67 protein-coding genes and 13 pseudogenes (2 of these 80 only partly in view) are annotated in these 56689 nt (G+C 32.5%); 33 read left to right on the top strand and 47 right to left on the bottom strand.

The genetic code is table 11. The features are described 5' to 3' along the window. The 10 genes and pseudogenes from AZF37_RS13150 to AZF37_RS03205 form a co-directional block, all read right to left on the bottom strand. Positions 1-211: pseudogene (locus AZF37_RS13150) on the bottom strand (FAD binding domain-containing protein); it reaches 519 nt to the left of the window's first position. Between the two features lie 13 nt (positions 212-224). Then, a pseudogene (locus AZF37_RS12210) lies at positions 225-1025 on the bottom strand (molybdopterin cofactor-binding domain-containing protein). A 4-nt stretch (positions 1026-1029) separates the two neighbouring features. After that, a complete protein-coding gene (locus AZF37_RS12205) occupies positions 1030-1569 on the bottom strand; it encodes a molybdopterin cofactor-binding domain-containing protein (protein WP_281178904.1) in 540 nt (179 codons plus the stop codon). Further along, positions 1547-1753, bottom strand: a complete 207-nt coding sequence (locus tag AZF37_RS12200) for a molybdopterin cofactor-binding domain-containing protein (protein WP_281178903.1) — start codon at positions 1751-1753, stop codon at positions 1547-1549. The genes AZF37_RS12205 and AZF37_RS12200 overlap by 23 nt, the downstream gene beginning before the upstream one ends. A gap of 110 nt (positions 1754-1863) precedes the next feature. Continuing rightward, positions 1864-2103, bottom strand: coding sequence for a molybdopterin cofactor-binding domain-containing protein (locus tag AZF37_RS12195; protein WP_281178902.1), 240 nt, complete (start codon positions 2101-2103; stop codon positions 1864-1866). 106 nt (positions 2104-2209) lie between these two features. Continuing rightward, positions 2210-2428 (bottom strand): hypothetical protein, encoded by a 219-nt coding sequence (locus tag AZF37_RS11480; protein WP_245612035.1) that lies wholly within the window; start codon positions 2426-2428, stop codon positions 2210-2212. Positions 2429-2627: 199 nt separating this feature from the next. Further along, positions 2628-3956, bottom strand: coding sequence for a putative aminohydrolase SsnA (gene ssnA / locus AZF37_RS03220; protein WP_088369544.1), 1329 nt, complete (start codon positions 3954-3956; stop codon positions 2628-2630). 11 nt (positions 3957-3967) lie between these two features. Beyond that, complete coding sequence (gene ygfK / locus AZF37_RS03215; protein WP_088369543.1) at positions 3968-6994, bottom strand: putative selenate reductase subunit YgfK; 3027 nt, start codon at positions 6992-6994, stop codon at positions 3968-3970. A gap of 122 nt (positions 6995-7116) precedes the next feature. Next, positions 7117-8130: an ornithine carbamoyltransferase gene (locus AZF37_RS03210; RefSeq protein ID WP_088369542.1), complete on the bottom strand. Its 1014-nt coding sequence runs from the start codon at positions 8128-8130 to the stop codon at positions 7117-7119. A gap of 40 nt (positions 8131-8170) precedes the next feature. Further along, complete coding sequence (locus tag AZF37_RS03205) at positions 8171-9463, bottom strand: YgeY family selenium metabolism-linked hydrolase (RefSeq protein WP_088369541.1); 1293 nt, start codon at positions 9461-9463, stop codon at positions 8171-8173. A gap of 566 nt (positions 9464-10029) precedes the next feature. Between AZF37_RS03205 and AZF37_RS03200 the strand changes: the two genes are divergently transcribed. Beyond that, entirely contained in the window at positions 10030-11529 is a 1500-nt protein-coding gene (locus AZF37_RS03200) for a nucleobase:cation symporter-2 family protein (RefSeq protein ID WP_088369540.1), read from the top strand. 96 nt (positions 11530-11625) lie between these two features. On the opposite strand, the gene AZF37_RS03195 is transcribed toward AZF37_RS03200, so the two are convergent. Both AZF37_RS03195 and AZF37_RS03190 read right to left on the bottom strand, forming a co-directional pair. Beyond that, the gene (locus AZF37_RS03195; protein WP_088369539.1) at positions 11626-12000 is read right to left on the bottom strand and encodes a DUF1622 domain-containing protein; all 375 of its coding nucleotides are present in this window, start codon (positions 11998-12000) and stop codon (positions 11626-11628) included. Positions 12001-12070: 70 nt separating this feature from the next. Further along, positions 12071-12340, bottom strand: coding sequence for a metallopeptidase family protein (locus tag AZF37_RS03190; RefSeq protein ID WP_245612034.1), 270 nt, complete (start codon positions 12338-12340; stop codon positions 12071-12073). Positions 12341-12662: 322 nt separating this feature from the next. Between AZF37_RS03190 and AZF37_RS12190 the strand changes: the two genes are divergently transcribed. From AZF37_RS12190 to AZF37_RS10320, 8 genes and pseudogenes are all read left to right on the top strand, one after another. Beyond that, positions 12663-12785, top strand: coding sequence for a hypothetical protein (locus AZF37_RS12190; RefSeq protein WP_281178900.1), 123 nt, complete (start codon positions 12663-12665; stop codon positions 12783-12785). Positions 12786-13858: 1073 nt separating this feature from the next. Beyond that, the gene (locus tag AZF37_RS03180; protein ID WP_245612075.1) at positions 13859-14074 is read left to right on the top strand and encodes a FeoA family protein; all 216 of its coding nucleotides are present in this window, start codon (positions 13859-13861) and stop codon (positions 14072-14074) included. Positions 14075-14095: 21 nt separating this feature from the next. After that, positions 14096-14323 carry a FeoA family protein gene (locus AZF37_RS03175; RefSeq protein WP_088369537.1) on the top strand — a complete coding sequence of 76 codons (228 nt, stop codon included), beginning with the start codon at positions 14096-14098 and terminating at the stop codon, positions 14321-14323. Then, positions 14323-14829, top strand: a pseudogene (locus AZF37_RS03170) (FeoB small GTPase domain-containing protein). The gene AZF37_RS03175 and the pseudogene AZF37_RS03170 overlap by 1 nt, the downstream one beginning before the upstream one ends. Positions 14830-14962: 133 nt before the next feature. Then, the gene (locus AZF37_RS03165; RefSeq protein WP_088369536.1) at positions 14963-15583 is read left to right on the top strand and encodes a nucleoside recognition domain-containing protein; all 621 of its coding nucleotides are present in this window, start codon (positions 14963-14965) and stop codon (positions 15581-15583) included. Beyond that, positions 15565-15867 carry a hypothetical protein gene (locus AZF37_RS03160; RefSeq protein ID WP_088369535.1) on the top strand — a complete coding sequence of 101 codons (303 nt, stop codon included), beginning with the start codon at positions 15565-15567 and terminating at the stop codon, positions 15865-15867. Before AZF37_RS03165 ends, AZF37_RS03160 begins: the two co-directional genes overlap by 19 nt. Further along, positions 15806-16399, top strand: a complete 594-nt coding sequence (locus AZF37_RS03155) for a nucleoside recognition domain-containing protein (RefSeq protein WP_088369534.1) — start codon at positions 15806-15808, stop codon at positions 16397-16399. Before AZF37_RS03160 ends, AZF37_RS03155 begins: the two co-directional genes overlap by 62 nt. Before the next feature lie 16 nt (positions 16400-16415). Beyond that, a complete protein-coding gene (locus tag AZF37_RS10320) occupies positions 16416-16571 on the top strand; it encodes a hypothetical protein (RefSeq protein WP_162473857.1) in 156 nt (51 codons plus the stop codon). Between the two features lie 166 nt (positions 16572-16737). Here AZF37_RS10320 and AZF37_RS03150 read toward each other — a convergent pair whose 3' ends face one another. The 7 genes and pseudogenes from AZF37_RS03150 to AZF37_RS11470 form a co-directional block, all read right to left on the bottom strand. After that, positions 16738-17499, bottom strand: coding sequence for an iron-containing alcohol dehydrogenase (locus AZF37_RS03150; RefSeq protein ID WP_342668686.1), 762 nt, complete (start codon positions 17497-17499; stop codon positions 16738-16740). Further along, positions 17459-17752 carry an iron-containing alcohol dehydrogenase gene (locus AZF37_RS12680; protein ID WP_342668685.1) on the bottom strand — a complete coding sequence of 98 codons (294 nt, stop codon included), beginning with the start codon at positions 17750-17752 and terminating at the stop codon, positions 17459-17461. Before AZF37_RS12680 ends, AZF37_RS03150 begins: the two co-directional genes overlap by 41 nt. A gap of 644 nt (positions 17753-18396) precedes the next feature. Then, positions 18397-19161 carry a quinolinate synthase NadA gene (locus tag AZF37_RS03145; protein ID WP_342668684.1) on the bottom strand — a complete coding sequence of 255 codons (765 nt, stop codon included), beginning with the start codon at positions 19159-19161 and terminating at the stop codon, positions 18397-18399. A gap of 14 nt (positions 19162-19175) precedes the next feature. Continuing rightward, complete coding sequence (gene nadA, locus AZF37_RS12675; protein ID WP_342668683.1) at positions 19176-19337, bottom strand: quinolinate synthase NadA; 162 nt, start codon at positions 19335-19337, stop codon at positions 19176-19178. Between the two features lie 112 nt (positions 19338-19449). Continuing rightward, positions 19450-20294, bottom strand: a pseudogene (gene nadC, locus AZF37_RS03140) (carboxylating nicotinate-nucleotide diphosphorylase). Between the two features lie 317 nt (positions 20295-20611). Beyond that, positions 20612-20851, bottom strand: coding sequence for an HNH endonuclease (locus AZF37_RS11475; protein ID WP_245612033.1), 240 nt, complete (start codon positions 20849-20851; stop codon positions 20612-20614). A 136-nt stretch (positions 20852-20987) separates the two neighbouring features. Beyond that, the gene (locus AZF37_RS11470; RefSeq protein WP_245612032.1) at positions 20988-21476 is read right to left on the bottom strand and encodes an SRA domain-containing endonuclease; all 489 of its coding nucleotides are present in this window, start codon (positions 21474-21476) and stop codon (positions 20988-20990) included. A gap of 152 nt (positions 21477-21628) precedes the next feature. Between AZF37_RS11470 and ytvI the strand changes: the two genes are divergently transcribed. From ytvI to AZF37_RS13145, 3 genes are all read left to right on the top strand, one after another. Then, a complete protein-coding gene (gene ytvI, locus AZF37_RS03130; RefSeq protein WP_088369533.1) occupies positions 21629-22768 on the top strand; it encodes a sporulation integral membrane protein YtvI in 1140 nt (379 codons plus the stop codon). 64 nt (positions 22769-22832) lie between these two features. Beyond that, positions 22833-23381 carry a beta-class carbonic anhydrase gene (locus AZF37_RS03125; RefSeq protein ID WP_088369532.1) on the top strand — a complete coding sequence of 183 codons (549 nt, stop codon included), beginning with the start codon at positions 22833-22835 and terminating at the stop codon, positions 23379-23381. 76 nt (positions 23382-23457) lie between these two features. Further along, positions 23458-23598, top strand: coding sequence for an HXXEE domain-containing protein (locus AZF37_RS13145; protein WP_425425442.1), 141 nt, complete (start codon positions 23458-23460; stop codon positions 23596-23598). Between the two features lie 461 nt (positions 23599-24059). Here AZF37_RS13145 and AZF37_RS12670 read toward each other — a convergent pair whose 3' ends face one another. The 11 genes and pseudogenes from AZF37_RS12670 to AZF37_RS11460 all read right to left on the bottom strand — a co-directional run bounded on the left by AZF37_RS12670 (position 24060) and on the right by AZF37_RS11460 (position 29610). Beyond that, positions 24060-24461, bottom strand: coding sequence for a TIGR03943 family putative permease subunit (locus tag AZF37_RS12670; RefSeq protein ID WP_342668702.1), 402 nt, complete (start codon positions 24459-24461; stop codon positions 24060-24062). Positions 24462-24514: 53 nt separating this feature from the next. After that, positions 24515-25345 (bottom strand): annotated as a pseudogene (locus AZF37_RS03115) (metal ABC transporter permease). After that, positions 25338-26048: a metal ABC transporter ATP-binding protein gene (locus AZF37_RS03110; RefSeq protein ID WP_088369530.1), complete on the bottom strand. Its 711-nt coding sequence runs from the start codon at positions 26046-26048 to the stop codon at positions 25338-25340. The pseudogene AZF37_RS03115 and the gene AZF37_RS03110 overlap by 8 nt, the downstream one beginning before the upstream one ends. Next, positions 26049-26384, bottom strand: a complete 336-nt coding sequence (locus AZF37_RS12185; protein ID WP_281178940.1) for a metal ABC transporter substrate-binding protein — start codon at positions 26382-26384, stop codon at positions 26049-26051. 31 nt (positions 26385-26415) lie between these two features. After that, complete coding sequence (locus tag AZF37_RS12180) at positions 26416-26982, bottom strand: metal ABC transporter substrate-binding protein (protein ID WP_281178899.1); 567 nt, start codon at positions 26980-26982, stop codon at positions 26416-26418. 519 nt (positions 26983-27501) lie between these two features. Continuing rightward, positions 27502-27669 carry a helix-turn-helix domain-containing protein gene (locus AZF37_RS03100; RefSeq protein ID WP_245612031.1) on the bottom strand — a complete coding sequence of 56 codons (168 nt, stop codon included), beginning with the start codon at positions 27667-27669 and terminating at the stop codon, positions 27502-27504. 146 nt (positions 27670-27815) lie between these two features. Beyond that, entirely contained in the window at positions 27816-28136 is a 321-nt protein-coding gene (locus AZF37_RS12665; protein ID WP_342668682.1) for a hypothetical protein, read from the bottom strand. Positions 28137-28141: 5 nt separating this feature from the next. Further along, positions 28142-28465, bottom strand: a complete 324-nt coding sequence (locus tag AZF37_RS12660; protein ID WP_342668681.1) for an ABC transporter permease subunit — start codon at positions 28463-28465, stop codon at positions 28142-28144. Continuing rightward, positions 28443-28682 carry a hypothetical protein gene (locus AZF37_RS12655; protein WP_342668680.1) on the bottom strand — a complete coding sequence of 80 codons (240 nt, stop codon included), beginning with the start codon at positions 28680-28682 and terminating at the stop codon, positions 28443-28445. The genes AZF37_RS12660 and AZF37_RS12655 overlap by 23 nt, the downstream gene beginning before the upstream one ends. Before the next feature lie 3 nt (positions 28683-28685). Next, positions 28686-29044: pseudogene (locus AZF37_RS11465) on the bottom strand (ABC transporter substrate-binding protein). Positions 29045-29114: 70 nt separating this feature from the next. Next, positions 29115-29610: pseudogene (locus AZF37_RS11460) on the bottom strand (ABC transporter substrate-binding protein). A gap of 412 nt (positions 29611-30022) precedes the next feature. Here AZF37_RS11460 and AZF37_RS03085 point away from each other — a divergent pair. Next, positions 30023-30848, top strand: a pseudogene (locus tag AZF37_RS03085) (MATE family efflux transporter). Then, complete coding sequence (locus AZF37_RS13140; protein ID WP_425425441.1) at positions 30826-31068, top strand: hypothetical protein; 243 nt, start codon at positions 30826-30828, stop codon at positions 31066-31068. Before AZF37_RS03085 ends, AZF37_RS13140 begins: the two are co-directional and overlap by 23 nt. A gap of 56 nt (positions 31069-31124) precedes the next feature. On the opposite strand, the pseudogene AZF37_RS11455 reads toward AZF37_RS13140, so the two are convergent. The 6 genes and pseudogenes from AZF37_RS11455 to AZF37_RS11450 form a co-directional block, all read right to left on the bottom strand. Further along, positions 31125-31448: pseudogene (locus tag AZF37_RS11455) on the bottom strand (DUF5714 domain-containing protein). Then, positions 31445-31621 (bottom strand): DUF5714 domain-containing protein, encoded by a 177-nt coding sequence (locus tag AZF37_RS12175; RefSeq protein WP_162473853.1) that lies wholly within the window; start codon positions 31619-31621, stop codon positions 31445-31447. Before AZF37_RS12175 ends, AZF37_RS11455 begins: the two are co-directional and overlap by 4 nt. A gap of 121 nt (positions 31622-31742) precedes the next feature. Next, positions 31743-32126 (bottom strand): CorA family divalent cation transporter, encoded by a 384-nt coding sequence (locus AZF37_RS03080; protein ID WP_245612029.1) that lies wholly within the window; start codon positions 32124-32126, stop codon positions 31743-31745. A 172-nt stretch (positions 32127-32298) separates the two neighbouring features. Then, positions 32299-32676: a hypothetical protein gene (locus AZF37_RS03075; protein WP_088369528.1), complete on the bottom strand. Its 378-nt coding sequence runs from the start codon at positions 32674-32676 to the stop codon at positions 32299-32301. Positions 32677-32696: 20 nt separating this feature from the next. Continuing rightward, positions 32697-33350 (bottom strand): magnesium transporter CorA family protein, encoded by a 654-nt coding sequence (locus AZF37_RS03070; protein WP_245612074.1) that lies wholly within the window; start codon positions 33348-33350, stop codon positions 32697-32699. Beyond that, positions 33254-33625, bottom strand: a complete 372-nt coding sequence (locus AZF37_RS11450) for a hypothetical protein (protein WP_245612028.1) — start codon at positions 33623-33625, stop codon at positions 33254-33256. Before AZF37_RS11450 ends, AZF37_RS03070 begins: the two co-directional genes overlap by 97 nt. Before the next feature lie 334 nt (positions 33626-33959). Here AZF37_RS11450 and AZF37_RS12170 point away from each other — a divergent pair. After that, a pseudogene (locus AZF37_RS12170) lies at positions 33960-35071 on the top strand (NAD(P) transhydrogenase subunit alpha). A gap of 77 nt (positions 35072-35148) precedes the next feature. Then, positions 35149-36037 (top strand): annotated as a pseudogene (locus AZF37_RS03060) (NAD(P)(+) transhydrogenase (Re/Si-specific) subunit beta); the annotation flags it as partial. Positions 36038-36260: 223 nt separating this feature from the next. On the opposite strand, the gene AZF37_RS03055 reads toward AZF37_RS03060, so the two are convergent. Together AZF37_RS03055 and AZF37_RS03050 are read right to left on the bottom strand one after the other, a co-directional pair. Further along, a complete protein-coding gene (locus tag AZF37_RS03055) occupies positions 36261-36470 on the bottom strand; it encodes a TM2 domain-containing protein (protein WP_088369527.1) in 210 nt (69 codons plus the stop codon). Positions 36471-37029: 559 nt separating this feature from the next. Then, a complete protein-coding gene (locus AZF37_RS03050) occupies positions 37030-38634 on the bottom strand; it encodes a LapB repeat-containing protein (RefSeq protein ID WP_172793069.1) in 1605 nt (534 codons plus the stop codon). A 516-nt stretch (positions 38635-39150) separates the two neighbouring features. Between AZF37_RS03050 and AZF37_RS03045 the strand changes: the two genes are divergently transcribed. From AZF37_RS03045 to AZF37_RS03000, 11 genes are all read left to right on the top strand, one after another. Further along, positions 39151-39450 carry a hypothetical protein gene (locus tag AZF37_RS03045; RefSeq protein ID WP_088369525.1) on the top strand — a complete coding sequence of 100 codons (300 nt, stop codon included), beginning with the start codon at positions 39151-39153 and terminating at the stop codon, positions 39448-39450. 110 nt (positions 39451-39560) lie between these two features. Further along, complete coding sequence (locus tag AZF37_RS10300; protein WP_162473852.1) at positions 39561-39725, top strand: hypothetical protein; 165 nt, start codon at positions 39561-39563, stop codon at positions 39723-39725. Then, positions 39679-40107 carry a hypothetical protein gene (locus tag AZF37_RS03040; protein ID WP_172793068.1) on the top strand — a complete coding sequence of 143 codons (429 nt, stop codon included), beginning with the start codon at positions 39679-39681 and terminating at the stop codon, positions 40105-40107. Before AZF37_RS10300 ends, AZF37_RS03040 begins: the two co-directional genes overlap by 47 nt. A gap of 6 nt (positions 40108-40113) precedes the next feature. Then, the gene (locus AZF37_RS03035; protein ID WP_425425456.1) at positions 40114-40431 is read left to right on the top strand and encodes a right-handed parallel beta-helix repeat-containing protein; all 318 of its coding nucleotides are present in this window, start codon (positions 40114-40116) and stop codon (positions 40429-40431) included. Between the two features lie 300 nt (positions 40432-40731). After that, positions 40732-40869: an InlB B-repeat-containing protein gene (locus AZF37_RS13135; protein ID WP_162473851.1), complete on the top strand. Its 138-nt coding sequence runs from the start codon at positions 40732-40734 to the stop codon at positions 40867-40869. Next, positions 40842-41297: an InlB B-repeat-containing protein gene (locus AZF37_RS03025; protein ID WP_088369521.1), complete on the top strand. Its 456-nt coding sequence runs from the start codon at positions 40842-40844 to the stop codon at positions 41295-41297. Before AZF37_RS13135 ends, AZF37_RS03025 begins: the two co-directional genes overlap by 28 nt. A gap of 51 nt (positions 41298-41348) precedes the next feature. Next, positions 41349-41543, top strand: a complete 195-nt coding sequence (locus AZF37_RS03020) for a hypothetical protein (RefSeq protein ID WP_088369520.1) — start codon at positions 41349-41351, stop codon at positions 41541-41543. Positions 41544-41653: 110 nt separating this feature from the next. Beyond that, positions 41654-41995 (top strand): hypothetical protein, encoded by a 342-nt coding sequence (locus AZF37_RS03015; protein WP_162473850.1) that lies wholly within the window; start codon positions 41654-41656, stop codon positions 41993-41995. Positions 41996-42064: 69 nt separating this feature from the next. Continuing rightward, positions 42065-43837 (top strand): InlB B-repeat-containing protein, encoded by a 1773-nt coding sequence (locus tag AZF37_RS03010; protein WP_088369518.1) that lies wholly within the window; start codon positions 42065-42067, stop codon positions 43835-43837. A 195-nt stretch (positions 43838-44032) separates the two neighbouring features. After that, positions 44033-44611, top strand: coding sequence for an NAD-dependent epimerase/dehydratase family protein (locus tag AZF37_RS03005; protein ID WP_088369517.1), 579 nt, complete (start codon positions 44033-44035; stop codon positions 44609-44611). Continuing rightward, positions 44601-44942: a Rossmann-fold NAD(P)-binding domain-containing protein gene (locus tag AZF37_RS03000; RefSeq protein ID WP_088369516.1), complete on the top strand. Its 342-nt coding sequence runs from the start codon at positions 44601-44603 to the stop codon at positions 44940-44942. The genes AZF37_RS03005 and AZF37_RS03000 overlap by 11 nt, the downstream gene beginning before the upstream one ends. A 168-nt stretch (positions 44943-45110) precedes the next feature. On the opposite strand, the gene AZF37_RS02995 is transcribed toward AZF37_RS03000, so the two are convergent. The 3 genes from AZF37_RS02995 to AZF37_RS02985 form a co-directional block, all read right to left on the bottom strand. Then, positions 45111-45425: an AAA domain-containing protein gene (locus AZF37_RS02995; protein ID WP_342668701.1), complete on the bottom strand. Its 315-nt coding sequence runs from the start codon at positions 45423-45425 to the stop codon at positions 45111-45113. A 25-nt stretch (positions 45426-45450) separates the two neighbouring features. Continuing rightward, a complete protein-coding gene (locus AZF37_RS02990) occupies positions 45451-46005 on the bottom strand; it encodes a hypothetical protein (RefSeq protein ID WP_088369514.1) in 555 nt (184 codons plus the stop codon). 189 nt (positions 46006-46194) lie between these two features. After that, complete coding sequence (locus tag AZF37_RS02985; protein WP_088369513.1) at positions 46195-46383, bottom strand: hypothetical protein; 189 nt, start codon at positions 46381-46383, stop codon at positions 46195-46197. Between the two features lie 37 nt (positions 46384-46420). Here AZF37_RS02985 and AZF37_RS13130 point away from each other — a divergent pair, with 37 nt between their 5' ends. From AZF37_RS13130 to AZF37_RS02970, 4 genes are all read left to right on the top strand, one after another. After that, positions 46421-46639 carry a transposase gene (locus AZF37_RS13130; protein ID WP_088369221.1) on the top strand — a complete coding sequence of 73 codons (219 nt, stop codon included), beginning with the start codon at positions 46421-46423 and terminating at the stop codon, positions 46637-46639. A gap of 176 nt (positions 46640-46815) precedes the next feature. Then, on the top strand, positions 46816-47286 hold the full coding sequence (locus tag AZF37_RS13125; protein WP_425425417.1) for a DDE-type integrase/transposase/recombinase: 471 nt from the start codon (positions 46816-46818) through the stop codon (positions 47284-47286). Positions 47287-47396: 110 nt separating this feature from the next. After that, positions 47397-47933 (top strand): MATE family efflux transporter, encoded by a 537-nt coding sequence (locus AZF37_RS02975; RefSeq protein WP_425425439.1) that lies wholly within the window; start codon positions 47397-47399, stop codon positions 47931-47933. A gap of 33 nt (positions 47934-47966) precedes the next feature. Beyond that, positions 47967-48632 carry an MATE family efflux transporter gene (locus AZF37_RS02970; RefSeq protein WP_425425455.1) on the top strand — a complete coding sequence of 222 codons (666 nt, stop codon included), beginning with the start codon at positions 47967-47969 and terminating at the stop codon, positions 48630-48632. Positions 48633-48751: 119 nt separating this feature from the next. Here AZF37_RS02970 and AZF37_RS02965 read toward each other — a convergent pair whose 3' ends face one another. The 6 genes and pseudogenes from AZF37_RS02965 to AZF37_RS02940 form a co-directional block, all read right to left on the bottom strand. After that, entirely contained in the window at positions 48752-48991 is a 240-nt protein-coding gene (locus AZF37_RS02965) for a hypothetical protein (RefSeq protein ID WP_088369511.1), read from the bottom strand. After that, positions 48982-50160 carry a tRNA nucleotidyltransferase/poly(A) polymerase-related protein gene (locus AZF37_RS02960; RefSeq protein ID WP_088369510.1) on the bottom strand — a complete coding sequence of 393 codons (1179 nt, stop codon included), beginning with the start codon at positions 50158-50160 and terminating at the stop codon, positions 48982-48984. Before AZF37_RS02960 ends, AZF37_RS02965 begins: the two co-directional genes overlap by 10 nt. Next, a complete protein-coding gene (locus AZF37_RS02955; RefSeq protein ID WP_088369509.1) occupies positions 50114-51727 on the bottom strand; it encodes an N-acyl-D-amino-acid deacylase family protein in 1614 nt (537 codons plus the stop codon). The genes AZF37_RS02960 and AZF37_RS02955 overlap by 47 nt, the downstream gene beginning before the upstream one ends. Continuing rightward, complete coding sequence (locus tag AZF37_RS02950; RefSeq protein ID WP_088370645.1) at positions 51728-52462, bottom strand: type 1 glutamine amidotransferase; 735 nt, start codon at positions 52460-52462, stop codon at positions 51728-51730. Next, positions 52444-53823: a MurT ligase domain-containing protein gene (locus AZF37_RS02945; protein WP_088369508.1), complete on the bottom strand. Its 1380-nt coding sequence runs from the start codon at positions 53821-53823 to the stop codon at positions 52444-52446. Before AZF37_RS02945 ends, AZF37_RS02950 begins: the two co-directional genes overlap by 19 nt. 8 nt (positions 53824-53831) lie before the next feature. Beyond that, positions 53832-54638: pseudogene (locus tag AZF37_RS02940) on the bottom strand (DegV family protein). A gap of 430 nt (positions 54639-55068) precedes the next feature. Between AZF37_RS02940 and AZF37_RS02930 the strand changes: the two are divergent. Together AZF37_RS02930 and AZF37_RS02925 are read left to right on the top strand one after the other, a co-directional pair. Next, positions 55069-55425, top strand: a complete 357-nt coding sequence (locus tag AZF37_RS02930) for an ArsR/SmtB family transcription factor (protein ID WP_088369505.1) — start codon at positions 55069-55071, stop codon at positions 55423-55425. Between the two features lie 13 nt (positions 55426-55438). Continuing rightward, positions 55439-56689 (top strand): annotated as a pseudogene (locus AZF37_RS02925) (heavy metal translocating P-type ATPase); it runs 837 nt beyond the window's last position.

Here is a 56689-nt window from a genome sequence, read left to right as displayed (position 1 = left end):
TTGTACCTTCATTATCTATCCTAACACCTTTTAAATCATGTATTCTCATAATACCAACTAAGTCTCTGTCTATATATCCTCTTTTGCGTTCTCTTGTTTTTATCAGAACATCTGTACCACCAGCAATAATTCGAGCACTGTCGTTGCCAGATAATAATTTCACGGCTTCATCTAAAGTAGTAGCTTCTTGATAACTTCTTATTTGATACATAACTATAACCCCCCTACTCTTGCTCTAAAACACACGCTTCAATAATATCTTGCGGTGTAATTGGAATTTTATTAAACTCAACATCTAATGCATTTAAGATAGCATTTCTTATAGCTGGCGCTGGTGAACAAGTCGGTGGCTCTCCCAAAGATTTATTGCCATAAGGTCCAATAGGATCCTCTTCTTCAATAAAGGCACAATCTAAATCAGGTGTATCCATAAATGCGGGAATCTTATAGTCTAACAAATTATTGTTAAGAGGTTCCCCTGTAGTCTTATCATAATTAAGCTCTTCAGCTAATCCATAAGCAATTCCCATAGACATACCTCCATGAACTTGCCCTGCTGCAAGAATAGGGTTAATAATTTTCCCTGAGTCATGAACATTTAAAACACTGAGTAACTTCACTTTTCCTGCATCCATATCAATTTCCACTTCAGCAAATGTAGCACCATAAGGATATGCATTATAGAGGCATTTATTAGAAACATCAACCCTTAAGCATTCACCTTTATTAATATCGTAATATGATTTTAATGCTAAATCACCTAAAGATGTCACCAGTTTTTTATTATGCTTATAAATAATGTTTCCATTTACAATATCAATAGCGTCTTTCTCAATACCTTAAAATAAAACAGCTGCATCTATAATTTTTTCTTTTAGTTCTTGGGCTGCTCTTTTCACCGCCATACCTGTTACAAAAGTTTGTCTTGAAGCATAGGCACCAGTATCAAAAGGCGCAGTATCTGTATCTGCAATGTTATCTGCATATACTTTTTCAGGTGAAATACCAACGGTTTCAGCAACCATTTGCCTAAATACAGTATCCGGGCGACCCTTGACCGATTTCAGTTGCTCCAACCATCATCTTAATACTGCCATCTTGATTTAAAACTAAACGACAGCCACTTATTTCTAAGCATTTCGGATAGGTCCCATAAGCATAAGTAAAGGTTGCTAAAACAACGCCTCTTCTAAGATTACTAACATCCTTACGGTTTCTATAGGCTTCAACTAATTCCATTTTGTCATCCCACTTAAATATCTTTTTACCTTGAACTAAGCATTTATCAAGATGGTTGCTCATGGGAACAATATGAGTTACCTTATTAATTTCATCATTAGGCGCAATATTTTTTAAACAAAAATCCAAAGGATCCATATTAAGAGTTCTGGCAATTTTATCCATATGGCTTTCTAAAGCAAACGTAAGTTGTGTGGTACACCATAACCTCTCATAGCACCCTGCCGCCGCTGTATTGGTATATACAGTAGTAGCTTCATAATGTAAATGATCCATTTTATAAAGGCTAGCAATAACACCGCCACCTTTAGGCACCAATAGCATGTCCATGAGATGCATAAGCACCATTATTGGATACAACATCAATTTTTGCACTCTTTATCAAGCCTTCATTAGTAACACCTATTTTAATTTTATATCCTAAAGCATGTCTCACACGAGTCCATGCTAAACCTTCTCCTCTTTGTAATTCAATCATTACTGGTTTCCCGCCAACAGCCATTGACATGGCCATTACTAAAGGTTCAATAGTAACGTCTCTTGTTTATTCCCAAATCCACCACCAATAAATGGCTTGATTACTCTAAATTGGCCCCAAGGTATGACAAATGCCTGACATAATACTCACCTGCAAATATGGGGAATTTGAGTTGAGGAAACACAGACCCATCTTCCATCAACATCTTGATAGCCATAGGCCACTTGACTCTCCATATGGCAATGTTGTACAGTTTGAGTTTGATAAGTGTCCTCAATTACCAAATCTGATTCATTAAAACCTTTATCTATATCTCCGAAACCAGAGACTGTATGAGCAATTATGTTTTTACTACCTTCATGAATTTCCACGGCATCTTCTACCATAGATTCCTCAGGCGTTAAATAAAAAGGATATTCTTCATATGTAGCAGTAATTTTTGATACTGCAATTTCTGCTGCTAGCGCAGTTTCTGCTATAACAGCAGCTATTTCATCTCCATATAAGCGAATTTTTTGTTAAAATATTTCTATCAGCCACATCAGCAGAATTAGAATCTAGTACATAAGGATGGCCCGCTGTTGCAAAAGCAATATTAGGCACATCATCTGGTGTTAATATTTTAACAACACCAGTAACTTTTAATGTTTCTTTAATATTAAGGACTCGTAACAATTCCATGTGTAATTGTACTTCTGGCAATTTTTCCATGGAGCATTTTTTTTAGTTGGAATATCTTCTGTATATTTAGCTTTCCCTATAACTTTTGAAACGGCATCCCATCTTTGAATATTTTCTCCAATTACCTTGAAATCCACAGGGTATTCCCTCCTTCTGTCTAACAACCAACTTGAAACACATATACATATGGAAAACAAACCCTCTTTCAAGGGTTTGTTTTCCTAATAATTTAAATACGGTTCCACATAGCAGTAGATAACTCTTTACATCTTGCAACTATTTTCTCTTCATCAATACCTACAAGTTGTCTCTCATCCATTAGAATTCGACCATTACAAATTGTTGTATCCACATTTCTGCCACAAACACCAAATAAAATATGTCCATTAATGTTATTCTCGTTAATTGGTGTAAATTGTTTATAGTCTAAAATAATTATATCTGCATAAGCACCTTCTTCTAAGATACCAATTTTACCTTCTAATTGCTTGCCGGCAATTTTTCTGTTGTTTTCAAACAACATTGCTGGTGGTTCTCCCCAGCCTACACTAGGTAGCTGAGCTTCATGTTTATGAAGTATATTAGCAACTTTATAGGATTCAGTCATATCAAAAGTATAACCGTCTGTACCTAAACCAACCTCTATTCCTTTTTCCATCATCTTCAATACTGGAGCAACACCAACAGCATTTCCCATATTTGACTCTGGATTATGAACAACAGATACGCCACTGTCCTTAAGCATTTTCATTTCAGCATCTGTAATATGAATACAGTGTACAGCAATACTTTTTTTATTTAAGACTCCTGCTTTGTGCCATCTTTCAATAACACGCATATGATATTTAGCTAAGGAATCAGCAACATCTTCAATGCCTTCTGCCGCATGAACATGAAAGCCAACACCTACACTGTCAGCACCTTTAAGGCATTTTTTTAAAGTTTCATCTGATATTGTCATTGAAGCATGTAGCCCAAACATAGCTTTAATCATATCGTCTTTCTCTTCATTGCAATACTTAGCAAACTCAATATTTTCTGCAATGCCATCATCTGCAATTTTAAGACCATCTCGATCAGAAACTTCATAACATAAATTTCTGCGAAGACCCATTTCTTTAGCTGCTTCTGCAATTTTAAACAAGCTTCCTCTTGCAGCCATTGGACTAGCATGGTGGTCAACTGCAGTAGTTACACCACATTTGATTTCTTCCAACATAGGAATCAGAGCACTGTAATAAACATCCTCTAATGTAAGTTGTTTATCTAAACGCCACCATAATCCTTCAAGAATTTGACTGAACATTGTAGCTGGCGGACCATCTAGTGATAAACCTCTACCATAGGTACTATAATAGTGTTGGTGAGCATTGATGAATCCAGGCATTACTAAACGACCTTTCACATCTTTATACTCAGCATCTTTATATTTCGCTTTTAAATCTGCTGTTTTACCCACTTCTTTAATCACTTTACCATCAATTAAGACAGCACCGTCTTCAATGTATGGGTTATTGGCATCACGTGTGAATACTTTTCCGTTTCCAATTAATATCATGATTTTTCCTCCTATAAGCTCATAGTATAATAATCATAATCTTTTAGAACTGTTTTTAATACAGCTGACATTTGATCAGAAATTACGCCTTTTTCATCTAAAGTATAATCAACAATTGAACCATCTTCTTTTCTAACTTTAAATGTTTTATCTCCTGTTTGTACAAATCCTTTGTTAGTACTATTAACAAAGTCTTCTTCAGTCCAGAATAATGTAATTTTATCTTTATAAGGATTACCTGTATGCGGACAGAAAACACCACAGTTGCCACACTCATTACACATTCCATCAATATGAAGGATTTGATGTTTTTGATTGAAGCCACTGTCTACTTTTACAACTACATTAGCTCTATTAGGACAGACGTCACAGCATATTTCACAAATTTGGTCACAAACTAAACAGCGTTTCCCATCGCTTTCATCTCCGCGTTTGTCAGCTAGAACACCTTTTCTATCGTAAATAGTCTTCTCGTCTTGTGGATATGAATAGCGAACAAAGTCTGCTTTCAAGCCAACTTTTCCTAAAATATCTTCAGCAATTACTTTACCATCTGCAATAGCTTTAACAATTGTAGAAGCACCAGCTTTACAGTCTCCTGCAATATAAACACCAGCTAAACCACTCTCATTATTAGTATTGATTACTGGGTAACCTTTTGAATCTAATTTAACACTATTCTTCTCAAATAAAGTAGTGTCAATTCTAGCTCCTGTTGCACCAACAACAGTATCGATATTAATAGTTGTTGTTTTACCTGTTCCTTTAACACTCTTACGTCCTGATGCATCTCTTTCACCAAGCTCCATGTATTCACAAGTTAAAACTCCATCTTTATAGCTCACTGGGCCAAGTAATTCTTTAAATTCAACACCATCTGCTAAAGCATCAGCTTTTTCTTCAGGTTGAGCAGGCATAAAAGCTTTTGTTCTTCTATAAACAATCATTACTTTCTCAACCCCGGGTACTCTTTTAGCTGCTCTTGCACAGTCCATCGCAACGTCTCCGCCACCAATAACTGCTACAGTTTTTCCTAAGCTTATTTTTCCGTCATTAGATTTAAAATCTTCTAAGAAAGCTAAAGCATCTTTTAGGTTTTCGGCTCCTTCTTTAACAGGAGAAACCCCTTCTTTCCATGCGCCAATTGCAAGAACTACATAGTCATAATCTTTTTTAAGATTAGCTACACTAATATTTTCGTCAACACCAAATTCAAAACGCACACCAGCTTTTTTAGCCATATCTACATCTTTGTTAATAATTTCATCAGAAATTCTGAAGCCAGGAATTACATATTTGACAATACCATATGCTTCTTGTCTTTTTTCAAAAATAGTTACATCTACGCCATTTCTTCTTAGAAATAAAGCTGTAGCCACACCACCAGGTCCAGCACCAACGATAGCAACCTTTTTATCAGAAGCAATATTGGCAACTTTCATAGAAGCAATAAACTTATCTTGTGCATTCATAACTGCAATTTTTTTCATGTTGCGAATTTCAAGTGAAGTGTCATAATCAAGTCTTGTGCACTTATGTTGACATTGATGGTCACAAATAGTACCTGTAACTGCAGGAGAAGCATTATCAGTTGCAATTACTTTGAAAGCCTCATCATATTTTTTATCACTTACAAGTTGCAAGTATTCTGGAATCTGTTGGTTAATAGGACATCCTCCATCTTTACATGGCGCTTTAGCACAATCGAAAAGAAGTAGAACAGAATCTGTTTTTCTAGATTCAACTGGACGAGCAGATTTTAAATGATGCTTATTATTCACAACATCTGTAGCTAACGTATTTAAAGCCTCTAAATCAATTCCTTTAAATTCGCCTTTCATTGCGCCTTCAACATCATCAGCTAATTGCTTAATTCTTTCATAGCCACCTGGCTTTAAAATTGTTGTTGCAAATGTGATTGGTTGAATACCAGTCTTAATAATATCTTCAATGTTGAAATGATCAGCTCCACCTGAGAATGAAATAGGTAATTTACCATCAAATGCTTTTGATAGTTTATTAGCTAGACTAATCGTTAGTGGATAAAGGGAACGACCTGACATATACATCTCTTCGCCAGGTAATTCTTTGTTGTTAATTGGCATTGCAAAAGTATTTGTTAATTTAACACCAAAAGATAAGTTCAGACTTGCGCCAAACTCCATTAAGCGTTTAATCATAGCAATACCGTCATCATATTGTAAATCATTATCAAAATGATGTGTTCCAAATTCAAATCCGTAACCCATCTCTGATAAAATATTTTTTGCAAATTCATAGCCTAATAATGTAGGATTGCATTTCACAAATGTGTGAATATTTTTTTCCTTCATTAAATAACGGGCAATTTTTTCAATTTCTTCTGGAGGACATCCATGCATAGTTGATAATGTAATAGATTGACAAATATTAGGTGAAATTGCCATTACATCATCTTTAGTTACATTTTTAAATTGTCCTAGGTTGTTTAAAAGATATTCTTGACATTCTTTAAACACTTTAGTATTTGAAGCATCTTTCATCCCTTCAATGTAACCATCAATTTTAGGCGTTTGAATACCAGCTAAATCATAGCCAACACTCATGTTGTAAGCAAAGTCTCTCTGATTGCTAATGCCTAATTCTTTAGCAATTACCTGAACAGCAAACCATGCCTTAATATATTCACTTTGAGCTTCTTCAACTGTTAATTCAGTTGACCATTCAACGTTAAAGCCTTCATCTTGTGCATTAATACATGGTCTAGGAATACAGTTTCTTAATTCCTCACCATCCATAACTTGAACTGTCTTAAGTTCAATAAAACGAGATCCTGCTAAGTAGGAAGCTACGATATTTTGAGCTAATTGTGCGTTTGGTCCAGCAGCTGGTCCTACAGGAGAACTAATTTCATCGCCAAACATCACCACATTTTTACCGCTTTTATTTTTATACATTTTATCTTTACGAATTCCAAAAATAGAGCCTTGGTCCTTGTATTCATCTAACATCCACTCAACCATATTTTCGAAAGGAATCATTCTCATTATTTCACTCATTGTTTAGTCCTACCTCCTTGGCGTTTCTAACTTATTTAATGCGCTTTTTTCACATCTATTTGTGTAGAATAAGAGTTCCACCGGAACAGTGGAACTCTTTCTATTGTTAAAAATTGTTTTTATTAGCCGTGGTAAGCGTTTCTGCCACCCATTGTTAAAGCCATTACAGCTTTAGATGTGTGTAATCTGTTTTCCGCTTCATCATAAACCACAGACCATTTGCCATCAATAACTTCATCTTCAACTTCGTTATTTCTGTCAGCCGGTAAAGCGTGCATGTAAACACAGTTTGGACTTGTTAACTCCATTAATTTAAGAGTACATTTCCAGCTCTTGTTTGCCAATAACGCTTCGCTTTGAGTGTTACTGCTTGTTGTATCTCCCTCAGGATCTGCAACCCAGTTACCCCAGTTTTTAGGAATAACTACATCAGCATTTTTATAAGCTTCTTCTTGGTCATGAGTAATTCTGAAAGAACCACCATGCTTTTCAGCATTAGCTTTAGCTTCTTCATATACCCAATCAGGCATGTGATAGCCTTCTGGATAAGCTAAAGTAACATTCATTCCATAACGTGGGAATAATAGTGATTGTGTTAATGGAACAGAAATTGGTTTTTTGTGACTTGTAGCAAATGTCCAAATAATTGAAACATTAACACCTTTAGTATCACCAAATTTCTCAATGATAGTCATTAAGTCAGCTAGTCCTTGCAATGGGTGGTAGAGGTCACACTGTAAGTTAATTACTGGCACTGGAGACCACTTAGCCATTTCCCTAATATATTTGTTTCCTGTATCCCAAGCACAGATACGGCATGCAATAGCATGTCCAAAACGTGCTAGAATTACTGCAGTATCTTTTGGTGTTTCACCATGAGAAATCTGCATTGTTGAAGTATCTAAAAAGTGAGCATGTCCACCTAATTGTGTAATCCCAGCTTCCATAGAGTTTCTTGTTCTTGTTGATGCTTCAAAGAACATTAGGAAAATTGTTTGGTCTTGTAGGTATCTTGTTGGAATACCTAGTGCAAATTTTTTCTTTAAGTCGAAAGAAACGTCCATTAATGTGTCAATTTCTTCCTTAGTCCACTCTCTTAGAGTGATTAGATGTTTACCTCTGAAATTAGCTTGCATAATAACCCTCCCCAGGTTTAAAATTAATTTTTTATTTTTTTTATTTTACGTATTTGTCTACATATTGTTTTGGAATAGCCGCATATAAAGCTGCTGCTGCTACTAAGTGAGATTTATAAGCTTTCTCATTAGGAGCGTGAGCTTGTTCTTCATCTCCAGGTCCAAATCCAATACACTTAACACCGTGACGTCCCATAATTGAAACGCCATTTGTAGAGAAAGTCCACTTGTCTACAACTGGTCCTTCAAATAATTTAACAAAGTGTGGGTTTAATTCTTTTTGTTCTTTAAGAGCACCGAAGTTCTCTTTATTGAATAAGCCATTTCCAGCTTCCACTAATGTTTGGCAAACTGGGTCTGCTTCCGGAATAACCCATGTTGGGAAATAAGATTCTGTTTCATAAACAGTCCCTTTCCATGATGGACGATCATATGTGTATAATGAAACAACACCATCAGCTTCTTTAACAGAAGGTAGGTTTCTAACTTCTTCTAAAGCACTTTCCCAAGTTTCACCATCAGTTAATCTTCTATCAATAGAAATTGCACAACTGTCTGCAACTGCACATCTTGATGGAGAAGTATAGAAAATTTGAGATACAGCTAAAGAACCTTTTCCTAAGAATGCATCATAGTGTAAGTTCTCATGTAATGCTCTGAGTTCCATAATAATTGGAGCCATTTTATAAATAGCATTTTCTCCTCTTTCAGGAGCTGAACCATGACAGCTAATTCCTTTAACGTCAACCCTAATTTCCATACGACCTCTATGTCCTCTGTAAATTCTTAATGAAGTAGGTTCAGTAATTACTACAAATTCAGGTTTTTTAAAGTTGCCTGCTGGAACTTCTTTTTCAAGAATCCACTGCCAGCATAAGCCATCACAGTCTTCCTCTTGAACAGAGCCAACAACATATAATGTGAAATCATCTTCTAGGCCTAAATCTTTAATGATTTTACCAGCATAGACCATTGAAGCCATACCACTCTCTTGGTCAGATGTTCCACGACCATAAATGTCGTCGCCAACTACTTTACCTTCGTAAGGGTCACATTCAGTCCAATTTTTAATATTTCCAATTCCTACAGTGTCAATATGAGCATCCATAGCAATAACAGTTTTACCATTACCAATACGGCCTATAACATTTCCAAGTCCATCGAACCAAGTCTCATCAAACCCAACTTTGTCCATTTCCTCTTTAATTCTTTTTACTACACCTTCTTCTTCACAAGACTCACTTGGAATAGCAACCATATCTCTTAAAAATTTGGTCATATCCTCCTTATAATCTTCTGCTTTCAAAAGAATGTCTTTAAAATTCATACTCATGTGTATACCTCCTTGTTTATTTTAAAATGTCTATGAATTTTCATTTATATACTTTAATATATACCTAAATAAAAAAACTGTCGCCAAAACCTCTCGATAACTAACAAGATTGTTCAGCAACCATTTCCCTCCTTTTGTTTAGTTCATTCAAAGTCATTTTTTATACCTATAATAATTATACCCTCTTTCATTTCCAAAAGTACAGAGTTTGCATTTCAGTTTTGGTTTGAAATTGTTTTCATAAAAGCATTTTCAGTAGTTTTATTCAGAAATACAAATTATATGTGTCAGCTTATTTAACTTCCACAATATATTTAACACTTATCATAGCTTCCAAATGTAATTGTTTTCAGTTCTCGTTCAACACCTTTAATGTTGACAAATATGTATACCCTGTCTATAATTTGAAGATAAGATTTTAAATTTTTATAACAAATCACAATAAACAAGGCATTTTAACGCGCTTCACACTTTTGTTTATCACATAATACCAACCTATACAGACCAAAAAATACGATATAGTAATTATTTATTATATAATTTTATATTCTGAAGGAGGAGTAAATATGATTAATGAAGAATTCAAAAAACATCCTGTCAATGAAAAGATGCCTTTCAGCAAACTTTTCATCTATGGCTTCCAACATGTATTAGCCATGTATGCAGGAGCCGTCACCGTCCCACTTGTAATTGGTGGTGCATTGGGACTAACATCAGAACAAATCATTTTCTTAATTAATGCTGATTTGTTCACTTGCGGTATTGCTACCCTCATCCAAACCATTGGTTTCCGGAAGTTCGGTATCAGACTCCCTGTAATTCAAGGTGTAACGTTTGCCTGTGTGCAACCGATTATTGCTGTAGGTTCAGGAATTATCAATGAAGGGTTTACCTCAGAACAAGCACTGGTAGTAATCTTTTTGTCAGTAATTATAGCAGGTTTATTCACATTGTTAATTGCGCCTCTGTTTAGTAAGCTCATACGCTTCTTTCCACCTATTGTTACAGGTTCTGTTATTTTGTCCATTGGACTTAGCTTAATTCCAGTTGGCTTAAAAATGGTTGGTGGACAAAGTGTTGTAGAGAAAATAGTAGACGGAAAAGCTGTTTTCTATGCTTTTGGTTCCAAAAAGTTTCTATTGATTGCATTTATAGTTATTTTAATAATTCTATTGTGCAACCGATTCCTCAAGGGATTCTGGAAAAATATTTCAATTTTAATTGGTCTAATAGCCGGTTATGTAATTTCCATTGCTGTAGGATTTGTTAACTTTACTAAAGTTGGTACAAGCCACTGGTTTGGCCTCGACTTACCATTTGGAATGAATTTCCCAGGATTTGAAAATGGCATTTATTGGGAAGCAGTGACCCATGGCGGTCTCTTATCGGCAGGTCTTGCTTCAGCTATTGTTTCCATGATTATTGTTATGGTTATTGTTATGGTTGAATCTACAGGTGACTTTATCGCAATTGGTGAAATTATCGATTTATCAATTGGAGAAAAAGAAATTGCTGCTGGATTAAGAGCAGATGGTTTATCTACAATGTTAGGTGGTATGTTTAACGCATTCCCTTACACCGCATTTGCTCAAAACGTTGGGTTAATCGCCTTAACTGGTGTCCGTTCCCGCTGGGTAGTTACTGCATCTGGTGTAATCCTAGTTGTTCTGGGTCTAGTACCAAAATTAGGGGCTCTTGTTGAAAGTATTCCGAAGTTTGTTATTGGTGGTGCAGCAGTTATTATGTTCGCTATGGTTGCTGCTAATGGTATTAAAACACTATCTAAAGCACAATTGGAAGAAAAACCAAACAACTTATTCATAATTGCTATGTCAGTAGTAGCTGCTATTGTTCCTTATGGCGGAACTTTACTTGAAAAAATACCTGCAAGCACTGCAGGCGTTATTGCAGGTGCAGGCATTAATGGTGGACATTTTGTTAATCAATTCTTATTCTTTGGTATGTTTCCACCAGCCTTAGAACCAGCTCTAAGCTCTGGAATTACCTTAGCTGCCATTACAGCAATCCTCTTAAACTTATTGTTTAATGGTACAGGAAAAAAGTAGATAAAATTAATCCGGTTAACGATATTTAAATTACAATTAACTTAACCTTTAATACCATAAAAGCCCCTAGGATAGCATCCTAGGGGCTTTTATCAATTAACCAGAAGTCTCAATATTTATTTTTCTAATTTTTTTGATTTTCTGATGCCTCAATTTCACTTTGAAGAAAAAAGAAATAACTGTTCGAATAACAACAATTGATGCTAACATTAAAATATCATTAAAATTAGGATTTAAAATTGTTTGAATAATATCAGCACAAATTAAAATCTCAAGTCCTAACAATATATAGGAGCCTAAATTATTTTTAATATCAGTATTCACCCCTATGTTTTCTGAAAAACTATACCTTGTAACAATTGATTTCAGAAAACTAACCGTAGCTAATAGTACGCCCCAACTAATAACTAAAATAGATAAAACATTTAAAATCATAGCAATCACTTCAAAAAAAGGGATTATTTGTTCCATTTGATACCCTCCTCCATTTCTCTAAAGTATAGTATATCCCTAATTGTTTTTCAAATTGAAAATAGTAGCCTTATTGGTTACTATTTTCTTTCCTCAAATTATATTTAGCCATATAAATCTCATCTTTTATCTCTAATGATCTCTCCCCTACTAAAGACTCTAAATGGTGAGTAAATTCATGAACAAGGGTTGATTTAAGTTTTTCTTCAAAAGCTTCCACCGAAAGCAAACCATGTATCTTAATAAAAGAACCATAATAAATATAAATATATCTACCTAAATTATCTACATGATACTCTCCTAATACAAACAAATCATTATTCTTTGCTTCCTTATGCAATTTTGCCTCAGGCTGAAGAATAATACCACCATTTAAGTGATTATAAAATTATTTAGGCAAATGCTCTGCTATTCGATCTAACATATCACCCGCTTCTTCCGCTTCTTCAAAAGAAACCATCCTTTAACTCCTTTATATTACATATTACCAATATATATCTCTTATACAATTACTATTATACTATAATTTCAAATAACTGTTAACTTAAAAAATATGCCTGAAATACTTGACTACTCAGAAAGAGCATGTTAAGGTGCACTCATAAGATTTACAATAAATTTAGAATCAAAATAAATGAGCAACAATAACAGAAGGAATTTTAATGAGTATAATTATTGTACTTGGCGCTAACCACTCCAGAGCAGCTGATATTACTACTATCTATTCCTTAAATCCCAATGCAAAGGTAACCGTAATAGACAGAAACTATAATGTTAGCTTTTAGGATGTGGCTTATATTATATATGGAAACTGAAGTTTACAATATTAATTTCTAAAACAAAAAAGTTAATACCACAACTAAAGATGGCACTGAACTAGAAAAGATTTAGAAAATGTCCAGTTTGTTAAATTATTTCAAAATGCAAAAAAGTAACCTTAACTTAATTGGTATTTCTGATAGATGTCTATCTTTGCAACTTTACAGCATTACTTGAAACAAGGCTTCCCAACCACAAAATTAATTTAAAATTCGGCAAAAGCCTCAAAGAAATTTAAGGGAATATCAAAATTGAAAAAATTATTACTAATAAGGGAGCATACGTTTCTGACATGATCATACTCTCTGTTGGCTTCAGACCAAATAATATCCTAGGCAAAAATGATTTAATTTTTTTGAAAATTAAGCTTACTCAGTTAATAAAAAATACACTACCCTTGCTACAAAATGCAGTTCGAAGTGGTGTATTTGCCGCTTGCAATGTATATGTAGACTACAACTTAAAAGTGTTGGCATTCAATGCTCAAAAAATCTGTATATATGATTTAAAAATGGTAGCCACTATCTAACTTATGGTAAAGCAATAACACTTGGTTTTGACGCGGCTGTCTCCAAATTTGAAGACATGCAAAAACCAGAGTTTATTGAAATTGAAAATGCATAAGTGAAAAATAGTATCATCTAAGACAAAACCACCCGTCGTCTGTTAGATACTTAAATTGCTTCTGGTTATTAACAATTCCAGAAAAAGCAACAATAGATAGACTAAAATTAACAGATAGCTTCTTTCTCCCTCATTTCAATAAACCATATAACTATATTACAATGGCTGCATTAGGAGCAGAATAAATTTATAATTACTTAATTATTAAATAAATTATTAAAAGAGCAATAACAAAAATGTTATTGCTCTTTTTTATATATTTAGTCTATAAAGAATTTTGTAATCTAAAAAAAGATTATCTTCTCTTGATAAAAAGCCATTACCCCTTAAAATGTTAAGTAACCTTAATAAGTTAAGTTATTTTAACTTAATCTATCTATGTCTTACAAAAAATTTTAGGAGAAAAGGTGTGATAATGATGCCATTAGGAATAGCGCCAATTGGCAAGAAAGTTACTATTAGCCAAGTGCTTATAGAAGATAGCTATAAAAAACATTTTAACAACTTAGGTATTATACCTGGACAATACATAACATTGGTCAATAGTAATAACGGAAATTTAATTGTCAAAATTAAAGATGGCCGAGTTGTTATTAGCAAAGGATTATCTATGAAAATAATGGTTGAATAAGGAGAACAAAATGGAAAAAATTTGAAGGATTTTAAAATAGGTGAAAAAGGGACAATAATAAGAATATTAGGAGATGGTCATATTAAAAGAAGGATTTTTGATATGGTTCTTACGCCTGGCACAGAAGTAACAATGCGTAAAACCGCCCCCCTAAAAGATCCTATTGAGCTTACGGTAAGACACTATGAGTTATCTATTCGGAAATCGGAAGCCAGTACAATTATCTTAGAAACAGAGGGGGAAGCATAATGAGATTTGCCTTAGTCGGTAACCCCAACAGTGGAAAAACTACATTGTTCAATAACCTTACTGGAAGCTCAGCCTATACAGGAAATTGGCCTGGTGTAACAGTAGAAAGAAAAGAGGGACAATATAAAAAGCTTGGTGAAGCTATTGATATAATTGACCTGCCAGGGATTTATTCCCTTTCTCCCTATACACCATAAGAGACTATATCAAGAAATTACATCATAAACGAAACACCATATTTAATAATCAATATTGTTGATGCAACAAATCTTGAAAGAAATCTGTACTTAACAACACAAGTACTTGAAACAGACTGTCCTGTAATTTCAGCATTAAATATGATGGATCTTGTTGAAAAAGATGGCACTAAAATAGATTTAGCAAAACTCGAAAATAAATTAGGAATACCTGTTGTACCAATCAGTGCACTTCGTTCTGATGGGCTGAAGCCTTTAATGGAAAAGGCCTTGAAAACTGCTAAAAAAGGCAAGCATTTAGCGTTCTAGGAAATTCCTCCTTAAAAGCTGAATATGGAAAACCCTAGATTTAGTAAATAAGAAAAATATTGCACATCCAGTCTTTCATGCAGTAAAACTATTAGAAGGTGATTCGTTAGAAAAGCAAATCCTTCCTGATTTATTGATTCCAATTAATCAAATAAAAGAAGATGTTACTATAGATCCAAATCTTGGTGGCGACTTTAAAGCTTTTGTAGCAAACGAACGTTGCCAATATATTGAAAATAATTTAGCAACAGCAATAAAAAATCAAACAATAACATCCAATAAACTAAGCCGCTCTGACAAAATTGATAAAGTATTGACAAATAAAGTACTAGGAATACCAATATTTTTACTCTTTATGCTTGTTGTTTTCCATTTAACTTTTGGAGAAAATCTGTTTTTCATTACTGAGATTCCTTCACCAGGTGTCTGGTTACAAGGATTAACAGAAGAACTCATAGGCTTTATAAGTGAAAGTGTAGGAACGCTACTTGAAAACCTCAATGCAGCCGATTGGGTAATGGGACTAGTTGTTGATGGTTTAATTGCCGGTGTTGGGGCAGTCCTCTCCTTCTTGCCACAAATATTAATGCTATTTCTCTTTCTTTCTATTATGGAAGATACTGGTTATATGGCAAGAGTAGCATTTATAATGGATAGAATACTACGCAGATTCGGGCTATCAGGCAAGGCATTTATGCCTTCACAATGGGATTTAGGTGTTCAGTTCCAGCAATTATGGGAACGCGAACATTAAACAATGAAAATGAAAAAAGTCTTACAATTATTATGCTTATGCCATTTTTCTCATGTGGTGCAAAATTACCTATTTGGTCAATCTTTGCCATGGCCTTCTTCCCTGCTCATGCTGACTTAACAATTTTTGCAATTTATTTCTTAGGTATTTTTGTAGCTATTATTACAGCCATAATTCTCAAAAACCCTATTCAAAGAACCTATTACACCTACACCTTTTATTATGGAATTGCCAGCTTACCACTTACCGAGATTAAAAAATACACTTCTTCAATTATGGGATAAGCTAAAAGGATTTATCTTTAGAGCGGCTACTATTATTGCAGGTGCAACTATAGTAATCTGGTTTTTAGCAAACTTCAGTTTTAGTTTTCAAATGGTTGACGCAAATAGTGCGGAAAGTATTTTAAGTGTTATTGGTAACTTTGTAAAACCAATCTTCATGCCTCTTGGATTTGCAAGTGGTCCAGATGTTTGGAAAGCAGTTGTTGCAATTCTTACAGGATTGATGGCAAAAGAAATGGTAGTTTCTACAATGGGCGTTCTTTATGCACCCGGAATCGAAGGTGATCCAATAGAGGACAGTGGCGCTAGTGAAGCATTAATAGCTACTTTAGCAACAGCCTTCTCGCCTGTAGTGGCTATCGCTTTTATTGCCTTTAACCTACTAAGCGTACCATGTATGGCTGCTGTTGCAACGGCTCACGGTGAACTAAGAAGTAAAAAATGGACAGCAATAGCTATTGCCTTTTGGCTAGCTACCGCTTGGATTGTATCTTTCCTCATCTATAATATTGGGACACTAATATTTGGCTAAACGTTAGGAGTATATCATGAATCCAATAGATATTGTTATCGTATTACTTGCTGTGGGACTTGTCCTATTTACAGTAATCTTTAATATTTACAGACGCATTAAAGGAAAAGCGATTTGCAACCTTGGTGGTAACTGCAACAGTTGTCCTTCAAAATGCAATAATAAGAAATAAACGAACATAATAATTCTTCACAAAAAAGGACTATTCAATAATTGGATAGCCCTTTTTTGCCTTCCAAACTCCTTTTAAAACAGCAATCATAGATATTTTAACCAACTAAAAACATTAACATAGCTTAGAACCCTTAAAAATTGCTTTAAAACTGAATATAACCTCATCACTTTTTTATCATTGCATATATTTTCTCAAATTCATTTTTAGAAAAAATTTTAGGAGCTGGGCAAAAAGGATTTGCTTCATGAAAAGCATAATCTGCCATTAAGGGAATATCAGATATTTTAATACCCTCTAATTTATCAGGAATCCCTAAATTATTATTAAGGCTTTTAATGGCTTCAATAAAAAGTCTTGCCTTAGTTTTATTATCCGCCCCTATTCCTAAACCAATAACATCAGACAACTGGCTTAAAGGTTTTACAACTAAATCACCATAATATTCTAAAACATAGGGCATAATTACTGCATTGGCCAAACCATGAGGAATACCGTAGTAACCACCTAAAGGATGAGCAAGAGCATGAATATTGCCTACATAGGCTCTAGTAAATGCTTTCCCAGCAATAAATGCTGCCCACAACATTGCTTCTCTCACCTTCACATCCTGCCCGTCTAAAAAGGCTTTTTCTAAATTTTGGAAAATTAACTTCACCGCTTCCAGACTATTTTTTCCAGTTTCTTTTGTTGAGCTCTGACCAATATAGGCTTCAACAGCATAACAAAGGGCATCCATACCTGTAAATCCCGTTACTTGAAGCAAGCGGGGTAACCCAATTGTCAGACAAGGGTCTAAAATAGCATATTTAGGAACCAACACGCTATCACTTATAGCATACTTCTCTTTTGTCTTAGAATCTACAACGACAGCTGCAATAGTTGTTTCACCGCCTGTCCCTGCCGTTGTTGGAACAGCAATTAACAATGGAATTTTTTCTAATTTTAAAAAGCCCTTTCATCTGAGAAATGGATTTTTTAGGTTGAGCAATACGGGCACCAATGGCTTTTCCACAATCCATAGGTAAGCCACCACCAAAAGCAATAATGGCTTCGCATCCAGCTAAATTGAAAGCCTTAACACCTTCTTCAATTTTATTTATCGTAGGATTGGCAACTATTTGATCAAAAACCACATAACTTATCCCCGACCTTTCCAAACAGCTTAATAAGCCTTTCATAATCCCTAATTTATTGATACTATAAAAGGAATAAAATAAGCACCTATTTTAAATAAAAATTGATACAATCTACAATATAACTTATACATATTCAACCTCACCACTTTTCCTTCATTATAGCAGAAGCTACAATTTAAAAACATTAAGTTCTTATTCACAGTTTAATAAGGAAACTGAATTTACGTACTATATTTGAAGCAAAAAAAGGAGTTTATTTATGACTAACAAAATCAAATCTTTTTACGCAACATACTACATTAAATTATTGCAATAGCACCTATTGCTATAACAATCCCCCCTATCTGTAGAAGCAAGTCCACTCCTATACGTTATTATGGCTGAAAAACGTAAACGTACAGAGGAATATATCTATGATGAAGTGTTATGAACTAAATGACAGTGAAGATCGAATCAATATAAAGCACTTAAAGAAGATCCTGTAATGCCAGCTATAAAAACAATTAGCGATTTCGACCAATTGGAATGAGAGAATGCAACCAACGATGATTTAACTAAACAAGTCATTAGTAGCCATAATACATCAGTATAAATAGAATTTATTCTTGATACACTCAACATTGTAAATGCTAATAATAAAATAAACCATTAACAGCCAATCCCTCTCTAAAAACAACGCAAAATTATTATTTTATAGTCATCATTCTATTTAATGCCTTGACAGCATTTTTTGTCAAAGCTTCATCAACTTTTATTACACCTAAAAAGTTTTTCTCTAAAATCCCTTCCAAAACCTCACGTAAGTTAACGAGTGTAATTTTATTCATAGAATCACAGTGACTCTCATTCTTACTTAAATGGATAATTGTCTTATCTGGATTTTCAGCAATTAAACGATTAACTAAATTAGCTTCAGTCCCAATAGCCCATTGACTACCTGCTAGAGCTTCTTTTAAAACATTAATAATAGCATTAGCGGAGCCACTAAAATCACTATTCTGTACAACATCAAAAGTACATTCTGGATGTGCAGCTATAGCCATTTCAGGGAATGTCTTTCTGATTCTATTAATATCTTCAATAGTAAATTTTTTATGAACAAAGCGAAAACCTTTCCATAAAATTATTTTCAGCCCTTCTTCATTACCTTCTATACAGTCTGTAAAAGGATTCCAAACTGCCATTTCATCTAATGAAACTCCTAGCTTAAAAGCCGTATTTCGTCCTAAATATTCGTCTGGCAAAAAAGATAACCTTTCCTTTTTTAAAGCCCATCTCAAAACGGATTCTGCATTGCCTGATGTAATAGTAGCACCACCATGAGCGCCAACAAAACCTTTTATAGATGCAGTCGAATTAACATAGGTTATGGGTAAAAGTTGAATTCCATATATTTTTGAAAGCTTTTCCCAAGCAATTTCGAGAGCATTTATATCCGCCATATCCGCCATAGAACAGCCAGCATCTAAGGCTGGTAAAAAACCTCCTGATACTTTTCAGTCAACATATCTGTTGTTTCAGCCATAAAATGCACCCCACAAACAACAATATATTTGGCCTCCTTATTCTGGGCTGCTATTTGAGCCATTTGAGCCATTTGCAAAGAATCTCCTACAATATCAGACAAAGTAATAATCTCATCACTTTGATAATGATGGCCTAGGATCAGTAATTCTTTCCCTAATTTTTTTTAATTTGGATAATACGGTTATAGTTCTGATTAATACCATTTAAAGCTTTCATACTTTAGAGCCTCCTACACTATTAAAACTAATATCAAATGGTTCAGTTGAATGGGTTAAACAGCCTAAAGAAATATAGTCTACTCCACACTCACTATATAAACCCAAAGTTTCTAAATTAATTCCTCCTGATGCCTCGATTATAATTGAAGCAGGAACATCTTCTGCTAGTAATTTAGTTTTTTCAGGACTGCAATTATCAATCATAATAATATCCACACCTGCTTCAATAGCTTCTCTAAGTTGTTCTTGTGATTCAATTTCCACTTCTATTTTTACCATTAAACCAACAACTTCTTGAACTTTTTTACAGCCTTAGCAATACCACCTGTAAAAGCAATATGATTATCTTTTAACATTACACCATCATAAAGCCCTATTCTATGATTGTAGCCACCGCCTACACGAACAGCATATTTTTCAAATAAGCGTAAACCAGGCAAAGTCTTTTTGGTATCACAAATTCGAATAGAAGAGCCTCCTAGTATTTCAACTGCTTTAAAAGTCATTGTTGCAACACCACTCATACGTTGCATCAAATTTAATATTAAGCATTCACCAGTTAATAATGTTTTTACTGATCCTTCTACCTCTAATAAGTTTGTACCAGCTGTTACAAAATCCCCATCATTTTTCAAATAGTTTAATTGAACATTGCCACCTAAGGCTTCATAAACATATTCTGCTACAATTAATCCACAAATAATACCCTCGCTTTTAGCTTTAAAAATACCTTTGTCTGTTCTAAGTTCATCAAAAATAGATTCAGCAGTAATATCGCCACTGCCTACATCTTCTAAAATAAAATTTTCAATTGCTTCTTTAAGCTTTAGCCTATTCATCTTAACTCCTTATCTATACTAGTTATTTCTAATAGATATCTGTTATCTATAATCCCATAATTCAATCCTAATTTCAAGCTTTAATCATTTAGTAATAAAAAGAAGGTGCTTCAATATTAGCACCTTTCTTACTACATTCTCTTTATATTGGATCTTTCATACACTCCTGAATAATAGTTTTTGTTATAAGTTATATTTTATAACCCCTCAATACTACTGCCTCTTATCTCTTCAATCTCTCTTTTACAGGAATTAAGCTCCATAGGATTAACTGTTTTAACGAAAGATAGTAATACTAAAACCAGCTCAACAGCCTTCTATTGGGCTATTTTTTGCGTACAAAGCATTGATTTATTTAAGTATTCTTTTATCAATAGCTTTAAGTTTTTTAGTTCATCCTCTCGGCCAAGTACATGCATCTTTTTATGACAATTCGGGCATAAAGCTACAGTATTGTCTATCGTATCCCCCCGCCCTCCTTCGGAAAGCCAAATAATATGATGTGTTTCAAGATAGGGCTTATTTGCTTTATTCTTAAATGGAGCTTTTTTCCACATAATTCACATTTACCATTAGCTCTTCTTTTAGCATATTCACTTACATAAACATTTCTATCTATTTGTTTAGTTAATACTTTTCTATAACTAATCTTATCACTCTTGTTGTCAATAAGCATTTCAAGCTCTGGATTACTTAACCTTTTAGCCTTTTTTGTTTTTCAGAAATATTATATTCAGCAATTTGTTCTGCAACCTCGTAGACAGATTCTCTACTTTTTAAGCGAATAGGAAATATCCAAACTTTTCTGAGCTTATTCTTTATATCCAACTGCTCTTCTTGGTAGGGAACATCAGCTAACTCCACTTCACCTAAGAATACATATTGAGACTTCACTACAACTTCAAATAAAAATACAGAAACACCTTCACTTTTAGCATTAAGAAGGGTTTTATTCTGTCCTCCATACAAATTCTGGTCGCCAGTTTTTCCCATACCAGTATAATGTAAAATATCACCATTCCAAAGATCATCATAAAATCCTTTTGTATGATCGCAAACTAATACGAGGGATTTCGTTTTATGTGATCTTCTCATACCACCCATATTCCCACATTTAAAAATATCTACAATTTCTGGATTATAAATAGATTCACCTATCTTTAATTCAGTATTAAGACCCATAAATACCTCCCTAAAATACAAAGATTAATGAAATCTGAATAAATGACATACATCATCTACATAGTGTATCAATTATAGCATATTCTCTGCTTTTAAATTCAACTTAATAATGCTATAATTAATTGAAAAATATATTATAAAAGGTGGAATAAATGGATACTATTGAAAAAAGAAGACGGTTTATTATTAATAGCTTATATTTCTTTATTATTGCTGTTATTATTTATTTAATTTTCATATATGCTATAGGTTGGGTAATGCCATTTATTATTGGTTTTATTATAGCTTATATGATCAATCCTATTGTTAACTTTATAACCAGTAAGGTTCGCTTCAAAAGAGGTATTGTTTCTACAATTTTTATTATTTTAACATATCTCCTACTCATACTAATTTTTGTTTTAATAATTGTAGAATTAATTGTAGTAATTCAAAATCTTTTAAATGGTCTTCCTAGTTTTTATGAAGCTCAAATAAAACCATTTTTGGTTTTTGTAAATTCATTAATCAACGATGCTTTTGCAAAACTATCACCAGTATGGCAAACGAATATCGTTAACATGCAAGCTGGCATTATGACTAATCTTAAGAACTTTTTAATTAGTGCTTCTGAACAAGGCCTTATTGGCTTAACAAGTTTTACTGCCAATGTCCCCGGCTTTTTCTTTGCCATGATTTTCACTGTAATGGCGTCTTTATTTATGAGCGCAGATTATCCTAATGTCAAAAAATTCATTTTAACACAACTGCCAGATAAAGCGCGTATTCTAGTTAGAGACACTAAAGTTATCTTTTTTGATACAACCATGAATTACATTAAAGCTCATGTTAAGTTAATGCTAATTGTATTTGTGATGTTGGCTATTGGACTACTAATACTACAACAACAAAATGCCATAGCCCTAGCTTTTGGCATTTCCATTTTTGATTTAATACCAGTATTTGGTACAGGTATTATTATTATTCCATGGATTATTATTGCCTTAATTCAGGGCCATTATGGTTTTGCCATTGGCCTAATAATTGTAAATGTCGTGGTAACCATTGTTCGTTCTATTATTGAACCAAAATTAGTAGGCAAACAATTAGGACTAAGTCCTTTAGTAACTTTAATTGCTATTTACCTAGGCTCAATTTGGCGGGGCATTCCAGGTATGATTCTCATGCCAATTGCAGCTCAAATTATTTTAACATTACAATATTCAGGCAAAATTAAAATATTTAAAAATAATGTTTCAAATGCAAGTGAAGAAATAGAAAATGATTTAACACAAATGGACTCTGAAAAATAATAGTTTAGAGCTTATATTATAATTTTGTATTATAATATTACGCTGAATAATAAGGAGTAATGGAATGGATACTTTAGATAATATCTTAGAATATAATAAAAAATTTGTAAAAAACGAAGGATACAAAAACTTTATCACCTCTAAATTCCCTGATAAAAAAATTGTAATTCTAACTTGTATGGATACTCGTTTAACAAAATTACTACCAGAAGCTCTTGGTCTTAACAATGGCGATGTTAAAATGATTAAAAACGCTGGAGGTGTTGTCGTCCATCCCTTCGCTAGTACAATGAGGAGTATTCTCATTACAATTTATGAATTCGATGTTAAAGATGTGCTCATTATTGGCCACGACCATTGTGGTATGGCTAGTGTTGATAAATCCTATGTTTTGGATAAAATGTTGGAGCGAGGTATCAAGCAAGAAACACTAGATACTATTAGAAATTCTGGCATTAACTTAAATGAAGTGCTCCAAGGATTTGAAGATGTAAATGAATCTGTTCTCAACAGTGTAAATCTAGTTCAAAATCATCCATTAGTTCCTGATGATGTTCGAGTAACAGGTATGGTTATTAACCCTGAAACAGGAGCTCTACGATACGCAAAATAATATAACGAAGAAGTGTTTTAACCCCCCTAGAATAATTAATTTCTAGGGGGGTTAATGCTGTTAAAACATTCTAAAAATGTTACAATTAAATAAATATGAAAATGGAGGAAAGACAATGGGTATAGAAACTATCATTTGGCTATTTCTAGTAGCCTTTATGATTCACGAATTTGAAGAAATCATTTGCCTAACTACTTGGACAAAAAAATCTAAATAAAATTTTAGAAAGAACTCCTAAGTTTTTTATAAAATGGTAAAAGGTTCCGCTAGCCATAGTCAGGCACTTTTTTCATTTGCTGTCTTTGAAGAATTTGTTCTTTTATCTATAGCATTATTGTTATGTGTTCTATTTCAGTGGTACCCTTTATTCATCAGTATCGTTATTGGCTATGTACTCCATATTATAAGTTCATATTATACAATCAATTTATCTTAAAATGTATATTCCAGCAGTAGGCACAGGCATTATTTCCTCACTTTATTCAATCTATGTCATTATCTATTTGACAGAAAATACACAAACAAATTGGCTTGTATTTTTATTCTTAATCCCTATTGCTGCAATAACAATTATATTAAATCTTAAATTTGCTTTTTCTTAGGGAAAAAAATTAGTTAAGGAATAAAAAATATTCAGATAGCCTACAGGTTATCTGAATATTTACTACTGATATATATTTAATGAACAACGGATTCCAGCCCTCTCTCTTTTAAAACTTTGATTGAATCTAGCTTCAACTTTATAGTTTCAAAACCACCTTCATCTACATATTTTTCTACTTTACCTTCAACCTCAACCCAGTCATTAGCCTTTGGGGGATCCCCTTCAAAATCTACTTCAAATCCAACTTGACCATCTCCAACACAACAACCTGGTCCATTGCGAATTACAATTTTATAAATTTTATCTGAATTAGGCCCTTTCACCAATGTATAAACCCCTTCGTACTTTATAGTCTTATCTAAATAATCATTAGGATTAGCATAAACATCATTACATTGAGCAATAAATAGATTTTCTTTGATTTCAATAACATTGCCGTCACCTGTAGTAGTCTCTTCCTTATTACTATACCCTATACAAACTAGGGTTAATAATAGGATTAATAGAACTTTACTCAGTTTTTTTCATTCTATCCCTCCTTTTTCCTCTCTCTAAACAAGCTCATACTACAGGCAAATACAAAACCAATTAAATTGACTGCAACAACACTTGCTCCTGTTGGAATGCTTAACACAAATGATACTAAAATGCCTAAGAAAAAACAAAATCCCGAAATAATTGCTGAAGCAATTATTACTTGCTTAAAATTGCCAAAAATTCTCATACTAGTCATGGCTGGAAACACAATTAAACTAGAAATCATTAAAGCACCCATAATCCGCATGCCTACAACAATGGTCAATGCTGTCAGTAATGCAATTAACATGCTGTATCTTTCTGTTTTAATACCTGTGGCTTTTGAAAAACCCTCATCAAAAGTAATAGCAAAAATATTATTATAAAAGAAAATAAAGAGAATCATCACTACAATTGACAGTGTGACACTGAGGTAAACATCAAATTTACTCATCGCTAAAATACTGCCAAACATATAGTTACAAACATCAGTATTCATCCCTTGCGTAACAGACATTGCAATAACCCCTATGGCCATTGCACTACTGGAAATTAATGCAATAGCTGAATCCACTTTAATACGACTATTTTCACTAATTCTTAAAAGTAGGAAAGCTGCTAAAACAACAATGGGAATGGAAACAGCTAATGGTGTTAAATTAAGAGCCATAGCAAGACCTAAAGTACCAAAACCGTTTGGAACAAGCCTTCACCAATCATAGCATAGCGCTTCAAAACCAAACTTACACCAAGTAGTGCTGCGCAAACAGAAACTAATAAACCGACCTACCATTGCCCTAACAATAAAATCGTGAGAAAATAAATCAAAAATAATTTCAGGCATCTATAGTACCTCCAATCATTTCTTGATATACTTTATTTCTCTGGTAGTCTGCCACAGCCCCAAAAAATAATAGCTCCTTATCTAAATGAACAATTTTATTACTGTACTTAAGAGCATTAGTTAAATCATGTGAAACCATTACAATAGTCATTCCATCAACTTTATTTACTTCTTCTAACAATAAATAGAAAGCTTCTGTTCCTAAAGGATCTAAACCTGCAACAGGCTCATCTAAAAATAAAATAGCTTCAGTAGCGCAAAGGGCTCTAGCTAATAAAGCCCTTCGCTGTTGTCCTCCTGATAAATTTCTATAAGATTTACTGTGTAAATCACTGATTTTTAGTTTTTCCATAAAGTGTTTTGCTTTCTTTTTATCAGCTGAACCATAAAAAGGCCATAAGCCTTTTTTATTAAGACAGCCAGAAAGAACCACTTCAAAAACAGAAGCTGGAAAATCTTTCTGATGATTTTTCTGTCGAGGTAAATAGCCTATTTCAGTATTAGTAATAGAAGGGAATAGTATTTCCCCCTTAGCTTTTGATACCAAACCTAAAACAGCCTTTAAAAGAGTGCTTTTACCTGCTCCATTGTTGCCAAGTATACTTATATAGTCTCCTTTATTAACTGTAAATGAAATATTATTTAAAACAACTTTGCTGCCATATTGAACGCCCAAATTACTACAAGTTAATAAAGTATCCATTTATTGCAACCCCTGTTTTAAGTGCTCAGCATTGCGATACATAATTTCAAAATAAGTAATGCCCCTTTGAAAATCATCTAAAGAAACGTTATGGCAAGTATGAAACATTAACATCTGTGCTCCTGTAGCATCACTAATAGTTTGAGCAACTTTTGGCTCAGTTAACTCTTCATAATACACAACTGGAATCCCTTCTGCTTTCATTTCATCAATCATTGTAGACATATCCTGAACACTTGGTTCTGTTTCTTCAGAGCAGTTGGCATAAGCAGAGTGAGCCTCTAAGCCATATTCAGCAGTAAAATAAGCTAATGCAAAACGACCGCCAAAATAAATATTCTTACGTTTGCCTTCTGCAACAATTGTTCTAAACTCCCTGGTCTAATGCATCTAGCTTTTCGATATATTTATCACCATTTTGCCTGTAGTAATCAGTATTTTCTGAATCTTTTTCTACGAGGCCATCTACAATATTATGAACCATAGTTTTTACGAAAACTGGATTGGTCCAAATATGAGGGTCATATTCATGATGATGGGCATCCTCATGGTCATGGTCATGGTCTTCATGGTTTTCATTTTTAGTTAAGTTAATCCCTTTAGACACATCAACTACTACTGTTTCTTTGGGTATGTTTTCTATTATTTTAGCTGCCCAAACTTCCGTTTTTTCACCTGTGTAAATAAACAAATCTGATTCATTTATAGTAATAATATCCTTAGGTGAAGGCTCAAATGAATGGGTTTCAACGCCAGGTGGAATTAGCAATAAAACCTCTGCCTTATCACCTGCAATTTCTTTAGCGAAATCATATTGAGGATAGAGAGTCGTTACTATTGTGGTTTTTTCATTGTTCTTGTTTGGTTTTTCTGTACAACCAAATAAAGTCATTCCTAAAAGGATGACTGATAGTACTATTATTATTTTCTTCATCTAAAATCTCCTTAAATTTCTATTTTTGCACGTATAAAAATTTAAGAATCAATTATTAAATTGAACTTTCAAGGAAACGAGACAAGTAATCTTAAACCGTGTTACTAAAAGTTTTATACACTGACTAAGAAACACTAAAATGACAAATGAAATCGATTGGAAACCATCCAAGGTAGGCAATAGCTCTCTAGCTCTTTCGAAACTTATTTTAATAGTCATACAAACAGTGCAATGTTCACCGCTACAATTATGTTTAATTGTATGCGGTGAACATTGAAGAAATAGCTAGGTTAGAGAAAATTAAAATAAGTACTAAAACCAATAATATTCTCAGTATTGATTTTTTATTATTCATATTTAAGAATCCCCCTCTAGCAAAATTTGTTTAAACTTTTAAACCTTCTCTTAGTTTATCATATTTTTTTAATAATCACCATTGTCTACTAAACAAAAACAAAAGAATCTTAAAATACTTTTGTTTTCCGAAAAAACTTTTACATTTGAAATACTTATCATACTTCAAATCTCCTCAGTCTCAATAATAGAATCCCTATATTCTTTAGGGGACTTTTTCATAATAGAGCGAAAAGCAGCTGCAAATTTACTAGGATTATCATAGCCAACGGCTCCATCAATACATGTGATAATATCCTTACTTTCTTTAAGCATCAAAGCTGCTCTATGCATGCGATAATTTCTTAGATAGGCATAGATAGACATACCAAAAACACCCTTTTTCAAGCTTTAAATTAAGACCTCTTAGAACATGGTTCTCATTAATGGATCCCATATTAAATGTCTTATGAATATTTTCTAAAATAACAGCCATCGTATTATCCCTTCCTCTTCTTTTTAAAGATTCCCATATTGGATAAAGTTAATAGAAGAGTTAGTGTAATGGCTGACACTAACTTTAAATACATAGGATCAATATTAAATAGCAGTACTAAACTAATAATTGCCCTATAAATAAAGGCACCTAAAACCGCTGTAAATAGCCGAGCCATAAAAGGTACATTTTTGAAAATTACAGTTGCCACAATAACAGCTGCTAAACCAATAACAATTACTCCAACACCCATGGAAATATCAGAATAGCCATTGTTTTGAGCAATTAGTGAGCCACTTAATGCAATAAGAGCATTAGCAAGCATATAACCTATAATTTCATTAAATTAATGTTGATACCATTGGCTTGAGCCATAATTGGGTTATTGCCTGTAGCAATAAATGCCAATCCAATTTGGGTTCTATAAAATAGATAAAGCAAAATAATGACAATTAACACAATAATAGCGCCTAACATCATTGTTGCAAAATCCTCTGGTAGAAAATTAATCATATCCATTAAATTTTCTTTGCCCAGTAAAGAAATATTACCTGAACCCATCACCTTAATATTCACAGTATAGAGACCTGTCATTACTAAAATGCCTGTTAATAATGCAGGAATTTTTAGTTTAGTATGAATCAAACCTGCCACTAAACCTGCAAAAGCCCCCTACTACAGCTAACGTTGTAGCCACAACAGGAGAAGCGCCTGCAACAACCTGAGATGCATATATTGCAGCGCCTAAAGGAAATACGCCTTCTGCTGATAAGCCTGGAATATCCAGAATCTTATACATAATGAAAACACCAATAGCCATTACTGACCAGAGGAGCGCCTCATTAATAGTTGTAATTAATACTATATCCATAATTTATTTACTTAAACCGACTGCAATAATAGATGCTGGATCTATTCCAAGGGCTTTAGCCATTTCTTCATTTACTACTAGGACATTTTCTGATGCGTATTCAACAAGCATGTCCTGAACTTTTGCTTCTTTTTTAAAAATCTTAACAGCCATTACTGCTGTTTGTCTTCCTAGCTCATTATAGTCAATACCATAAGTTGCTAAGCCACCTTCTAAAGCCATGTCTGTTGAGCCAGTTATAACAGGCACTTTATTTTTTTAGCTACATCTCCAACTGTTGGCATTGCTGAGGCCGCTACATTGTCTGTTGGAATATAAATACCATCTACTTCTCCAGCTAAAACTTCAACCGCTTGTTTAATATCATTAGGATTAGTTACTGTTTTTCAACAACATTAAGATTCTTAGCAGCTAATTCTTTTTTAGCAATATCTATTGAAACTTTTGAATTTGCTTCTCCAGCATTGTAGAGCAAGCCAACTTTTTTATTCCTGGTATAATATTTTCTAATAAAGTAAGTTGCTCTTTAACAGGGGGCATATCACTGGTTCCACTAATATTGCCACCAACATTATTTATATTTTTAACTAATCCAGCTTCAACAGGATCTGTTGTTGCAGTAAATAAAATTGGAATATCTTTTGTCTCATTAGCCACTGTTTGAGCACTCGGTGTTCCAATTGCAAGAATTAAATCAGAATTTTTTTGCAAGTTTAGTACTCATGCTTTTTAAGTTAGCTGCATCACCCTGAGCATTTTGATAATCAATTTCTAAATCATCCCATTCAGTGTATCCAAGATTTTTTAATTCTTCAATAAAACCTTCTCTGCTCTGGTTTAAAGATGGATGATCAATAATCTGTAGAATACCTAACTTTACTTTACCGTTGTCCTGCTGACTATTACAGCCTATTAAAGGGATTGCCATAAGTCCAATTAATAAAAATAATATAATTTTCTTCATCTTCCACTCTCCTGTTTCTTTTTTAACTAAATTTAGTATTTGAAATATAAATTTTTTAAAAATAAACTAGTAAGAAAGCATCTCCTATGTTCATCATAAATATATAAAAGAGCTTCTTTTTAAAAGAAACTCTTAAGCACCCGTCAATTAGTACCTCTACATTAAGAATTATGTCAAAATTATATCAAAAAAGCTAGAAATCCAGCTGATTCTAAGGTTATACAAAAGTTAGTTTTAACTAATAATGGTTCCCCTTATTAATAGAATTTTTTCTATCTTTATTAAGATGAAAGTTAACATCTATTGAATTTCTCACTTTCTTTGTAGTATGCTTAAATAACAACAAATATCTTTATATACAGTTAGGAGAGTATATATGGAAAAAACTGAAGTACACAATAAAAAAATTAAAAGTTTTACTACTGAAGAAAAACAAAAAAATTTCATTTTGAATGGTAATCTTTGGAAGGTAATGTTTCAATTATCTTGGCCTGCCATAATTGCCATGGTACTATATGGCTTTAATGCCGTAGTCGATGGTATTTTTGTAGATAATTATGTAGGCGAAATTGCCTTAGCTGGAATCTCACTGGCCTATCCACTTACCCAAATAACCCTTTCACCGGGGTCCTTAATCGGTGTTGGTGCAGGTTCAGCCCTAAGTATTGCCCTAGGAGCAAATAATGAAACAGTTCAAAAAAATATTAGGTAATGTAAATACACTGACACTGATTATTTCTCTTGTTTTTGCGCTGATTGCTTTTATCTTTGCAAACCCTCTACTTGAAATGATGGGAGGATCTGGGGAAGCCCTTTCAATGGGTGTTAGCTATTTTAGAGTAACCTTATTTGGTTCCATATTCGTTATCTATGGATTAGGTAGCAATATGATTATTCGCGGTGAAGGTAAAATGAAACTCGCTGCAGTAATTATGGGAGTAGGCTTACTATTTAATATAGTCTCAAATTACATTTTAATAGCCCTTTTAGGATTTGGTGTCGAAGGCGCTGCTTGGGGTACCAATATTGGTATGCTAGTTTATGCTATTTTAGGCTTTGTTTACTTTGCCAAAGGTAAAGTCTCCTTTAAATCAAACCCATTCGCCTTTAACTTCGATAGAGATATTCTGAAAACAATTATACGATATAGTACCATTCCTTTCAATTATTTTCTTAGGAATGACGTTCTTCCCAGCTATTAATAAAGCTAAGCCAGCTATGTTATTAGGCATTATAAGACAGGCTATTTTCTATATTCCTGTTATGATACTTTTGCCAATGGCAATCGGTGTAAGCGATGTTTACTATGGCTCATTTTTAATAGATGTCGTTATTGTAATATTTTGTATTTTTCTTGTTAGAAAAGAATTTAAAAATTTACGGAGTAAAGAAAAAAATCTAAAGAACGCTGTAAATAAATAGATATAACAAAAGCTATAATTAATAAATATTCTAGCTTTTGCATTTACATCATTATCTTAAATATAAAAAGGACATGCCTCTTTTTTACATTCATTATTTTTACTACTAAAAGCACAAACAATACTTACCGGTCTTAATAATTCAATATTTAATGTATCCTTTAAATAAGAACAGCCTTCTTCAAAGGCAAGGAAACTATTTCTTTTACAACATCAAGGTCAACCTAACTCAGTCATTTTTATTAAACTCTTAGCAGTAATCATATTGCTAATTCCCCAAATAGACTCAGAGCAAGGCGTTGTTTCTGTTAAAATGCTCATTAATTGACTTAAACCAACAGTAGCTCCACAATTTCCATAAAATCCACAAAAACCTTTCAATACATTTTGAAAGTTTCTCTGTAGACCTTCTTCCCAAGTGCCTCTTTAGAATTCCCTTGTTGCCTAAAAGTTGCTGTCAGCATAACTGCTGGCACTAAACAATGATGAAATGGATAATACATAAGAAATTCAGGATGTTCCATAATTTTTATCCCTAAAAAAACAGGTCCCATAGATTTATTTTCTTCGAAAACAATAACACAAAAGTCATTAATATGATTACAACCAGCAAATTATTCGCCCATCTTTATGCCCAATTGTAACAAGATATTTTTATTAGAACTTTTTACAACCTTAATTAAATCCATTTATTTTTTTCAAAATTAATGTTGTTAGACTTATTATTAAACATACTACTATAAAAACCAAAACACCATATTTAAAATTAATTACTGGTGTCCCTATGAAATTCATTGCATAAAAACTACTAATTAATGTCAATGGTGTAACAAACATAGTTATCACAGTAAATGTGTTAATAAAAGAATTTGTCTGTTCATCAATCCTACTATCATAAACTGTTGATAAATGCATAGTGGTTTCCTGAAGAGATACTGAGAATTCATATATTTTCTTAGTACGTATATTAATACTTTTAAATAAAGCAATATAGCTATCTAATAATGACCCACCATCATTTGCAACAATCTCATCACTTACATAGGATAATAAACGCATATTCTTTTTAATATCATTAGCAGTCCTCTTTAAAGCATTTAAGCTTGAAAAATCACTTTTTCAAAGCGGTTCATTAAACTATCTTCTTTAGCAATTAAAATAGTCTCAAAAACTTCTAGTTTTAAAAACATTTCATGAAGCATATAATGAAATACATGATAATATAAATGATTTATTTTTCTCTTCCTATAAAAATATTATCTAAACATTCTTGTATTTCTTTAAACAACAGCTCTTCAATCCACTCAATATTATCTGTTAAAACAACTAAAACATGTTTACTTAAATATAAGTTTACTTTTGAATGTATAAATTCTTTTCCATCTAAATCCATATACAATAAGCTTACAAAATCAAATGATTCGTATATTTGAAAACGAATCATTTGATCTAAGGTTTCCTGATTTTCCTGAAATTCATGAAAATCAAAAATAGTTTGAAGCTTTTCTTTATCGTTATATCCTGCAACAACAAAATAAATATCTGTATTACTTTTTATCAATTCTATGTTATTATGCATTTCATTTTTAGTAAAATTATAAACAACCATAATATTCCTCTCCTATTACACTACAACATCTTTGATTTTTTTAAATAAACAAAAATTCCACATAAAATAATAAATAGTACACCCAACAAAATAAAATAACCATACTCAAATTGAAGCTCTGGTATATTTACAAAATTCATTCCATATAAGCCTGTAAAAATTGCAATAGGTGTAGCAAAAACTGTTATTATTGTTAGTTTATTTAAAAAATTATTCGATTTTTCACTAACAGAAGTATTATATAAATCCATTAGATGTTCTGTTTTCTCATGCAAATTCGTTCCAAATTCATAGAGTCTATTAATCTTAGTTGAAATATTTTTAAAATATTTCAAATTTACCTCACTTATTAAATTATTATCATTACTGAGTATCTGATCCCCAATATATGTCAATAATCGTAAATATCTTTTAGCTTCAAAAGAAGTAGATTTCATTTGAGCAATATCTTCAACACTGCATTCAATACCTTTGCTCATTAAATCCTTTTCTTGAGCCACAATAGCATCTTCAAAGTTTTCTAAGCAGATAAACATTTTAGTTAAAATATGATCTAAACTCTTATAGTAAACATATGTTAATGTGTCAATACCATTAGGTTGAATTTCTGCATCCATTTTAATATCACCAACAACGTCATTAAATAAGTTTTCATTTTGGTCGCAAACAAAAATAACATATTTTTTGCTAAAATATAAATAAACTTTTTCAAATTCAAATGCCCCCTCAATCCATTCAAAAAAAAAGAAAACGAGATTACATCATAGTCAAAGTGACTTTCGAAGTGAATGGTGTCGATTGAATCCTGTTCTCGATTTTCATTATGTTTTATTATTCTAAATTGCTCAAAAATAGTATTAAAGTTATCTCTATCACATAAAATAAAGCAACGTTCTTTTTGATCCACCTCCATAATATCTTGCTTTGTTTTTAAATGGTAAAATTTCATTTTAAATTCCTCCCTCTATTCTGTATTCATCCTATCTAATATCTATGACCTAGTCAACTCTATAAGCATTTCAAAATATCTAATAAAAGTTCATTCCTAAGTCTCATAGAATATGCTAAAATAAGTTAACTAGAAAATAATGCTCTAATAAACAAATATATTTATCGACACTTATTTCATAAATTTAAAACAAGTTTTTAAATTTTAAACCTTAAAATAATTCCAATAAACTATTATTTAATAGTTTTAATATATGGATATTAAAAAAGGAGGAACTAAAATGACCATTGGAATTCCAAAAGAAATTATGTTCGGATAAAAAAGGGTTTCTGCCATTCCAGAAACAGTAGAAAAATATGTTGCAGAAGGTTTTTCTATTCTGGTAGAGAAATCAGCTGGTGAAGGAACTTTTTATTCAGACAGTGACTATGTGAAGGCTGGTGCCACCATCATAGATGACTCAGAAGATTTATTTCAAAAATCTGATATTATCCTTAAAGTAAAAGAACCTCAGTTTAATGAAGCAAAAACCTACATGAAGTAGATATGATGCATAAAGGTCAGTATGTAATTGCCTTCCTTCATCCAGCATCACCAGCCAATCATGAAATGATTACTAATATGGCTGAAAAGGGTGTTATTGGATTAACATTAGATAGCATACCTAGAATTTCCAGAGCTCAAAATATGGATGCACTAACTTCCATGAGCACTTGTGCAGGTTATAGGGGTATGTTAATGGCTATGAATGATTTAGTTAAATTTGTACCTCAAATATTTACAGCAGTTGGAATGATTAAACCGATTAATGTTCTTGTTATTGGTAGCGGTGTAGGTGGTCGTCTTCAAGCAAATTGCTACCGCTAAACGCATGGGTGCAAATGTTTATGCCATAGATACACGTCCTGATGCTGTTGAACAAGCTGGAAGCTTAGGTGTAAAAACAATTGATATAAATATTCCAGCAGATGTTGGTGTTGGCACAGGAGGTTATGCAAAAAGTCTTAGTGAAGAATGGTTAAAAAAGAGAGAGCTATTTTAGCTGAAAACCTAGGTAATATGGATGTTGTATTTTTAAGTGCACTTATACCTGGAAAAGTTGCTCCTATATTAATAACAGAAGATATGGTTAAATTAATGAAGCCAGGTTCAGTTATTGCGGATATTTTCATTGACCAAGGTAGAAACTGTGATATTACAACATCAGGAAAAGTAATTGAAAAATATGGTGTAACACTTCAAGGTATTAAAAATATTCCCGGATTACTTGCAACAAGCTCAACATGGATGTTTGCTCAAAATGTTTATAATCTTATGCAAGTAATGTTTAAAGATGGGAAAATACATTTAGATTTAGATGATGAAATCATCGCCTCTATTTTAGTGACTAAAGATGGAAAAATTACTCATGCTGGAACACTAAGAGCAATGGGAAAAACAGTATAATCAATAGGGAGGCTTGAGAATGATAACTCATTCTCAAGCCTCCTTTTATATTTAAAAGGAGGGTAAAAATGAATCCTATTATTTTAAGTGGAGCATTTGGTATTATTTTCTCAATCCGCATTGGAGGAGCTGATATGCCAATTACTATTTCCCTACTAAATTCACTAAGTGATATAGCAGGAGCCATTGCTGGAATGACCATAGGTGATCCTTAGTTGCAGTGGGAGGTATTATAGGCGCCTCTGGCTTATTGCTAACACAGATTATGTGTTCTAGCATGAATCGGAAACTAGGAGAAATCCTAACAGGAAAAACATCGGTTAGTGATGCCTGCCCTGCTCCTTCAATAGAAACTAAAGCAGAAAACAAGGCTCTTAATGATAGTGACTCATTTACTACCATTCTCAAGAATGCCAAAAAGTCATTATTGTTTCCTGGATATGGTATGGCACTTGCTCAAGCTCAAAGTTTAGTTAAGTCACTTGCAGACCAACTTGAAGCCCAAGGGACTGAAGTTATTTTTGCCATTCATCCAGTAGCAGGCAGAATGCCTGGTTATATGAATGTTATTCTCTGTGAAGTTGATATTCCTTATGATAAGCTCTGGGAAATGGATGCAGTTAATTCTGAATTCAAAAACTGTGATATGACTATTGTTGTTGGTGCCAACGATGTTATAAATCCTGCAGCAAAAAGCGCTGAAGGAACACCTATTTGCGCGGTATGCCTATCTTAAATGTAGATGAAGCACCTGAGACAGTAATCTGTAACTTTGATACAAAACCAGGTTATGCTGGCGTTGATAACCCGCTCTATGAAAAAGAAGAAGGCGTTACACTACTCTTAGGAGATGCAAAAGAAACCTTAAAAAAATTATTATTTGTTTTTGCTTTTTATAAATTATTTCTTATAATTATTCATAATTTTTTCCTTTCTCTTGTGCCTACTTTTTTAATATATAATTGAAGCTATTCATTCAATAAATAGAAATAACTTATTGCCATTTAAACAAGATATAAGGGATAATAATAGAATTATTTTTTTTAATAGAAAAGATGAATTTAAATTTTAAAAAAATCAGAACCATTTATCCTTAACTAATTATTTTACTTAGCAAAAAAACGGGCATCACGCCCGTTTTTTATTCGCATTGATATTTTTCATTTATTTTGAGTTATTCTATGAAAAATTACCAATTTTTTACAAAGTCTCTTCTTTTATCTGTAAAGCTTCCTACGCAAATCATAATGAAGTCAATTACCCAACCAAGTCCAAATAAACCGAATGTAAAAAGATAAATAATACCAGTGCCTGTTTTACCTACATAAAAACGATGTATGCCTAATCCACCAAGGAATAAGCATAATAAAAGTGCTACTAAACGAGATTTTGATGACATAATTTTAAACCTACTTTCAACTTAATTTACCTGAGCAATTATATCAAAAAAAATTAATTAATGTCAATAAATTATATCGTCAAGTTATTAAATTTTAATCTATAAAAACATGATATTGATTACAAAAACCATCTGAAATAATTCAGCAAATAAATATGCCTAAAGATATTAAAAAAGACATTACTATTAGACTGAAGTGGTATACATATGGCTGACACAAAAAGATGTGTTGACCATCTTCTACTGTATACTAGAAAAAAGTGAGAAAATATGAAAATGGATTATTAAAACATGAACTGCTTAAAAAAGTCCAAGATATATGAGCTTTCAGTTTAACGTTCTATAAGGCAACTAAAAATATAGCGATAAGGATGAAACATCTAGTGACACTATCTAGGTGACACTAGATGTTATTGAAAGCTTTTTGGACAGTTTCAAGATATTCTTAGATATCAATTTTGATTGATATTGTAAAAAGCTCATGGGGCGATTAAAATAAGAATGCTTCTCTAGTGAAGTTATAATAATCCCCACTTCAAATTGAAAGTGGGGATTATTATTATTCTAGATTAATTGATTTTCTAATTATTTGTTTTTTCTTTTCTTGTAAATTAAAGCTGTTCCAACTGCTAATAAACCCAATCCTCCTAAATAAATCAAGGGGGCTCATAGTTCCAGTTTTAGGTAATCCATTTAAAACACCTTTAGTAATGTCACTATTATCATTAGGATTAACAGGTGTTCCATCAGAAACAACATGAACAACAACAGTAGCTGGAATAGCTTTATTTCCTAAAGCATCTTCTGCATTTAGGGTAACCCTATAGTCGTCTACTTTATTCATATTAACTACTGCATTAAAATCAGTTGTAATTGGAAAACCATCATTTGTTAAACCATGGATATCCTTTAAGAATTCTGCTTCTGATTTTGTACTATTAAGCTTGTAAGTTACTTCCTTATCACATGTAATAACAGGGGCTTTTTCAGCTTTAACTACGTGGACAGTTACTGTAACAGGTATTGCTTTATTACCAGCACCATCTACAGAATTTAATGTTACAGTATAATCACCAATAGTACTTAAGTTAACTGCTGTAGTAAAATCACTCGTTATTGGTGAACCGTCATCAGTTGATGCATTAATATTATCTAAGAATTCGCTTTCTGATACAGTTGCATCAACTGTATAGGTAATTTCAGAATCACTTTGAATAACAGGTGCTTGTGTATCAAATTCTAAAGGTATTAAAACGTTACCATTATAGGTTGTTGTCAAACCATTAATTACAATGGATTTACTAAACTCATAAGCCACTGCTGGCTCTGGAGCATTAAGGTTCTCCCAAGTTAATACACCATTACTATAGGTACCACTATCTGAAATATTAACAGCATCAATAGGATTTCCATCACTATCTACTACTGGATTAGTTATAGTAGCTTTTCCATCCGAACCTACAGTATATGAATCTAGAGTAATTCTCTGATTTGAAATTTGTATACTAGTTAAATTAGTTAAACTATTAAAAATTCTAGGATCAGTTATTCCATCGCCTCTAACATTTAAACTTTTAATATTGGTTAAATGTAATATAGGTGTAAAATCTTTAACAAAAGCAACTACATTTAGACTCGTCAGATTTGTTAAATTTCTTAATGGTGTTACATCTTCTACTTTAGTATTAAACAAGGTTAAAGTACTCAGTTTTGTTAAATTGGCTAATGCACTTAGATCCTTGATATCAGTATAACTACCATAAATATATTCTAAGTTAACTAAATTAGCTAAGGGGCTAATATCTACGACTGTACTCGCTGCTAATATTAAATTTTTAACACTAGTCATAGTTCCTAGCGGTGCTAAATCTGTTACAGCAGTTCCACCAATACCAACATTTGTAGCATTATGAATATATTCAAAACCTTCAATACTTTGAATATTGTCTTCCTTAGGTGTTCCTTGACTCATTGAAACATCAACACTGGTAAGAGCATCTAATTCGCTTTGAGTTACTAAATCCGTAACAGCTCCTTTACATAAGCTAGCCCTCATTTTCTCTGCAAGAATACTGTCAGGAAAAACCTGATTAATTGGAGTTGGCCCTGGTAGGTTTTTTTGAGTTCCAGCTAATAATGATAATCCAGTATTAAAGATTAACATAAAACTAAGAAACAATACTAACCCAATCCTTTTCATTTTTTGTCATTTTCATTCCTCCGTATATTAATAATTAATCTATAGGCAAATTATAGCACTAAAATATAAATAAGTCATTTTTTTATAGACTTTTATTCCTAAAATCAAATTTTTTTGAAATTTCATATGGTTATATAATTAATTTATATTTATCACATTAGGAATTATTAATAATAATCATTTTCTTCATTTCATTGTGAAAAGCCTTTATCCAAAGTATTTTTGAAGACAAAAAATAATTTTCAAACAAATTGACTTAATAAAAAGTACAATAAATATAGACTATTTTAAACAATTATGATACAATATAATTAGATATATTGTTTATATTATTAGAATGATTCTAAATTAAATTTAGGGTGAGAGAGGATAGTCTAAGCAAAAAGAATCAGAATAACAGATCACAAGAAGGATAGCGAGGTATGATTATGGTAAACAAAAAACATTAGAAAAGTAGTTTCTATTTTTCTAGTTGTTTTCATGTTACTAGCTACTTTTCCACTAGGGGTTTTTGCAAATGAAGCAAAAGAAGAAACTGTTACCCTTACGGAAGAGTCTATTAATATGGAAGAAAAATCAACTGAAAAAGAAACTACAGAGGTATTAGAAACCAATAATAAAGAAGAATTTGAAGAAGTAAAAACAATTACAGAAAATCAAAATGCTAACATAGAAAAAGTAACAATAGAGGCATTTCAAAGTATTGCGCCTACTTCTGCTAATGCAACAACCCCTAAACACAAATTGAAAATGCAACTAGTGATATTACAATTAACTTAGATCAAGGATCCTATGAATTTGATTCAGAAATTAAAAACACTGCTGGCATTACTGTTACTTTAGTTGGTGCCCTAGAATATGGCAATGGACAACCTGCTACACAATTTACAATGGCTATTAGCGTTACAGGTGCACCTAGATTTATTCGTCTTGAAAATGGAACATTAAATCTCAGTAATATCCAAATTAACGGAACAAAAGGCCTAAATGGTGGTGTCTCAGCTCATAATGTTATTGCTACTAACTGTGCTTTTACAAACCAACTATACAAATGATGGCGTTAGTGGTGGTGGCGCTATTCGTGTAACTGGTGGAACATTAACGGTTGAAAGTTCAAGTTTTAGCGGAAACAGTGTAGGAATCTATGGTGATGGCGGTGCTATTAGTTCAGAAAACAGCGGCAATATCCGTATTAATAATTCTGTATTTGATAGTAACGAGCGTATTGGCAACAACAATCAGTATGGTGGTGCTATTAGCGTCAAACAACCTAGCGTTCCTAACACATCAATTGAAATTGCAAATAGTATTTTCACTAACAATGTATTAGATGCTACCGGTTCGCGGACAACTGGTGGTGCTTTTAGAATCTATGGTACAAATAACTTAACGTCTGCGCTTATTGATAATGTACTATTTAAAGGAAATAAAGCATAACGATCACTGACAAATAATGGAGGCGCACTGGCTTTCATGACAACGAATAATTCAAAAGTAACTAATTGTACTTTTATTGATAATTCAGCTGGAAAATATAGTGGTGCTATATACTATGAAAATTCCAATGGAAATCACCAAATTATCAATAGTACTTTTGTAGGAAATAAAGCTTCTTTAGCAGGAAACGGAGTAAGCGTGTATTCTTCAAGTACAACAATCGACTCCTCAACGCTAATTTCCAATGGCGCTTCAACGCATGGAACAAATCCTAGCATTACAATTAAGGATTCCATTTTATCTGGTACCCCTTACTTATGCTAGTGGAACAATTACATACACAGGGACAAATTTAGCCCGTAAAACATCAGCTGAACCAGTTATAAATGATGTTTCGATGTCTTTACTGCATATACAAGTACAACACTTGAAAAAGTATCTAACTCAAACTATGTAGCTCCAATTAAAGCAGATGGACCTGCATATGGAAAAATTGATACTGGACGTTCTCTAAATGTAGCTCAAAATGGCAATATTAGAAAAATACCTTTAAGCGATATTGGAGCTTATAAAGCACCAAAGTATGTTACTGCAACATTTGATTCTAATGAAGGAAGCATATTATTGTCGCAAACAGTTGTTGAAGGTTCTTTAATAACAATGCCAAGTACTCCAACAAAAGAGGACTTATTATTTAGTGGTTGGTTCACAGATAATGGAACTTTTGCAAATGAATGGAATTTCTCGATAGCAATACAGTAACTGCCGATATTACCCTTTACGCTAAATGTACTGAGAGAACTTATAGTCTAGAATTCGACTTAAATGGTGCGCCTGGAATACCACCAGCTACCCAAATATTAACAAAAGATTCTGCAATTAGTCCCGTACAAAATCCAACTTGGGAGGGTTATACTTTTGAAGATTGGAATGTTGAAACTAGAGGCCAAGGAGAATATTGGGATTTAAATACAAGAACAATGGATCCTCAAAATACTATCCTTTTTGCTCAGCGGAGTCCAAATCACTATAATGTGAAGTTTGATGCCAATGGCGGTACAGGTACTATGGATAATAAAGACTATACTTACGGTGAAAGCAAGCCTCTTTTTGAAAATAAATATACAAGAGAGGGCTACATCTTTAAAGGCTGGTCTTTGGGTAAAAGATGGTGCTGTAGATTTTTCTGACAATGAAATTTACACTTTTAACACAGCTTCTGATATAACACTCCATGCACAATGGCAAAAAATGAACAGATTGGAGCAGGACCAATCCCAAATACTGACCTTCCTGATTACTCAAATAAAATTGGGGCAACAACTACAGCTCCATTACCAAAAACTGGTGGTTTCGAAGCTCTATTTATGGGAGCATTGGTTCTCGGATTAGGCTTTATTGTCTGTAGAAAAGCCTTCTCAAAAAAACATAAATAAAATAAGCAAATTAATGATTTGCTTTGAAAGGTACTAGTAAACAAAAAATGAGAAATAAAATATCCAAAAGATTCTTGTATGGGATATTAGCATTTAGTTTAATTCTGCCGATGGGCACTATACCCTCGGCAAGAACCTATGCAGAATCTATAACAAAACATGAAACAATAAGCATAACTGAAGATATATTAGATAAAGATGATATTATAATAGAATCCACTTTACCTAATAATACAGAAAAAGCGTATGAGCCTTCTGATAATACAACAAAATCTCAAGAAAATTCTTTAAGTGCTGAAGAATCAAAGGACTTACAGTCCGCTGCATTTGCAACAAACCAAGAAGAAAGCACTTATTTAATTAAGGATATTAATTTTCGGAAAGTAATTAATAGACATTTAGGAAAAAGCGGTTCTCTTTTAGAAACTTATTCAGCTACAAAAGCTGAATAAGAAACCATCACTTTACTAAATTTATATTCAGGAAATAATCCCTCAAATAACTATTTAAAGATAGATTCTATGGAAGGTATTGAATATTTAAAAAACTTACAAAACTTACAAAACTTACAAATAATGTATTCTATTATTCCTGAAGAAGCTTTAGCTAATATTGGAAAATTGGAAAACTTAACAGGCTTAACAATAAATAACACTCTCTTTTCAGGAAATAACACTACTGCAAAACTTTTAAATATGCAAATTAATGATGGTCCAATTGAATCAGTAATGATGGTTCCAATAGATAATAATATTAATTTATTACCTTTAAGCAGTTTAGGGAAACTTGAAAATCTGTATATAACAATAACTGGAACGCAACAAAATGCTGCATACTCTTACTCTCCACGTACACACTTTGATATTGCTGGACTAGGAAGACTTACATCATTAAAAAATTTAACATTAGGGGATTTTCCTGAAGTTGATGATTCCTCTTTTGATTTCCTTAGAAATCTAACACGGCTTAAAAATCTTTCTTTATACAGTGCCTCACTAAATAATGTTGAATCAATTGCTACTTTACCTAATTTAACTTCACTAAATCTCAATGATACCTATGTAACTGATTTTGGACCAATTATTGACAAGACCTATTTCACTGGAGCAAGCTCTTTAAAAAATAATATTCCTACTCAATATTATTGGACTGAAACAGTTAATGATGAAACAGTAAAGAAAATGACCTTACATACTAATATTAAAAATGTAGGAGAGATAAGCAGTGTTGGTTTTACTACAATCAACGGATTCCAAGGAACTTTTTCCATTGATCAATATCGAGTTGAAAATGGTGAAATAGTAATTGACTTTATTGTAAAGGCGCCTCGTGCATTCAATCTCTATAGCTGGTTAACAGGTCAATGGGACAATGCCCATTATGGCATTGTTTATGGCATTAACTTTAAAACATCAAATAATAAAACCATTTCCTATTCTGTTAATCCTATTAATGTTGGTAAAACAATAATTCTTGATGAAAATTATGAAGGTGGCAATAGAATAAACCAATACTGCCATCCACTAGCAAAAATTGAAGAACCTGATACTAGTCAATTTACAAGAGCAGGTTATACTTTATTAGGTTGGTTTGTAGATAAGGAAGCAACGGAAGCATTTAATTTTAATACAGATACTACAGAAAATTTAACACTTTATGCTAAATGGGATAAAATCCAAACCCATACTGTAACTTTTGAAACCAATGGAGGGATGGATATAAATCCAATACTTGAAGTCCCCCACAGTTCAATCATTACAGAACCAATATCACCCTCAAAAATAAATCATGATTTTGAGGGTTGGTATAAAGAACCAACATTTGAAACATTATGGAATTTTCAACAAGATGTAGCTGAGAAAGACATTACATTGTATGCAAAGTGGAATAAATCAACTCAATATTATACTGTAAGCTTTGAATCAAATGGTGGAACAGCTATTAATTCTATCAATAATATAGAAGAAGGCAAAACTATTACTAAACCAGAAAACCCAACAAAAGAAGGATATACTTTCATTAGTTGGCATAAAGACACCAATCTAAATAATAATTGGAATTTTGAAAAAGATAGTGTTAACGATAACATAACACTGTACGCAAAATGGCAGAAAAATGAACAATCAGTAACTAGTAATCTAGAAGATAGTCAAAACAGTCAAACTGGTACTTTATCAATTGCATTACCAAAAACAGGTAATACTAATAACATTATTGCTTATATTGCAATCTTAACAGGAACTTTGACACTTGTCTTATACGTCTTTAATAGGAAACAACACAAAAATAAATAATAAATATTAAGAAGATAGCAGAGAATTTATATTAGAGTCTCTGCTATCTTCTCTAGGATTAATTATTATGCTTCAGAAATCAGCCTCAAATTAATAGGCCTCTTTGTATGGATTAGTAATGTAATTAAGTATTTTTCTTTATTAAAATATTATACCTTGCTATAATTGAAATAAGAAGTATTTTGGAGGTGCAAAATGTCTAAAGCCATTTATTTACTAACAGGAGCCACAGGTCATCTTGGATTTAACATCTTAAAAAAATTAGTAAAAGCTAATAAAGCTGTTCGTACTTTAGTGTTGCCTACAGATAATCAATCTATGCTAAAGGACATGCCAATTGAATCTGTTGAAGGAAATGTTGTTGAAAAAGAAAGCTTGAAAAATTTTTTTGATAATCCCCATAATGAAGATTTAATTGTAATTCATTGTGCTGGAATAGTAAATATTGCTACAGATAATAAAAAATTTGTTATGGATGTTAATTTTATAGGAACACAAAATATTGTCAACTATTGCCAAGAAGCACAAGTTAAAAAAATGGTTTATGTTAGCTCTGCCCATGCTATTGCCGAAAAACATAAAGGTGAAATTATGCAAGAAGTCAGAACATTCTCACCAGACGAAGTAACAGGCCTTTATGCAAAAACAAAAGCTGAAACGAGTCAGTGGTTTATAGAACAATTAGATGCCGGATTCCAGGTTGTATGGTTCATCCAACAGGTCTCATTGGCCCCAATGACTATAAAAAGGGTATTTAACACAATTGGTTATTGATTATCTTGAAGGAAGCATAACTTCTGCTGTGCGAGGAGGGTATGATTTCGCTGATGTGAGAGACGTAGCTCAAGGGATTATTGCTGCAGCAGATAGAAACACTATTGGAGAAACCTTTATCCTTTCCAATAAATACTATGCCATTAAAGAACTATTAGATATGCTTTCTACAATTACAGGAAAGAAAAAGTTAAGAAGCATTCTTCCTTACTGGTTTGCAAAACTAACAGCACCTCTTGCTGAACTTTATTATAAAATTTTAAAAAAACCACCTTTATATAACCCCTACTCTCTCCATGTTTTAAAAAGCAATGGTCTTTTTTACCCATGAGAAGGCTGATACTGAATTAGACTATACAACTCTAGGCCTATGGAAGAAACTTTAAAAGATACAGTTAACTGGCTAAAGACAATTGGCATTGAAGCAAAAATTAAAAAAACAAAGAAATAACGCAAATAGCATTTATATTAAAAAATATATACTACATCATACAGTTTATTATAATGAATTTTCACTAATATAACTTTTAAGCAACTCATTCGCACTACCTTGAGAATCTTTTAAACAATCAATAGCGCCAAATAAGAAAAAATAATCTTTTGCTCTAGAAACAGCTGCATTTATTAAGCTTTTTCTATTATCAATAAAGAAACAACTCTCTTTGCTACCATAGACTGATGAAAATAAAATAATCTGTCTTTCTGAACCTTGAAAAGTGTGAACAGTACCAACATTTATGAAATCACCTTCACTTAGCTTTTCTTCCATCCTCTTTCTAAGATACTGAGCCTGAGCTTTAAAAGGCGTAATAATACCAATAATTTCATTTAATTTTTTATTAGGATAGGCTTTTTATATTTGGTAAATTGTACAATAGCCATTCAACTATTTCAATAGCCTCTTTTTTATTGACTCTACTTGTTCCAGTCTTAGAAGAAGCATCTGTTTCAATATTAAAGTATCCCATATGTGACCAAGAAGATAGACATTCTGGTGAATTATCAACACCACTTCCTCGCAAAGGTATTAATTGTCCATTGTAAACTAAATCATTACAATAACCAATTATTTCATTATAGCAACGTCGATGATCACTTAAAAATAAACCTCTTTGATGAAATTTTTCATAATAGCAACTATTGCTAGCAACTTTCATTACATTGGAATTATTTGTAGTTAACCCCTTATCTTCAAGTTGAGAATAATCCATAATAACCTTGGCATTAGCTAAAGAAATATCAAGAATCCTACTACTCATTCCCCAGACTGGCTCTATTTGATGTACGTCTCCAACAATTAATGCTTTTTTGGCAAGGCCAAAGCTACATGCAGCAATTTCAGGAGAAACCTGACCTGCTTCATCAATAATTAATAAGTCGATATGATTATACATATAACTATTTTTTCTTTGCCATAAGCTAAAAAATACTTAGGTAATATATATAAAGTCATAACCAAACAAAACGATACTAGGGAAATTCTACTATAAAATTTTCAAGAACATTCTGATAGGTTCTGCCTTTTTGCCCTTCAGTTAATCGATCTTCTTTTAGAGCCCAACAAGCTTCATAATAGTGAACAGCTAACCAAAACTCATAATAGCGAATTTTTTATCTACATCTTCATTTACAATCTCTAAATCCATATTCTCTATATTCCCAAATACATCTATAAAACCTGCTTTATGATTCTTTAATTCTTCTAAAATCCCAATATATTCATCTTTAGTTTGGATATATACTAAAAAAGTAGACAGGAAAAAGTGAAACATGTTTTAAATAAGTAGACACATAAGAAAGGATAAAATTATGAATAATTACAAGAAATACGATGAAGAATTTAAAAAAAGTATTGTTAATTTACACCAAAACGGTAAAACTCAATCCCAACTTTCTAAAGAATATGGTGTCTCCATGTCTGCTTTACACAAGTGGATTAAACTTTATTCTCAGGTTAGAATTGATGATGATACTATTCTAACCGCTAAGCAGATTAAGGATCTTCAAAAGCGTAATGCTCGACTCTAGGAGGAAAATATCATTTAAAAAAAGCAATTGCCATATTCACGCCTCACTCAGACAAAGATTAATGGCTGTTCATACCCTTCGTTTTCAGCACGCTATCTCTTTTCTTTGTCATGTCCTTAAAGTGAACCGCAGCTCCTATTACAAATACTTTTCGGAAAAACTTTCTCCTAGAACTATTGAGAATTAAAAACTCCGTCAGCTTATTCTCGGAGATTTGTCATCTTACTAAGAGACGTATTGGCCCATCTAAGATTAAGGCTCTTCTTTCCTATGACTATGGCATCAACATCAGTATTGGTAGAGCGAGCCGCCTGATGACTGACATGAATCTTCCTAAAATGCCTACTATCAAACTTCGGTTTATTCATCCGAGGTCTATTCCCAATTTTGATTGCCCTAACTACCTAAATCAAAATTTTAATGTTCCTCAGCCCAATCAAGTCTGGGCTAGTGACATTACCTATATTAATTTAAATGCCTCTTTTGCTTATCTCTGTGTTATTATGGATTTATTTTCTCGTAAAATTATTGCTTGGAAGCTCTCTCTTAAAATTGATACTTCTCTTGTTAAGGATACTTTTATCAAAGCCTTTTATTCTCAAAAACCTTCTACTTCTCTTATTTTTCATTCTGACAGAGGTTCCTAATATACTTCTTTTATCTTTAGAAAGCTCCTTGATTCTTTTGGTATCATTCAATCTTTTTCTAAGCTTTCTCATCCTTGGGACAATGCTGTCGTTGAGTCCTTTTTAAATATATGAAAAAAGAAGAAATTCTTCGTAGGTCTTTTTCTTCCTTTGCTCAAATTAAGCTTTCCTGCTTTGAACACATTGAGGGCTTCTACAACCCCCTATACGTCCCCACTCTGCTAATAACATTCTTTCTCCTAATTCCAAAGAAGACTATTTTTTCACTTCTATTAAAACTTAATTTCACTTTTTCTATCTACTCTATTGACATTCTTCCAAACATTGCCTCAAAAAATACTTCTATTGCTAAAAATTACCTTTATAAAGGTCTTGTTCTATTTATTGTAGCTTCAATCATTCTTTTTACTTGCTCCTTTTATACTAGTAATATTATGGTACTTTTAGAAAAAGGAACAGATACTGAAATTGTTTCAATGGCCGAAACATTTGTTCGAATATTATCAATAGGTAGTCCAATCTATATAGCACCCATTATTTTTAATGATTTATTAAAAAATATGGAAAAACCAAGAAAAGCTATGGTCAGTATGTTTTACTGTAACAGGACAGCTTATAGCTTTTATTTTAATGGTCTATTTTTCTAAAAATCATAATATTTGGAAAACTAAAAGAAAAAAATCAAACCCTTCATTGGCTATTTCCAAATTATCCAAACAGGATTTACTTCATTTATTATCCAAATAACAACGATGTTTCTACTAATTATTCACAATCAGTTGTTTCTTCATTATGGCAATGAACTCTATGTTTCAAGTTTTGGCGTTATTAGATATGGTATTACTGTTTTTCGTATGATTACAATGGGTTTTGCAGGTGGCGCTCAACCAATTCTAAGTTATAATTTTGGTGCTAATCTCATTGATAGAAAAAATAAAATTGCCAAGAGAGGTTATTATTTTACGATAGGATTTGCCTTTATCTATATGCTTATATTTTATCTTTTCCCTGCCCAAATTGCAAAGCTTTTCACCCACGACCCCAACCTAATAGAAATGACTAAAAATGCTATCTATTTAATGATGTATGCTTTGCCTTTTGCTGCCTATAATATTTTTACGGCCACCTACTTTCAGTCTATTGGCCATACCAAGAAAGCAGTCTTTATCACTAGTAGCAGAGTCCTTCTTTTTGTGCTCCCCTTAGCTGCTATTCTGCCAAATGTTTTGGGTGTTAATGGCATTTACTTAATTATTCCTTTTTCCGAAATAGGTGCTTTTTTCATTTCCTTAGGCGTAAGAATCTATCACTTGAAACACATTAAGAGATACTTTACCCTCTCATAAGTTAAAAAACAACTGCTCCTAAACAGTTGTATCCTTTTTTATAAGCTCAATATGAATTATTTCACCTTTATATATAGCGCGGTTCATACCAACAAATTCACTTATTTGTGCTGTTTTATCTAATTTTGGCATATAGACTGTAAAATGCAAAAAACGCTTTTCATCCTCAACACAATATCTGTCACATCTAAATCGTCTAATCTGCCATCAAGAATCTTCTCTCCTTCCACATCATCAACTTCTAAATGCAATGTAAGCAGTTCTTTATTCAGCAAACGCTTCTGTTTCCCATAACGATCAACAATAAGTCCAAAAATAATGATAATTAATATTAATGCTAATATAATTACTATCTCCATATTTTCCTCTCCTTTACATAATCTAGTAATTGATTTTTTTTGTTTATAAGCTTTCCAGACTTAACACAATTAAGTAGAATTCTTAAAACAAAACCAATTTGCTTCTCATTTACACCTACCCCTAATAAATCGTAACCATTAATAGCCAATTCATTAATAAAATAAATGTCTTCACCTAATACTATAGGTTCTTTTTTTAAAATACTTAATAATTTTATATGTTTCTCGCACGGAATTCTACTTTTAAAATCATTTGCCCATGCATTTAAATCAATAGATTTATTAAAATTACTGCTCAACCATTTAATAGAATATAAATCGCTTTTAGAAAGATGTCCTACCTCAACGCCACTTTTACTTAATCCTATGCAATAAAATAAATATGCATATCTCAATATTGAATTCTTAGGTAAACTATCCAAACCTTCTAGTTTAAAACTAGTATCATTATATTCTAAAAGCCCTAGTTCCATAATAAGACAAATACCTTCACAAGCTTTATTGGATAATAATATCTTTTCAAACTCCATACCCCAGCGTTCCTTAGATAATAATTTAACCAAATCTCGCTTATCATAAATAGCTTTTAATGTTGCTTCTTCAATTTGGAATTCATCCAACTGACTATAAAAACGGATAGCTCTAATACTTCTCAAAGGATCCTCCTCTATTCGCCTTTCACCTTCTCCAATAAAGCGAATTCGCTTTTCCTTAAGATCATTTAAGCCCACTTTTAAAAGGTCAACAACTTCTAAGTCCTCATCCAGTAAAAGGCTGTTCATAGTAAAATCCCGTCTTTGCATATCTTCTTTTAAAGAAATATTATTGAGATTGACTGCACAATCCCTTCTTTTGCCAATAGTAGCGTAATGGTCATCCCTAGTTTTTGCAATATCAATTGACATATTTTCATAATTCATTTTTAAGACCCCAAATAATGCACCGCATTCTTTGGGGCAACTATTGGGAAAAGCTTTATTTAAAGAATCAGCTGAAAAAGAATGTTCTGTAACTAAATCAATATCTTCGATTTCTTTATTAATAATATAGTCTCTGACACATCCTCCAACAAAATAACCATTAATAACTTTAACTAAGGGAATTACTTTTTTTAACTTTTGCTTATTCAGTTCTCTTGTTTTTAACGACCTTTCCTCTAGGGTTGTCATATTGCACCTCTTGATTTCTATAGGCTATTTCACCATTTACTAGGACTAATTCTATGCCTACGGGTTTTTGTGCTGAATTTACATAGTCTTCAATATCCATAATTGTATTGTAGTCGAATATAACTAAATCTCCATCTAAGCCTTCTTTTATTCGTCCCTTTTCCTCATGAATATCCAAACGCTTAGCTGGACCAAAGGTCATTTTATAAATAAGATTTTCAATAGATAAAATCCTCTTTTCTCTGCCATAGTAACCTAATACTTTAGGAAAAGAACCATATAGTCGAGGATGTGCCTCACCACTAGGCAAACCATCGCTTCCAATATAGGTCTCCTCATCCAATAAAAGCTCACTAATATCTTCTTCAGCAAACATTTCTTTCACAACCATTGAACCTTTACCTTTCTCTCGCACCAATATTCTTCTAAGAATTTCAAATGGTATTACACCATCTAAATCACTACATTCTTGAATGCTTTTGCCTATATAGTTTTTATTTTCTGGAGACTGAAGAACCATAGGAAATATATTATGCCAACCAACACACTGGACAAAATTATCCCATCCTTCTATTCTATAATCTGGATTTTCAATTTTTTCTCTGCAAACTTTACTATGTTCTTCATTTTCAAGAACTTTTAAAAGACCTTCCGTGCCATCTTCTCGAAGCATAGGCGGTATTAATTGATTTAAAAATGTACTCCCTGCAGTATAAGGATGTTGATCTATAGTAATGGAAATCCCTCTCCTTCTCTCACAATTAATTTTAGCTAGAATTTCCTCTGGGGAAATGCCAAAATCCCGATTTTTATAAGAACGACAGTGAGATATGTGGATTTTAACTCCAGTATCTTCACCAATACTAACAAAATCAGCTATTGCCCTCAGCATATCTAGACCATGGCTTTTAATATGGGCCATTATTATGCCATCATATTTTTTAGTAATTTCTGCTAAAAAATAAAACTCTTTTTCATTTGAAAATACGCCTGGCAAGTAAGATAGACCTAAAGACAGTCCAAAAGCGCCTTCTTTTAAAGATTGTTCATACAAGGCGCCCATGCTATTTAACTCTTCCGTTGTTAATGGTCTATCTTCAAACCCAGCTACAGAACACCTTAGAGCACCATGTCCAATTAAAAATAGCATATTATGTTTCATCTTATTTTCAATTAAATCAATATAACTTCCAAGAGATGAAAAATCCCAAGGTTCATGAATATCTCCCAAAAGAGGAGAAATATAGGTTTTCCAACCTTCTTTATGCTTCCCTTCATAAGGGTAAGAGCTAATACCACACTGGCCTACAACCTCTGTTGTAATACCCTGCATAAGCCTTGAGCTAGCATAAGGTTCATCTAATAAGGGCATTAAGTCACCATGACTATGAATATCAATAAATCCTGGAGATACCCATTTATCAGAAGCATCAATTATTTCCTTCCCTGTTATCGGCGCCTCTGTTATAATTGCAATTTTACCATTTGTTAAACCAATATTTTTCTTATAAGGAAGCACCTTAGTTCCGTCTACTAAGGTGCCATTTAAAATAACTGTATCATACATTTAGAGTTCCCCTTTTTCTAAACGAGCAATCATAATAGCTCTTGCCTTTTTTTCAAAGCGATTTTCAAGTGGCTCCAGATAGGATTCTCCATATTTTCTATCTAAAGCTTTTTCAATTAAAGCATCTGCAACTTCAGGATTTTTAGGTAACAAGGGTCCATGAAGATAGGTTCCCAAAACATTCTTATATAAAAGACCTTCTTTATGGTCTTCATCATTATTGCCATGACCAAATACTACATTTCCAAAGTGCTCATAATCATGATATGTTCTGCCACTGTGATTTTCAAAACCCACGACCTTATAATCACATTTTCCAAATGTACTTTGAATAAGCACATTACCAATTAGTCTTTCATCATCTTGCTCAGTATATAAATCTAGAATCTCCAATCCTGGTATTTCTGTATTTTTAGTTTTATAATAACTGCCTAATAATTGATATCCACCGCAAATAGCTAAAAACACACCATTATTCTCAACATAATCTTTAATCTCATTTTTCATCGTTCTAAGATAATCACATACTAAACGTTGCTCTCTATCAGAACCACCACCTAAGAGTATAATATCCAACTCATTAAAAGGAATTGTATGGCCAATGGTATAATTTTTTACAGTAACTTCAATGCCTCGCCATTGGCATCTTTTTACTAAAGTTGTAATATTTCCTAAATCGCCATATAAATTTAACAGCTCAGGAAATAAGTGCCCAATTACAATCTGTCTTTCCATTTTATTTTTTTTAAACTCCATTTCTTTTCCGTATCTTTTAACCACTTTTGCGTTTCAAATAAAGCAGTATAGTTTACTAGAATATAAGCTTTTTCGCCATTGCCTTCAATAGCTTTTTCAAGGGCTTTTCCCGGTGTCTTATAAACAGATATTTTTTCTTCTGGTATATCACCATATTTTAGTCGCAAGGCCATATCATAGCCTCTTGTTCCACTAATATAGAAATGATCAATATTTCCTTGATTTAATGTTTCAAAAAGACCATCCCAAATCCAAGAAACATCTTCACCATCTTGAGGGTTATCATTTAACATTAAAACCACATCTATTAAGGATTCTTCTTCAAGCACTGTCTCTACCGCTTGATTGAATCCAGCTGGATTTTTTGATAAATTTAAGAAAATAGGTTTTTTAATAAAAAAGCTCTCCATTCGACCAACTTGAGTTTCATAGGACTGTAAAATAGCTTCAGCAGTTTCCACACCTATGTCAACTTCTTGCGTAGCTGCCACACTACCAATTATATTGTAGATATTATAAAAACCTTTATAAGGTATATCAAAAGGATATTCTTCTCCTTTTGATATTAAGTCAAAAGAAATGCCATTTTTTAAGGATACATTTTTAGCCTCATAATCTAATGGCGGTCTCTTAAAATTACAACCATTACAATAAAAATCACCAAGTTGACTATAATGGTAAAAATTATATTGTAATTCCTCACCGCAGAAAGGGCAGAAACGACCTTCCTTTACTTCATCGATTTCTCTATTGCCAGTTTTTTCAACACCAAAATAAATAGTTCTGCCAACCTTTTCATAGCCAAAACTACTGGAAAGAGGATCATCACCATTTAATATATAAGTAGTCGAATCAGGCAGTTTTGCCAATGCCATTTTCATTTTTTCAATGGTTATATCAATTTCACCATATCTATCTAATTGGTCTCTAAATAAATTAGTCAAGAGAAAATAATCTGGAATCATTTCCTCAAAAACTTTTAAAGTAGATAGTTCGTCTACTTCAATAGTAGCAAAATCCGCTTTTAGAGAGCTAAACAAAGGTGCTTTATCAATAAAGGCAGTAATGACACCAAAATGCATATTTGCACCAACTTTATTACAAACAACACTGTAGTTTTCTTTTCTGAGTATTTGCTCTATCATGTTATTAGTTGTCGTTTTACCATTAGTGCCACAAACAACAATAATATCTTCCTTTACTTCCTGCGATAACTTAGTCAAAATAGCTTTGTCAATTTTATATGCCCATTTACCTGGAAGGCTAGAACCCTTGTGACCTGTTATCTTAGATAATACAATTATTATTTTACCAATTAAAATACTTAAAAATCTTTTCATCACAATACCTAGTAACTAGCAAAAAGACATCCAGGTCCTGTATGGGTTCCAATAACAGCACTCATAGGGGCAATAATAAAAGGTTTCTCTCCAGTTATTTCTTCAATCATTGTAGCTAATTCATTGGCACCTTTTTCATTATCAGCATGGCTTATCATTAAATAATCGTTAGTTCTATTTTCCTTAACATAATTTGCAATTTTTTGGCAAGCTTTTTTAGTTCCTTTTTCTTTATACCAAGGGACTAATTTTCCTTCTTCGTTATATTTTAAAATAGGTTTAATATTCAAAAGACCACCAACAACAGACTGAGCATAGCCAATACGCCCACCTTTTCTCAAAAATTCAAATGTATCTATGTTGTCTTGGTTTATTATTAAAATAATCAGCAATTTCTTTTGCACGCTTCCCTTCTTGAACCATTTCATAGGCCTGAATAACCATACCACCTTCAAGTAAAGTAGCTCCTGAGTTAATAACATGAACCGCTTCTTGTCTACAGTTGCTGCTGCTGAAACAGCTTCTTCATAGGTACCACTTAAGGTTGATGGCAAAGTAAATACTAATACTTCATCTTCAGGTTCTTTTAAAAGCTCTTTCATAGCTAGCATTCACTGTTCTTTAGTAACTTGAGCCGTCTTTGGAATCATACCAGTCTCTTTGACTTTCTTAAAAAATTCTTCTATGGTCAAATCAATTCTATCCCTATACTGCTTATCACCAAAAATAATATCAAAAGGCACCCAGCTAATCTGGTATTTTTCTCTTAAATCATCAGGCAAATCACTTACTGTATCCGTTAATAATCTTATCACTTTGCACCTCTTATTTCTTTACTTCTATTCTAAATTATATAACATTTTGAAGGAAAAATAAATCTAATATGCTAGATTGTTTTATTGGTCTTTAATATGAATAAAAGCATTTCATGCTTATTTCAGGGTGGTCTCATTAGATAATGCTATTAAATCTTCTTTTAAATAATAGTATTCTTTAAAAACACTTACCATAAGCTTATTATTTAATTCTGGTCTTTTTTTCATATTAATCCTCCTAATATACCACTCCTTTGCTTTATCATGAACCTAGACTAAATGAAATAGGCATTATTTATGCAAATAAAAACTCCTTTTATAAATATTAAAACTTTTATAAATTTTAATATTGATAGATGAAAAAACAAGAGTAATATTAATATATAAACATTTGTTAATATGTTAATGTGATTTAAAGGAGATAAAACAAATGAAGCTAGATTACTGTTATGAAGACCACCATAAAGATGAAGAAGTCGCACGCTTGCAAAAGAAAATGCTACCTGAAGATGTTGCTATTGATTGTGCTTATTTAATGAAATCCTTAGGAGATAAAAATAGAATAAATATTCTCTATCTCCTTACACAAATTGATAAGATTTGTGCAAGCGAGTTTTCAGATATATTACAAATCTCCCAGCCCCTTACTTCTCATCAACTACGGATATTAAAGCAAATGGATTTAATAAAATGCTCTAAAAAAGGAAAAAGTGTTTACTATAGTTTAAAAGAAAAAACAATGAAACCCCTTGTTGAAACTATAATAAAATTATCTGACTTAATATAGAAAAGAGAAGCTTATGAAAAAAACTGAATATATTTTTGAAAGACTAGGCTGTGCTGACTGTTCTAATAAAATCGAAAAAAAATTAATAAACTACCCTATATCGAAACTGCTTCCATTAACTTTGCTACTAAAACCTTAACCTTAAACACAAAAAAGGAAATAACAAATGAGGAAATTACTGAAATCAAAAAAATTGCTGACTCTATTGAAAAAGGAATTCAATTAATTGAAAAGGGAAAGGAAAAATCAGATGAAAAGAAAGAACAGTCTGTTAATAAAAAATGATTCCAACCCTCATTGGAGCAATTATATTCGTACTAGCCCTTGTTTTAGGCTTACCAGAACCATGGGAATTAATCTTACTTATTGTTGCACGCTTACTAATAGGCTATGGTGTACTCTATAAAGCTTTAAGTAACATTCGTCATGGACGACTTTTTGATGAAAACTTCTTAATGCCCATTGCCAGTATAGGGGCTTTTCTAATTGGGCAAAATGCTGAAGCAGTAGCTGTACTGTTTTACAAAGTTGGTGAATTTTTCCAAGATAAGGCTGTTGAACGTTCTAGAAAATCCATCGCTTCATTAGTGGATATTAGACCTGATTATGCAAACTTAAATTAATAATAATACTTTAGAAAAAGTAAATCCTGAATTAGTAAAAACAAATAATCTAATTTTAGTTAAACCAGGTGAAAAAGTACCACTGGATGGTGTTATTGCTAAAGGTAAATCTACTTTAGATACCTCTGCCTTAACAGGTGAATCTCTACCTAGAGAAGTGGAAACTGGAGATCAAGTATTATCAGGTTCCATTAACTTAAGTGGTTTAATGACAGTAAAAGTAACTGCTTTGTTTAAAGATTCAACTGTAACTAAAATACTTGATTTAGTACAAAATACCAGTGCTAAAAAAGCCAAAACAGAAAACTTTATTACTAAGTTTGCTGTAGTCTATACACCTATTGTGGTAGGATTAGCTGCTTTACTGGCAATTGTTCCACCTCTTGTTATTCCTGATGCAACTTTTATTGAATGGATTAACAGAGCATTAGTATTCTTGGTTATTTCCTGCCCATGTGCTCTTGTAATATCTATTCCTCTTAGTTTCTTTGGCGGTATTGGTGGGGCATCAAAACATGGTATTCTTGTTAAAGGCGGCAACTACCTTGAAGCATTAAATAAAGTTTCAACTGCTGTCTTTGACAAAACTGGAACATCGACTAAAGGAAACTTTATGGTTACTAATGTTGTTCCATCTCCAG

The organism is endosymbiont 'TC1' of Trimyema compressum (assembly GCF_001584725.1).
Taxonomy (GTDB): domain Bacteria; phylum Bacillota; class TC1; order TC1; family TC1; genus TC1.
This window is presented reverse-complemented; position numbering and strand designations above follow the sequence as displayed.

Bases quoted from the DNA above. Each gene is read 5' to 3' on its own strand.
- AZF37_RS12205 (WP_281178904.1), bottom strand. From the start codon at position 1,569: ATGGACATGCTATTGGTGCCTAAAGGTGGCGGTGTTATTGCTAGCCTT.
- AZF37_RS12200 (WP_281178903.1), bottom strand. From the start codon at position 1,753: ATGGCCATGTCAATGGCTGTTGGCGGGAAACCAGTAATGATTGAATTA.
- AZF37_RS12195 (WP_281178902.1), bottom strand. From the start codon at position 2,103: ATGGTAGAAGATGCCGTGGAAATTCATGAAGGTAGTAAAAACATAATT.
- AZF37_RS11480 (WP_245612035.1), bottom strand. From the start codon at position 2,428: ATGGAAAAATTGCCAGAAGTACAATTACACATGGAATTGTTACGAGTC.
- ssnA (WP_088369544.1), bottom strand. From the start codon at position 3,956: ATGATATTAATTGGAAACGGAAAAGTATTCACACGTGATGCCAATAAC.
- ygfK (WP_088369543.1), bottom strand. From the start codon at position 6,994: ATGAGTGAAATAATGAGAATGATTCCTTTCGAAAATATGGTTGAGTGG.
- AZF37_RS03210 (WP_088369542.1), bottom strand. From the start codon at position 8,130: ATGCAAGCTAATTTCAGAGGTAAACATCTAATCACTCTAAGAGAGTGG.
- AZF37_RS03205 (WP_088369541.1), bottom strand. From the start codon at position 9,463: ATGAGTATGAATTTTAAAGACATTCTTTTGAAAGCAGAAGATTATAAG.
- AZF37_RS03200 (WP_088369540.1), top strand. From the start codon at position 10,030: ATGATTAATGAAGAATTCAAAAAACATCCTGTCAATGAAAAGATGCCT.
- AZF37_RS03195 (WP_088369539.1), bottom strand. From the start codon at position 12,000: ATGGAACAAATAATCCCTTTTTTTGAAGTGATTGCTATGATTTTAAAT.
- AZF37_RS12190 (WP_281178900.1), top strand. From the start codon at position 12,663: ATGAGTATAATTATTGTACTTGGCGCTAACCACTCCAGAGCAGCTGAT.
- AZF37_RS03180 (WP_245612075.1), top strand. From the start codon at position 13,859: ATGATGCCATTAGGAATAGCGCCAATTGGCAAGAAAGTTACTATTAGC.
- AZF37_RS03160 (WP_088369535.1), top strand. From the start codon at position 15,565: ATGGGAACGCGAACATTAAACAATGAAAATGAAAAAAGTCTTACAATT.
- AZF37_RS03155 (WP_088369534.1), top strand. From the start codon at position 15,806: ATGGAATTGCCAGCTTACCACTTACCGAGATTAAAAAATACACTTCTT.
- AZF37_RS10320 (WP_162473857.1), top strand. From the start codon at position 16,416: ATGAATCCAATAGATATTGTTATCGTATTACTTGCTGTGGGACTTGTC.
- AZF37_RS12680 (WP_342668685.1), bottom strand. From the start codon at position 17,752: ATGAAAGGCTTATTAAGCTGTTTGGAAAGGTCGGGGATAAGTTATGTG.
- AZF37_RS03145 (WP_342668684.1), bottom strand. From the start codon at position 19,161: ATGGCGGATATGGCGGATATAAATGCTCTCGAAATTGCTTGGGAAAAG.
- AZF37_RS11475 (WP_245612033.1), bottom strand. From the start codon at position 20,851: ATGTGGAAAAAAGCTCCATTTAAGAATAAAGCAAATAAGCCCTATCTT.
- AZF37_RS11470 (WP_245612032.1), bottom strand. From the start codon at position 21,476: ATGGGTCTTAATACTGAATTAAAGATAGGTGAATCTATTTATAATCCA.
- ytvI (WP_088369533.1), top strand. From the start codon at position 21,629: ATGGATACTATTGAAAAAAGAAGACGGTTTATTATTAATAGCTTATAT.
- AZF37_RS03125 (WP_088369532.1), top strand. From the start codon at position 22,833: ATGGATACTTTAGATAATATCTTAGAATATAATAAAAAATTTGTAAAA.
- AZF37_RS13145 (WP_425425442.1), top strand. From the start codon at position 23,458: ATGTTACAATTAAATAAATATGAAAATGGAGGAAAGACAATGGGTATA.
- AZF37_RS03110 (WP_088369530.1), bottom strand. From the start codon at position 26,048: ATGGATACTTTATTAACTTGTAGTAATTTGGGCGTTCAATATGGCAGC.
- AZF37_RS12180 (WP_281178899.1), bottom strand. From the start codon at position 26,982: ATGAAGAAAATAATAATAGTACTATCAGTCATCCTTTTAGGAATGACT.
- AZF37_RS03100 (WP_245612031.1), bottom strand. From the start codon at position 27,669: ATGCATAGAGCAGCTTTGATGCTTAAAGAAAGTAAGGATATTATCACA.
- AZF37_RS12665 (WP_342668682.1), bottom strand. From the start codon at position 28,136: ATGCTTGCTAATGCTCTTATTGCATTAAGTGGCTCACTAATTGCTCAA.
- AZF37_RS12655 (WP_342668680.1), bottom strand. From the start codon at position 28,682: ATGGATATAGTATTAATTACAACTATTAATGAGGCGCTCCTCTGGTCA.
- AZF37_RS13140 (WP_425425441.1), top strand. From the start codon at position 30,826: ATGACGTTCTTCCCAGCTATTAATAAAGCTAAGCCAGCTATGTTATTA.
- AZF37_RS12175 (WP_162473853.1), bottom strand. From the start codon at position 31,621: ATGGGACCTGTTTTTTTAGGGATAAAAATTATGGAACATCCTGAATTT.
- AZF37_RS03080 (WP_245612029.1), bottom strand. From the start codon at position 32,126: ATGCGTTTATTATCCTATGTAAGTGATGAGATTGTTGCAAATGATGGT.
- AZF37_RS03075 (WP_088369528.1), bottom strand. From the start codon at position 32,676: ATGGTTGTTTATAATTTTACTAAAAATGAAATGCATAATAACATAGAA.
- AZF37_RS11450 (WP_245612028.1), bottom strand. From the start codon at position 33,625: ATGAAATTTTACCATTTAAAAACAAAGCAAGATATTATGGAGGTGGAT.
- AZF37_RS03055 (WP_088369527.1), bottom strand. From the start codon at position 36,470: ATGTCATCAAAATCTCGTTTAGTAGCACTTTTATTATGCTTATTCCTT.
- AZF37_RS03050 (WP_172793069.1), bottom strand. From the start codon at position 38,634: ATGTTAATCTTTAATACTGGATTATCATTATTAGCTGGAACTCAAAAA.
- AZF37_RS03045 (WP_088369525.1), top strand. From the start codon at position 39,151: ATGTTACTAGCTACTTTTCCACTAGGGGTTTTTGCAAATGAAGCAAAA.
- AZF37_RS10300 (WP_162473852.1), top strand. From the start codon at position 39,561: ATGGCTATTAGCGTTACAGGTGCACCTAGATTTATTCGTCTTGAAAAT.
- AZF37_RS03040 (WP_172793068.1), top strand. From the start codon at position 39,679: ATGTTATTGCTACTAACTGTGCTTTTACAAACCAACTATACAAATGAT.
- AZF37_RS03025 (WP_088369521.1), top strand. From the start codon at position 40,842: ATGGAATTTCTCGATAGCAATACAGTAACTGCCGATATTACCCTTTAC.
- AZF37_RS03020 (WP_088369520.1), top strand. From the start codon at position 41,349: ATGGCAAAAAATGAACAGATTGGAGCAGGACCAATCCCAAATACTGAC.
- AZF37_RS03015 (WP_162473850.1), top strand. From the start codon at position 41,654: ATGGGCACTATACCCTCGGCAAGAACCTATGCAGAATCTATAACAAAA.
- AZF37_RS03010 (WP_088369518.1), top strand. From the start codon at position 42,065: ATGGAAGGTATTGAATATTTAAAAAACTTACAAAACTTACAAAACTTA.
- AZF37_RS03005 (WP_088369517.1), top strand. From the start codon at position 44,033: ATGTCTAAAGCCATTTATTTACTAACAGGAGCCACAGGTCATCTTGGA.
- AZF37_RS02990 (WP_088369514.1), bottom strand. From the start codon at position 46,005: ATGTATAATCATATCGACTTATTAATTATTGATGAAGCAGGTCAGGTT.
- AZF37_RS02985 (WP_088369513.1), bottom strand. From the start codon at position 46,383: ATGTTTCACTTTTTCCTGTCTACTTTTTTAGTATATATCCAAACTAAA.
- AZF37_RS13130 (WP_088369221.1), top strand. From the start codon at position 46,421: ATGAATAATTACAAGAAATACGATGAAGAATTTAAAAAAAGTATTGTT.
- AZF37_RS02975 (WP_425425439.1), top strand. From the start codon at position 47,397: ATGAAAAAAGAAGAAATTCTTCGTAGGTCTTTTTCTTCCTTTGCTCAA.
- AZF37_RS02965 (WP_088369511.1), bottom strand. From the start codon at position 48,991: ATGGAGATAGTAATTATATTAGCATTAATATTAATTATCATTATTTTT.
- AZF37_RS02960 (WP_088369510.1), bottom strand. From the start codon at position 50,160: ATGACAACCCTAGAGGAAAGGTCGTTAAAAACAAGAGAACTGAATAAG.
- AZF37_RS02955 (WP_088369509.1), bottom strand. From the start codon at position 51,727: ATGTATGATACAGTTATTTTAAATGGCACCTTAGTAGACGGAACTAAG.
- AZF37_RS02950 (WP_088370645.1), bottom strand. From the start codon at position 52,462: ATGGAAAGACAGATTGTAATTGGGCACTTATTTCCTGAGCTGTTAAAT.
- AZF37_RS02945 (WP_088369508.1), bottom strand. From the start codon at position 53,823: ATGAAAAGATTTTTAAGTATTTTAATTGGTAAAATAATAATTGTATTA.
- AZF37_RS02930 (WP_088369505.1), top strand. From the start codon at position 55,069: ATGAAGCTAGATTACTGTTATGAAGACCACCATAAAGATGAAGAAGTC.